The sequence below is a fragment of the Bradyrhizobium sp. DOA1 genome (assembly GCF_001593325.1).
Classification (GTDB): domain Bacteria; phylum Pseudomonadota; class Alphaproteobacteria; order Rhizobiales; family Xanthobacteraceae; genus Bradyrhizobium.
On the sequence record NZ_JXJM01000001.1, the window covers coordinates 4,227,367 to 4,273,336 of the forward strand.

Below are 45,970 nucleotides of genomic sequence, written 5' to 3' on the forward strand. Positions count from 1 at the left end.
GGCGACTTCGCTCATCGGCGCGAGCAGCGGGAGGTGACCGCTCGCGTCCGTGACGGTCTCGTAGGCGATCGCGGTGCACCCGGGGGCAAGCAGGCCCTTCGCCTGCTCCGGATCCGGCGCAAGATGGAGATAAGTGAACAGGATCTGGTTTTCGCCCAGTTGAGCCCATTCGCTTTTCTGCGGCTCCTTCACCTTCACGATCATCTCGGACTTGGCGAAGACGTCCCGGGCGCTTTCGGCGATCGCGGCCCCTGCCCGCCGATAGACCTCGTCGGAGGCGCCGATGCCGCTGCCGGCGCCGGTCTCGACCATCACTTGGTGCCCGGCCGCGACATATTCACGGACCGCGCCCGGAGTGAGCCCGACGCGATATTCTTGCACCTTGATCTCTTTGGGAACACCGACGCGCATCTTCAGCTCCTCCTCCAAAGCATTGATTCCGCTCATCATCGTAGCGGTGCCGGTAGTTTGGTTTCGTGCAAATATCCGCTAGGCTCGAAAGGTCCGCGCCGGTTTCCGGCGCGAAAATGCCCTTTAACGCTGGAAACAACACCTTGGCCCTCGACCGGAAAGATCTCGCCATTCTTGCGGAACTCACGACCAATGCGCGGGCGAGCCACACCGAACTCGCCCACAAGATCGGCCTGTCGAGCACGGCGATGGCGCGGCGGCAGAAGGCGTTGGAAGACGACGGCTATATTCAGGCCTATCATGCCGCGCTCGATCTGGCGCAGTTCGGCCTCACGACGACGGTGCTGGTCCGCATCGCGCTGGAGAGCCAGAGCGACGACGCGTTGAAGGCGTTCGAGGCGGAGGTGGTGAAATGCCCCTCCGTCGTGCGCTGTTTCCTGATGTCGGGGACCGACGACTACATCCTGATCGTGCTTGCCCGCGACATCCAGGATTTCGAGCGCATCCACCGCACCGAGTTGTCGCGGCTGCCACGCGTCGCCCGGGTGCAGTCCAGCTTCGCGCTGCGCGAGATCGTCAACCGCGCCGTGCCGACCGTGGTGTTCGGCGAGGCGAAACGCTGACCGCCGTGTCGCGGGCGCCATAATTCGGCAGGGAACCAAGCAGCCGGTTGTCCGTTGGACGCCTTTGGCGGGGCGGAGGCGACGTGCCTCCGCGTCAGCATGGCTGACGTCTCGGCTCGGTCGCCGGCGCAGGGAGCAGGACATGAGCGATGTCGCGCACGACATTCTCGAACGCATTCCGGTTCATCTCGTCATCAATGGCGTTGGCCATACGCTCGATCTCATACCCTGGACCACACTGCTGGACGCATTGCGCGATCATCTTGCGCTGACGGGCACCAAGAAAGGCTGCGATCACGGCCAATGCGGCGCCTGCACCGTGCTCGTCGACGGTCGGCGCGTCAATTCCTGCCTGACGCTCGCGGTCATGAAGGATGGCGCCGAGATCACGACCATCGAAGGCCTCGCCAAGGATGGCGCGCTTCACCCGCTGCAACAGGCCTTCATCGATCACGACGCCTTCCAGTGCGGCTATTGCACGCCGGGGCAGATCTGCTCTGCCGCGGGCCTCCTGGCCGAAGGCCGTGCCAAGGATGCAGACGAGATCCGGGAGCTCATGAGCGGAAATCTCTGCCGCTGCGGCGCCTACCCGAACATCGTGGCGGCAATCGAGCAGGCAATGAGCCGATCATGAACAACTTCCAATATTCCCGCGCGAGCGACGTTGCTGACGCCATTCGCCTGCTCGCCGCCGATCCCGGCGCGAAGCTGATTGCCGGCGGCACCAACCTGATCGACCTCATGAAGGAGAATGTCGAACGGCCCTCCCGGCTGATCGACATTTCTCGCTTGCCGCTTCGCGAGATCGAGGAGACCGCCGACGGCGGCCTGCGCATCGGCGCCCTGGTGCCGAATTCGGACCTCGCCTACCATCCGCTGATCGAACAGCGCTATCCCCTGCTCGCCAGCGCGATCCTGGCCGGCGCCTCCGCGCAACTGCGCAACATGGCATCGGTCGGCGGCAATCTGATGCAGCGAACACGCTGCGCCTATTTCTATGACACCACGACGCCGTGCAACAAGCGAAGTCCCGGCACAGGCTGCTCAGCGCTCGACGGCCTCAACCGTAACCACGCCATCCTCGGCACCAGCAAGTCCTGCATCGCGACCAATCCATCCGACATGAGCGTCGCGCTGGCCGCGCTCGGTGCGCTCGTGCACACCGCCGGACTCACTGGTGCGCGCACCGTTGCTCTGACGGATTTCCATCGGCTTCCGGACGACAAGCCTCATCTCGATACGATTCTCGGCAGGGGTGAGATCATCACCGCAATCGAGCTGCCGCCGCACAGCTTTGCCCGGAACTACAGTTATCTGAAGATCCGCGACCGGCTGTCCTACGCTTTCGCCCTGGTCTCGGTCGCGGCCGCGCTCGAACTGGAGGGCAACGCGATCAGCGAAGCGCGGCTTGCCCTCGGCGGCGTGGCTCACAAGCCCTGGCGAAGCCTCGAGGCCGAAGCGGCGTTGCGGGGCCAGGCGGCAACTCCGGATCATTTCGGGCGCGCTGCCGACCTGCTGCTGCAGGGAGCAACCGCTCGTTCGCACAATGGATTCAAGATCGAGCTGGCGCGCCGAGCCGTCGTGCGTACGCTGATGCAGGCCACGAGCGCAACGCCGCAATCACAAGCTCACAAGAAGATCGCATGAGGGTCCGATGAACGCCTATGTCGGAACACCAACGTCGCGCGTCGACGGCCGGGCCAAGGTCACCGGAGCCGCCAAATATGCCGGCGAATTCGCAACAGACGGCCTCCTTCATGGCTTCGTGGTCGAAGCCACCATTCCGCGCGGGCGCATCGCTCGACTGGATACCAGCGAGGCGCTGAAGGTGAAGCGCGTAGTCGACGTGCTCACCCATGCGCATCGCCCGCCTCTCGCCGACAAGGACGAAGCCTGGAAGGACGAGGTGGCGCCGGAGAAGGGCTCGCCTTTCCGCCCGCTGTACGACGACAGGATCAAGTTCAACGGCCAGCCCATCGCACTCGTCGTCGCCGAGGATTGGGAGACCGCCAAGTTCGCCGCAACCCGCGTTCACGTCGAATATGAGCAGGAGCCGTTTGCGACCGATCTCGAATCCGAACGCGGCAAGGCCGCCAAAGTGGATCAGCCGCACAAGCCGCGTGGTGACGCGACAACAGCGCTAGCGCGGGCGGCCGTTCGCCACGAGGCGGACTACGTCATTCCCAGCGAGCATCACAATCCGATGGAGCTCTATGCGACGACGGCGGTCTGGGACGGCGGCGGTAGGCTCACGGTCTACGACAAGACGCAGGGCGTTCAGAACGTGCAGAAGTTTCTTTGCAGCGTTTTCGGCAAGAAGCCGGACGACATCCGCGTGATCTCGCCCTATGTCGGCGGCGCCTTCGGCTCCGGCTTGCGGCCGCAGCACCAGGTAGTGCTGGCAACGCTTGCCGCTCTCGCACTGAAGCGATCTGTCCGCGTCGTGCTGACGCGACAGCAGATGTACGGCCTCGGCTTTCGTCCCATGACCATCGAGCGCGTCGCGCTCGGGGCCAAGCCGGATGGCACGCTAGATGCGGTCACTCATGAAGCGATTGCCGTGACCTCCCGCTACGAGGATTTCTCGCGCAACGACACCGGCTGGGCCGAGCAGCTCTACAAGAGCCCCAACAGCCACCATTCCCACAAGCTGGTCGGCCTCGACGTCGCGACCCCCTGCGACATGCGCGCGCCGGGAGCCGCAACGGGCGTCTGCGCGCTCGAATGCGCCATGGACGAACTGGCCGTCGCGCTCAAGCTCGACCCGATCGAGCTGCGTCTGAGGTGCTACTCGGATCGCGACCAGACCGGAGACCTGCCCTACACCAGCAAGCAGTTGCGCGAATGTTACGCCCGCGGCGCGGAAGCTTTCGGCTGGAGCCGCCGCAATCCCGCACTCCGCTCGATGCGCGACGGCAAGGAACTCGTCGGCTGGGGCATGGCAACGGGCGTTTGGGAGGCGCTGCAGATGCCGGTCGCCGTCCGCATCGTGCTGACGGCCAACGGCCATGCCGAAGTCTCCTGCGCCGCGTCCGATATCGGCACCGGCACTTATACCATCGTGGCGCAGGTCGCGGCCGATGCCCTCGGCCTGCCGATCGAGAACATCAGCGTCAAGCTCGCGGACTCGACCCTGCCGCAGGCACCCGTGGAAGGCGGCTCATGGATGGCCGCCTCGAGCGCGCACGCCGTGCTCGGCGCAGCCGAGGAGATTCGCCGCGAGCTCGCGCGATACGCCAAGGCGATGCCTGCCTCGCCGCTCGCCGGCGTCGATGCGCCAGACATCATTCTCCTCGAAGGCACGGTCGCCAAGGCCGCCGACAGGAGCCGCGCCGTTTCGATCGCCGATGCGATGCGTCATGGCCAGGTCGAACGGATCGAGAAGGAGAAGCTGAACGAGTTCGCCGAGGACAAGTCGCACGCGCGCAACACGCATTCTGCCGTCTTCGCCGAGGTCAAGGTGGATGAAGAGCTCGGCGTCATCCGCGTCACGCGAGTTGTGAGCGCGATCGCGGCCGGGCGCATCCTGAACACCAAGACCGGCCGCAGTCAGATCATGGGCGGCGTGGTCTGGGGAATCGGGATGGCGCTGCACGAGGAGACGTTGATGGACCACCGCTTCGGCCGCATCATGAACGCGAATATCGCCGAATACCACATCCCCGTGAACGCCGACGTCCACGACATCGACGTGATTTTCGTCGACGAACCCGACGACCACATCAACAGGTTGGGCGTCAAGGGTCTCGGCGAAATCGGCATCGTTGGCGTGCCCGCGGCGATTGCGAACGCGGTCTATCATGCCACCGGCAAGCGTATTCGGCGTTTCCCGATCACGCTGGACAAGCTGCTCGATTGAGGCCACCAGCCTTCGAACTTCTAGCAACGCTCGGCTCCTGTCATCCAACTGTCATCGAATGTGCAGAGAGCTGGTATCTCCGCCACATTCGGGATCCGACATGGACTACTTCAAGCGCTTCAACTTCCTGTTCGCCGCACCTGTGTTCGACGCCGACGATCTCGAAGGCGTCCGCTTCAACCAGATTATCGAGGAGATCCAGCGCTCCGGCTTCGAGGTGGTCCGGGCCCGCAAGCTGGAGGATGCCGAGATGGCGGTGCAGACTGATGCCGCGATCGGCTGCATGGTGGTGGATTGGGGCAAGAAGGGCCTGGAAGGCAAAACCTCGGCGCTGATCAATCTGATGCGGCGTCGTGGACTCGATTTCCCGATCATCCTGTTGATCCGCCGCAAAAGATTCGAGGATCTGCCGGTCGAAGTGCTTGATTTCATCGACGGCTACGTCTTCCTCTCCGAGGAGACCCCGACCTTCATCGCCAAGAACCTGATCAGCCGGCTGAAGCAATATGCCGAGACGCTGAAGACGCCGTTCTTCGGCGCGCTGGTCGATTATGCCGAGGAAGGCAACCAGCTCTGGACTTGTCCTGGTCACAATGGCGGCGTGTTCTACAACCGCAGCCCGATCGGCCGCGTCTTCGTCGAACACCTCGGCGAGTCCGTGTTCCGCGACGACCTCGACAATTCCGTGCTCGATCTCGGCGATCTCCTCACCCATGAAGGCCCGGCGCTGAGAGCGCAGAAGGAGGCCGCGCAAATCTTTGGTGCGGAAAAGACCTACTTCGTGCTCAACGGCACTTCGACCTCGAACAAGGTCGCGCTCGGCGCACTCGTCACCGACGGCGATCTCGTGCTGTTCGACCGCAACAACCACAAGGCCGCCCATCACGGCGCGCTGATGATCAATGGTGGTATCCCGATCTACGTGCCGACCATCCGCAACGCCTGGGGCCTCATCGGTCCGATGCGCTGGGACTTGCTCGACGAGAAGAGCTTGCGCGAGGCGATCCGCAATCACCCGCTTGTCACGGACAGGGACGCTTGGCGCAAGGAACGGCCATTCCGCGTCGCCGTCGTCGAGCAATGCACCTATGACGGCACGATCCACAGCGCCGAGATGATCCTCAAGCGCATCGGCCATCTCTGCGAGTACATCCTGTTCGACGAGGCCTGGGCCGGCTTCATGAAATTCCACCCGCTCTATGCCGGCCGCTTCGCCATGAGCCTGGCCAATCTTCCACCGGAGGCGCCCGGCATCATCGCGACCCAATCGACGCACAAGCAACTCGCGAGCTTCTCGCAGGCCTCCCAGATCCACATCAAGGATCGTCACATCCGCGGCCAGAAGCGGCGCGTCGAGCATCGCCGTTTCAACGAGAGCTTCATGCAGCACGCTTCCACGTCGCCGTTCTATCCACTCTTCGCGTCATTGGATGTCGGGGCGCAGATGATGAAGGGCCGCTCTGGCGAGGTGCTGTGGGACGACACAATCCGGCTCGGCATCGAGTTGCGCAAGAAGATGCGGGCGATGCGCCGGGAGTTCGAGGAGAAGGAGCAAAATCCGGAGCGGCGCTGGTTTTTCGAGCCATTCGTGCCGGATCGCGTCGCCATTCCCGACGTCGGCCGCCCCGGGGCCGCTCACAACGTCGCCTGGGAGACCCTCTCCACCGACGAGCTCGCCACCAATCCCGCGCTGTGGCAGCTCTCCCCCGACGGCACCTGGCATAGCTTCCCCGGCCTCACTGAGGGCTTTGCCATGACCGACCCGAACAAGCTGACCCTGCTCACGCCCGGCTTCGACCGCACCACCGGCGCCTATGCCGAGCATGGCATCCCCGCGCCGGTCGTCGCGCAATACTTACGCGAAAACCGCATCGTTCCCGAGAAGAACGATCTCAACTCCATGCTCTTCCTGCTCACGCCCGGCGTCGAGGCGAGCAAGGCCGGCACACTGATCTCGGGTCTTGTCGCGTTCAAGAAGCTGCACGACGACAATGCGCTGCTGGCCGACGTCATCCCCGAGTTCTACCTGCGGCGGCAGGCGCGCTACGCCGGCGCGCGGCTGCGCGACCTCTGCGGCGAGATGCACCGCTTCTTCCGTGCCGCAGACGTCAGCGCGCTTCAGGCCCGGCAGTTCATGCCCGAGCACATGCCTGAGATCGCGATGTCGCCGCGCGATGCCGCGCGCTATCTGTTCCGCAACGACGTCGACTATCTGCCGATCGAGGCGATCGCGGGCCGCATCGCCACCACGCCGTTCGTGGTCTATCCGCCCGGCATCGCCACCATCGTGCCCGGCGAGCGGCTGACGGAACGAGCCAAGCCCATGATCGATTACCTCAAGATGTTCGAGACCTGCTTCAACACGTTTCCGGGCTTCGATGTGGAAATCCAGGGCGTCTACAAGGAGATCGATGCGAACGGCCGCATCGGGCTCTATACTTACGTCGTTGCCGAGTAGGTGCCGATGAACGAAGCAGCCGCGCGCGCGAGTGACGAACGGGTTTTGGTGCGGCCCTCACGCGAGGGCGACGTCGAGGCGATGCTGGCGATCTACCGCCATCACGTCCGCAATGGTGTGCCGCGCGACGTCGAGGGAACCGGCGCACCCGAGCCGGACGATCTGCGCGACCGGCGCAAGAACCTGAAGCAGACCCGCCTGCCGCATCTGGTCGCGACCTTTCGCGGCGAGGTCGTGGGCTATGCCTATGCGGTGCAATTCCGCAAGCGGCCGGCCTATCGCTACACGGCGAAACACTCGATCTATGTTCATCACGAGCATCTCGGCCGCGGAGTCGGGCGGCTTTTGCTCCAGGACCTGATCGATGCCTGCGCGGCGGCCGGCTTTCGCCAGATGATCGGCTATATCGATGCCGACAACGCGCCCTCGCTGGCGCTGCACGAGAAGTTCGGCTTCGCGCGCGCCGGGCTGCTCTGCGGTGTCGCCTATCGCCACGGCCGTTGGTCCGATACCGTGATGGTGCAACGATCGCTCGGCGCGGGGACGACGGCGCCCCCGCCTGTCACGGCGCCCGGCCGATAACGCCTTACGATGGAAAGTCAGCTGGTCTGACCTGGATGCGGTCGGCATGCAGCGACCAGTGATGCAAGGCTTGATCCTTGCAAAACTTCGCCTTGGCCCGCTCTTTGGCTTCGTCCTCATCGCAGGCGTCGATTTCGAGCGTGCCCTGGCACACCTCGATGTGCCGGCCGTACTGGCCGAGCACGTCTTTCATGAACCTGACGACATAAGTAGACATGGGACCTCCCTGCTGCCCCGGCGGCACTCTAATCCCATTTAGGCCAGATGCGGGAGGGAGTTTTTGACGCGGATCAAGGTCGGCGCAGCTTTCCGGCGGTCATTCCGGACGCTTGGCGCGAGCTCCTACCCCGGCGTCACGCCGAACGCCTGCTTGAAGCGTTCTGCATAGTGCGGCCAGACTTCGGGATTGATGATGCGCGGCGGGCGCTTGCCGTCGAGCGTCTCCAGCACCTGCTCGGCGGCGATGCGACCCATGTTCTGACGCGCCTCGATCGTCACCCCGGCGGTATGGGGACTCGCCAGCACGTTGTCGAGCTGGAGCAGCGGATGCTCCGGCGGCGGCGGCTCCTTGGACCAGACGTCGAGGCCGGCACCCGCAATGCGCTTGTCGCGCAAGGCCTGAAGCAGCGCGTCCTCATCATGGATGAAGCCGCGCGCCGTGGTGACGAAATAGGCATGCGGCTGCATCAGCCCGAATTCGCGCACGCTGATCATGTTGCGGCTGCCCTTGTTGAGCGGACAGGAGATCGAGACGAAATCGGACCGGCGCAGCAATTCGTCGAGCTCGACCTTCTCCCCGCCCCGCTCGGCCATGACCTCGGCCGACAGATAGGGATCATAGGCCAGCACCTTCATGCCGAGCAGGCCCTTGCACAACGCGGCGATGCGCCGGCCGACATTGCCGAGCCCGATGATGCCGACGGTCTTGTGTTCGACCTCGTTGCCGACGAGCTCGTTGCGGTTGACGTCGCGCTCGCGGCGCAGGCGGCGGTCGGACTGGATGATGCGCTTTGACAGCGTCAGCATCATCGCCAGCGCATGCTCGGCCACCGAATGGGCGTTGCCGCCGGACTGGTTGACGACCACGACGCCGGCGTCCGTGCAGGCCTCGACGTCAACGGGGTCGAAGCCGGCGCCATTGCTGGAGACGAGCAGCAAATTCGGTGTGCGCTTCAGGAAGGCGGCATCGACATGGAAATGCGGCGCCAGTTCGTCGCGGGCCGCGCCGACCTGGTAGACATGGGCTGCGCTGAGGATGGGCGCATAGAAATCTTCGGGGCTTTCGTTCTCGATGCGATCGAGCCGGACATCGGGCCGCGCCTTGAGGATGTCGATGTAGATCGGATTGGCCAGATATTTGACGTAGAACACGCGCTTGCTATTGACCGACATCAGGACCCTTCCGGCTCGCTCGCGAGGGAGATCGGCAAGGTCGGCGGTGCGCGCGCCTCTGCTTCCTCCCGCTTTTATCGTTACCGCCTTTATGACATGGCGGCGCCGGCCACGGCAGGCCGTTCAGCGCAGATCACGGTGCCGGCCAGGACATGTTGACAATCCCACTGCCTGCGTCAAGTTCGGCGGACTGCCGCGGCGGCCAGATACCAAGAAGCATGCGCGGCTCAAGGGAGAACGCAATGGGGATTGCGGAGCAGAAGACCTCGCCCCAGGCTGCACAGGAGGCCGGCGAAAGCAGCTGGCACGGCATCGTCCTGCAAACCCTGAAGCGGAACGAGATCAGCCTCATCCCCTACGTCCCTGATCGCGTGCTGACGCTGCTGATCAAGAACCTGCACGCCGATCCCTTCTTCACCACCTTTGCCACCGCCCGCGAGGAGGAAGCGGTCGGCATCGTTTCGGGAGCCTGGATGGGCGGCCGGCGCGGCGCGGTGTTAATGCAGACGTCAGGCTTTGCGACGCTCGCCAACGTGCTGGCCTCGCTCGCGGTGCCCTACCAGATTCCGCTGATCATGTTCGTCTCCGAGCGCGGCACGCTCGGCGAGTTCAACTACGGCCAGTCGCTGGTCTGCCGCACCATGCGTCCGGTGCTGGATTCGCTGGCGCTGGAGCATCACACCATCACCCGGCTCGACGAGCTCGAATTCATCGCCGACCGCTCGATCAAGCAGGCCGTCACCACGCAGGCGCCAGTGGCCCTGATCCTCAACCCGCTGCTCACGGGCGGCAAGGTGTTCGACAAGTGAGTTTGGCCATGGAACATCGCAACACCAAGGTGATGAACCGCTTCGACGTCACCTCGCGCCTGATCGCGAAGCTCGGAGACGAGGAAGCCGTGATCGGCGGCATCGGCAACACCAATTTCGATCTCTGGGCCGCCGGCCACCGCCCGCAGAATTTCTACATGCTGGGCAGCATGGGGCTCGCTTTCCCGATCGCGCTCGGCGTGGCGCTGGCGCAGCCCGACCGCCACGTCTTCGCGCTCGAAGGCGACGGCTCGCTCCTGATGCAGCTTGGTGCGCTCTCGACGATCGCGGCCCTGAAGCCGAAGAACCTCACGATGATCGTGATGGACAACGGAATCTACCAAATTACCGGCGCGCAGCCGACGCCGGCAGCTGGTGTCGCCGACATCGTCGCTATCGCTCTCGGCTCGGGTCTCGCCAACAGTGCCTGGGCTGCGGACGAGGAGGATTTCGAGCGGCTGATCGAGGCTGCGATGGGTGCCTCCGAGCCCCACCTGATCGCCGTACGGATCGACGACAAGCCGGGCATCGGCACCACCCGCCGCGATCCCGTGCAGATCCGGGAACGCTTCATGCACGGCCTCGGCGTGCGCGAGCCACTTTAACATTTCATCATTAACTACACGGCGATTCGATCATGGGCCATTTCGGCCCGTTGCAAATCTGTGCTAAGCGAACCGGATGTCCATTTTGGTTCGTTCATTTGCCTGGCTCCTCGCGGCCGCCGTCACCTTCGCCACTCTCGGTCCTCCCGGCCTGCGGCCGCATTCCGATCTCGGCCAGGACGGCGAACATGCGCTTGCCTTCATCCTGGTGGGGTTGGCTTTCGGCCTTGCCTACCCGCGCCGTCGCCTGGCGACCATGGCCGTCGCGGTCATCCTGATCGGCGCGCTCGAGTTGATGCAATTTTGGGCACCCGGGCGCCATGCGCGGCTGCAGGATTTTCTTGTGGACGCCCTCACTGCCTGCTTCGGCTTTGCGCTCGCAGCCGCCGCCGATTGGGCCCTAACGCGGCTTCGCGCCAATCCGGCCCTGACGAGCGAAGGCCCCGCGGAGTAACGCCGCAGGGCCCATCTTCTCAGCATTCACGCCAGCAGATCAGTCGATGATCTTGACCACGCGGCGCGTGCGCGGCTCGACGATCACGCGGCGGTCGTTCACGACCGCATACCGATACTCGGTATAGTTCGGCACCGGGCGCAGCACCACGGTCGGAGGCAGGGGCTCGCCGACCACGACGCGCTCCTCCACGACAACCGACTCGCTGCGCGGGATTCCGCCGAGAATCGCGTTCGGAATCTCGAGACCAGCGCCAACGGCCGCACCGACGGTGCCGCCAACCATCGCGCCGACCGGGCCGCCGATGTCGCCACCTGCGCGCGCGCCGTCCCTGGCGCCCTGTTCGGTCGTCGACTGGGCAAAGGCTGCGCTCGACGCCAGCAGCGAGGCGGCAGCCAACGAAATCGCAAGACGGGTTTTCATGACCGTAAGTCTCCAGTGATTGTCATGCGCCTTCAACCGCGGGACCGGAGCATTGTTCCGGTTCCCCGCGGCCAAAGGCGCGCCAATCCCAGAGACTGTTACGCGGTAACAGATCAGACCGCGGCGATCTCGTGCCCTGCCATCAGTTCCAGCGCACGCAGCATTGCGGAATGATCCCAGGCCTTGCCGCCATGCGCGGTGCAGGACGAGAACAATTGCTGCGCGACCGCGGTGCTCGGCAGCGAAAGGCCGAGTGCGCGGGCACCTTCCAGCGCAAGGTTGAGATCCTTCTGGTGCAGCTCGATGCGAAAGCCCGGATCGAAATTGCGCTTCACCATGCGCTCGCCATGGACTTCGAGAATCCGCGACGAGGCGAAGCCGCCCATGAGCGCCTTGCGCACCAGCGCAGGGTTCGCGCCGGCCTTCGACGCAAACAACAGCGCTTCGCTCACGGCCTCGATCGTCAGGGCGACGATGATCTGGTTGGCGACCTTCGTCGTCTGACCGTCGCCATTGGCGCCGACATGCGTGACGTTCTTGCCCATCTTGTCGAAGACCGGCTTCATGGTGCCGAAGGCACGCTCGGGCCCGCCGACCATGATGGTGAGGCTCGCGGCTTTCGCGCCGACCTCTCCGCCCGACACCGGCGCATCGAGATAGTCGGCGCCCAGCGCCTCGATCTTCTTCGCGAACTCCTTGGTCGCCAGCGGCGAAATCGAGCTCATGTCGACGACGATCTTGCCTTTTGAGATACCGCTCGCGACACCGTCCTTGCCGAACAGCACCGCTTCCACATGTGGCGTATCCGGCACCATGATGATGACGGCATCCGCTTCCTCCGCAACTTCCTTGGCCGATTTACAGGCGATGCCGCCGGCCGCAATCAGTTCGGGCGCAACCGGCGCGACGTCATGCAGGAGAACGCGATAACCCGCAGCCAGGAGGTGGCCGGCCATCGGCCGTCCCATGGTGCCAAGTCCGATGAAGCCGATATCGATCATGTCTTGTTTCCTCACGTCTCGAACGTCTGCGCCGCGTGCCACGAAAGCCCTTCCAGGGTCGTGGTGCGCGGCTTGTATTCGCAGCCGACCCAGCCGCGATAGCCGATCGCGTCGAGATGGCGGAACAGGAAGGGATAGTTGATCTCGCCGGTGCCGGGCTCATGACGGCCGGGATTATCGGCGAGCTGGATATGCGCGATCTGCGGCAGATATTCCTGCATGGTGCGGGCGAGATCGCCTTCCATGATCTGCATGTGATAGATGTCGTACTGGACGAACAAATTGCTCGACCGCACCTCGGAGATGAGCCGCACCGCCTGCTCGGTGCCATTGAGGTAGAAGCCCGGAATGTCCAGCGTGTTGATCGGCTCGACCAGCAGCTTGATGTTCTCCCGCGCCAGCGTCGAGGCCGCGAAGCGTAGGTTGCCGACCAGCGTCTCCTGAAGCTCGCGCGGGTCGGCACCGGCAGGCGCGATCCCGACGAGGCAATTGAGCTGCTCGCAATCCAGCGCCTTGGCGTAGTCGATGGCGCGGAACACTCCGTCGCGGAATTCGCTGGTGCGATCGGGCAGGATGGCGATGCCGCGCTCGCCAGCCGCCCAATTGCCGGCCGGCAGATTGTGCAGCACCTGCGTCAGTCCGTGAGACTCTAACTGCTCGCGCAGCTGCGCCTTGTCGAAATCATAGGGAAAGAGATATTCGACGCCGGCAAATCCCGCCGCCTTCGCAGCGGCGAAGCGGTCGAGGAACGGCATCTCGTTGAAGAGCATGGTGAGATTGGCAGCAAATTTCGGCATGATGCGGTTCCCTTACTCTGCCGGCTGCAACACATTGAGCCGCTCGCTTGCGACCTCGTCGAGCGGCAGATCGAGCACCTCCTCGAACTCGACGATGTTGTCGATCTCGGTGCCCATCGCGATATTGGTGACGCGCTCGAGGATGAACTCGACCACCACGGGGACGCGATGCTTGGCCATCAATTCGCGCGCGGTCGCGAACGCCGCTTGCGTGTCCTTGGGGTCGGTGACGCGTATCGCCTTGCAACCGAGGCCTTCGGCGACCGTCACATGGTCGACGCCGTAGACGCCGATCTCGGGCGCGTTGATGTTCTCGAAGGAGAGCTGGACGTGATAGTCCATGTCGAAGCCGCGCTGGGCCTGGCGGATCAGACCGAGATAGGAATTGTTCACGACGACGTGGATGTAGGGCAGATTGAACTGCGCGCCGACCGCGAGCTCCTCGATCAGGAACTGGAAGTCGTAGTCCCCCGACAGCGCGACGATCTCGCGATCCGGGCATGCCGCGCGCACGCCGAGCGCCGCCGGGAGCGTCCAGCCGAGCGGCCCCGCCTGCCCGGCATTGATCCAGTTGCGCGGCTTGTAGACGCCGAGGAACTGCGCGCCGGCGATCTGCGACAGGCCGATTACGGTGACATAGGTGGTGTCGCGGCCGAACGCCTTGTTCATCTCCTCGTAGACGCGCTGCGGTTTGATCGGGACGTTGTCGAAATGGCTCTTGCGCAGCATCGTCTTCTTGCGGTCGCGGCAGGACGCGGGCCACGCCTGGCGCTCGCGGAGCCTGCCTGACCGGCGCCACTCCCTGGCGACGGCGACGAACAGCTCGAGCGCCGCCTTCGCGTCCGAGACGATGCCGAGATCCGGATTGAACACGCGCCCGATCTGCGTCGGCTCGATATCGACATGCACGAATTTGCGGCCCTTGGTGTAGGTCTCGACCGAGCCGGTGTGGCGGTTGGCCCAGCGGTTGCCGATGCCGAGCACGAAGTCGGATTCCAGCAGCGTTGCATTTCCGTAGCGATGGCTGGTCTGGAGCCCGACCATGCCGGCCATCAGCACATGGTCGTCGGGGATCGCGCCCCACCCCATCAGCGTCGGCACCACGGGCACGTTGGCGATCTCGGCAAATTCCACCAGCAGATCAGATGCGTCGGCATTGATGATGCCGCCGCCAGCCACGATCAGCGGCCGCTCGGCAGCATTGAGCATCTCCAATGCCTTCTCGACCTGCTTGCGCGTCGCGGCCGGCTTGTAGACCGGCAGCGGCTCATAGGTCTCATCGTCGAACTCGATCTCGGCGAGTTGCACGTCGAGCGGCATGTCGATCAGCACCGGTCCCGGCCGGCCCGAGCGCATCACGTGAAACGCCTGGCTGAACACGCGCGGCACCAGCGCCGGCTCGCGCACCGTCACTGCCCATTTCGTCACGGGCTTTGCGATCGACTCGATGTCGACGGCCTGGAAGTCCTCCTTGTAGAGGCGCGCCCGCGGCGCCTGTCCGGTGATGCAGAGGATTGGAATGGAATCGGCGATCGCCGAATAGAGCCCGGTGATCATGTCGGTGCCGGCCGGCCCCGACGTGCCGATGCAAACGCCGATATTGCCCGCCTTGGCCCGCGTGTAGCCCTCGGCCATGTGCGAGGCGCCCTCGACATGCCGTGCCAGGATGTGGCGGATCGAGCCGCGTTTCTTCAGCGCCGAGTAAAGCGGATTGATCGCAGCGCCGGGAACCCCGAAGGCGGTCGAGATGCCTTCCTTCTCCAGAATTCGCACGGCTGCATCGACGGCTCGCATCTTCGCCATATCGGACCTCGCTCTAAGTTGCGTCAGCGAGCGAGATCATCCGGTCTGTGTGATGCGATCTCAACGAGATCGATTTTATTTTCCACGATGCGGCAGCCGCGGAAAAATCATGGCGGTCTCAATCGGTTAGACCGAGATACACATGAAAGCAGATCACTCGAACAGCGGCGCCAGCTCCATCTGCGGCACCAGCACGAGGCCCTTGTCCGTGATGCGAATTTCCGGAATGACCGATAGGGGAATCAAATTGAAGCCCATATAGGGGATGGTGCAGCCGGCCTCGGCCCATTCCTTCTTGAGCGCCCTAACCTCTTCGGCCACCTCGGTCACGCGCTTGTCGGAGAGCAGCCCCGCGATCGGCAAGGGAACCAGCGCCCTCACCTTGCCCTCGGCGACAACGCAGACGCCGCCCTGCTGCTCCCTGATCGCTGCGATCGCGACCTGCATGTCAGCTTCGTTGGTGCCGGCGACGATGATGTTGTGGCTGTCATGCCCGACGCTGGAGCCAACCGCGCCGCGCTTCAGGCCGAAATCCTTCAGCAGGCCGTGGGCAACATTGCCGGCCGACTTGCCGTGGCGCTCGACCACCGTAACGAAGCAGAGGCCGTAGCGCGCAAACAGCGACGGCCAGTCCTTGGCCGGTTCGATCGCGACTTTTTCATGGATCAGCGTGATGCCAGGCAGCGCGGTCTTGATCGCGTTGACGGTGCAGGCTTTCGCAGGCAGCTCCGGCGTGAGCTTCAGCTTCCCCGGCAGCTTGACCGTGGCGTAGGCCGCCTTCGGATATTGATAGCGCTGCGACAGCGCCTGATCGAGGCGCGGCGTGATCTTGCCGTGCTCGACCACGAGCTCCCCGCCATACCAGGTGCATTGCGGCTTGAGCTGATCGTCCATCAGCACGAGATCGGCGCGCCGGCCACCGCCGAGACCGCCGATATCCCCTTCCATGCCGAAGCGCGTCGCGCCGTGCAGTGAGCCCATCGACCAGGCCTGCTCGGGCGACATTCCCGCCTTCACGGCTTCGCGCACCACCCAGTCGAGACCGAACTGCAAGAGATCGTCGGCGTCGCGGTCGTCGGTGCACACCGCCGTGCGCTTGTGCGAGGCGCCGAGCTCGGTGATGGTGCGGATCGCCTGCGGCAGCGAATGCCAGGGCGTCGTTGGCGGGCCGCCGCGCAAAAACACCCAAACGCCGGCGTCGAGCAGATCATCGGCAATGTCACGGTCGATCGCCTCATGGGTGTCGGTGACGCCGCTGGCCGCGTAAGCCGCGACGAATTCACGGCCGTAGACATGGCCGGACACCGGCCGCCCCCGCTTCAAGGCGGCGGCGAGGATGGCGTGGCTGCGCTCGTCGCCCATCGTCACAGGCACAAAGTCCATCTTCTCGCCGAGCGCCACCGCTTCGGGCCAGCGGTCGAACAGGCCCGCAATCTTGTCCGGCGTGAGGTCGCCGCCAGCGGTCTCCAGTTCCGCCGATGTCGCGGGCACCGTGCTCGGCACCGTCAGGAAGATCGAGAGCGGCGCCTGCCGCGCGTCCTCCAGCATCGCCTCGACGCCGGCGACATCCATGACGTTGCCGATCTCGTGGCTGTCGCAGAAGATTGTGGTGGTGCCGTTGAGCAGCGCGGCCTCGGCATAGGCGCAGGCCGTCACCATCGAGGATTCGATGTGAATGTGCGGATCGACAAGGCCGGGCGCGATGATGCCGCCCGCCGCTTCATAGAACGGCACGCCGCTCCAGACCTTCTTCGCCGTGCCCGCAGGCTTCACCGCGGCAATGCGGCCGCCGATGATCCAGACCTCACGGTCGGCGTGGATGCGCTCCGAATAGGTCGAGAGCACCCGCCCGCCTGTTATCACGAGATCCGGCGCAACACGGGCCGAGGCGACGTCAGCCAGACGCCGCGTCATGCTGTGCAGCGGCGCGACAGAGAAACGGGTGAGTTTGGTCATCGAGGCTCTCGCGAAGATTGGACAGCCCAACGATGGTTGCCCCCGACGGCGGCAGGGGCAACTCAAATAATGTGGCACCAGTGCTTACGCATTGGGCAAGCACCACACGGTGAGGTTCCGCTAATCCTCGTTCGCCTTGAATCGGCCGAGCCCCTTCAGCACGAATGGGGCCAATAGCGCGATCAGCGCGATGGCAAGCAGCGTCGCGGAGATCGGGCTCTGCACCAACGTCATGGGATCGCCGAGGCTGATTGCGAGCGCGCGTCGCAGCTGGCTTTCGGCGATCGGGCCGAGGATCAGGCCGACCACGACCGGCGCGATCGGGAAGTCGAACCGGCGCATCAGGAAGCCGAGCACGCCGAAGCCGGCCAGCATCGACAACTCCACCACTGACGGCTTTGCTGCGATCGTGCCCATGGTCGCGAACACGAGGATGCCGGCATAGAGCCAGGGCTGCGGGATCGCGAGCAACCGCACCCACAGGCCGACCAGCGGCAGGTTGAGCACCAGCAGCATCATGTTGGCAATGAACAGGCTGGCGATCAGACCCCACACCAGGTCTGGGCGCTCGGCGAACAGCAGCGGCCCCGGGTTGAGGCCATATTGCTGGAAGCCCGCCAGCATCATCGCGGCCGTCGCCGAGGTCGGCAAGCCCAGCGTCAGCAGCGGCACCAGCGTGCCGGCGGCAGAGGCGTTGTTAGCGGCCTCAGGGCCGGCCACGCCTTCGATCGCGCCCTTGCCGAATTCTTCGGGATGCTTCGTGAGACGCTTCTCGGTGGAATAGGACAGGAAGGTCGGGATCTCCGCGCCGCCTGCCGGCAGCGCGCCGATGGGGAAGCCGAACATGGTGCCGCGCAGCCACGGCTTCCACGAGCGCTTCCAATCCTCCTTGGTCATCCACAGCGAGCCGCGCACCGGCTCGAGCTTCTCCTCGGTGTGGTGGCGGCGAGAGGCGACGTAGAGCGCCTCGCCAACTGCGAACAGGCCGACCGCAAGCGTCGTCACCTCGACGCCGTCGAGCAATTCAGGCACGCCGAACGCGAGCCGCGCCTGACCGGTCAGCTTGTCGATGCCGACGAGGCCGAGCGTCAGGCCGATGAACAGGCTGGTCAGGCCGCGGACCGGTGAATCGCCGAAGGTCGCCGACACCGTGACGAAGGCGACGCACATCAGCGCGAAATAATCCTCGGGGCCAAAGCGCACGGCGAAATCGACCAGCCATGGCGCCAGGAACGCCAGCCCGATGGTGGCGATGGTGCCAGCAACGAAGGAGCCGATCGCGGAGGTCGCGAGCGCCGGCCCGCCGCGGCCGGCCTTGGCCATCTTGTTGCCTTCGAGCGCGGTCGCCATCGAGGCGCTCTCGCCGGGCGTATTGATAAGGATCGCAGTGGTCGATCCGCCGTACATGCCGCCGTAATAGATGCCCGCAAACATGATCAGCGATCCGCCGGGATCGAGCTTGTAGGTGACAGGCAGCAGCAGCGCGACCGTCAGTGCCGGGCCGATGCCGGGCAGCACGCCCACGGCCGTGCCGAGGAACACGCCGATCAAGGCATAGAGCAGGTTCATGGGCTGGACGGCCACAGCCATGCCATGCGCCAGCGCGGCAAAAGTGTCCATCACAACAGTCGCTCCAGGGGGCCGGCAGGAAGGCTCAGCGTCAGCAGGCGGTCGAATGCGAGATAGATCAGGGTGGACATTACGAGAGCGATGATGCTGTCGACCACGACGGCACGGCGCCCGAACGCCGCCGAGGTCGTCACGAACAGCGCCGATGTCGCCAGGATGAAGCCGCCGCCGAAGCCGATGATGGCGATCAGCAGCGCAAGGCCAATGAGGATCAGAACCACGGGCACGGGATCGGAGCTCTCGCGCGCCGGCAGATTGCCGCGCAGCGCATCGATCAAATTGCCGATCGCGAGCAGCGCAAGGCCGCTGGCGACGACGACCGGCATCGCCTCCGGCCCCATCCCGTACATCGCGGTGGATTGCAGGCCGCGCGCATCCCAGACCAGCACAGCGGCGAGCACCGCAAGCAATGCGGCGATGACAAGGCCGGCGCGGTCGACGCGCCGCGGCGGCTGGGCGGGATCGCCTGAGGTCATGATTTGACCAGGCCAACCGATTTCAGCACGTCGGTGACGCGTGTCGTTTCCTTCTTCAGGAAGTCGGCGAAGGCATCGCCGCCGAGATAGGCGTCCTCCCAGCCCTTCTGCTTGAGAACCTCCCTCCAGGCGTCGGACTTCACCATCTTCTCGACCGCATCGCTCAGCGTCTTCTTCTGCTCGGGCGTGATGCCGGGAGGCGCGACCACCGAGCGCCAGTTGGCGATCACGAGGTCGATGCCCTGCTCCTTGAAGGTCGGGATGTCGCTGCCTGCGATACGCTTCTCGGAGGTCACGCCGATCGCGCGGAGCTTGCCGGACTTGATCTGCCCTTCGTATTCGCTCAGCCCCGAAATGCCCGCGGTGACCTTGCCGCCGAGGATCGCCGCTAGCGACTCGCCGCCGCCGGAGAACGGGATGTAGTTGATCTTCTTTGCATCGGCGCCGACGGCGCCGGCGAACAACGCCGCCATCACATGGTCGACGCCGCCGGCCGAGCCGCCGGCGAAGGTGACTTTGGCGATGTCGGCCTTCACTGCGGCGGCGAGATCCTGGGCCGTCTTGATCGACGAGTTCGCGGGCACCACGATCACCTGAATTTCCTCGGTGAGGCGCGCGATCGGCGTCACCTGCTCCAGCGTCACCGGCGACTTGTTCATGGCGAGCGCGCCCACCATGACGAAGCCGTTGACCATCATCTGGTTGCCGTCGCCCTTGGCGCCATTGACGAACTGGGCGATGCCGACGCTGCCGCCGGCACCGGGAACGTTGGTGACCTGCACGCTGCGCGCAACGCCCGAAGCCACCAGCGCCTGCTGCATCGAGCGGGCGGTCTGGTCCCAGCCTCCGCCGGGCGCGGCCGGCGCCATCAGCTTGAGCTCGAGCTGCTGGGCGAGGACCGGATTGGCTGCCGCCAGGGTCAGCGCGACGGCTGCGCCGACAAGGCGCGCGGGAAATCGGAACATGGGGGCGTCTCCAGGCTCATGCGGACGTTTGCCGCATTGTGTCGTTTGGTCGCATATCAGCCAAAACGGCCGATGCTGTCCAGTGGACACCCCCCGGGGGCTTGGTCAGCGGGGCGTCGGGATGACCCCGCCGAGCGCCGCCGTCAGTTCGGCGGCGACATCCCGCACGATCTGCCCGATTTCCGGCAATCTCTGGTCGGTCAGCCGGCTGGTCATGCCGGAGACCGAAATCGCCGCGAGCGGCTCCGCGCAGTCGTTGTAGACGACCGCCGCAACGCAGCGCAGGCCCATACAGGCCTCTTCATCGTCAAGGGCGTAGCCCTGCTTGCGGATCTTTTCGAGCTCCCTGAACAGGTCGCTCGGCCGAACGATCGACTTCTCGGTCAGGCGCGGCATGCCGTGATGGCGGATGACGGCGCCGACGTCCTCGTCGGAATAGGTTGCAAGCACCGCCTTGCCGACGCCCGAGGTCACCATGGGGACTCGGCCACCGACCTGGGTCAGCGAGCGCATGATCTCGCGGCTTTCCATGCGGGTCAGCACGATGATGAACTCGTCGTCGACCACGGCGAGATTGGCGGTCTCGCGGGTGAGATCGCGCAGCTTGCGCAAGTAAGGAATCGCCTGGGTGGAGAAGTTGCGCCGCCGCGCAAAGCTCGCGCCGACCGTGAAGCTGCGCACGCCCACATGCCATTTGGATGCGGCGCGGTCGAACTGCACGAAGCGGCGGCTTTCCAGCGTCGCCAGCAGGCGGTGCACCGTCGATGCGGACAGGCCGGTGCGGACGGCGAGATCGCTGAGCCGATAACCCTCGTCGTCCTCGGCCAGCGTCTCGATGATCGACAGCGCGCGGTCGACGGACTGCACGCCGCCGTCGCGGCCTTCATGATCGGCCTCAGCGGGCGATCTGGGCTCGAGCGATTTGCGCCGGATCACGTTCTTGCTCATCGCGCCCCCTCACCCGGAATGTGCGACGCAAATTCCGGCCTCTCCCCGCGAGCGGGGAGAGGCGAACGCAAGCTCAGAGCAGCCCCGCCCCGCGCGCCCATTTGTACTTGGCGCCGAGCACCTCGACCGGAAGCTCGGTCGAATAGGCGTAGGCCGGGATGCCGTTCTGGTAGAGATATTCGGCGGCTTCCTCGACCTCGACGTCGCCGGCGAGCGAGGCGACCATGGGCTTCACGAAACCCTTGGCCTCCATCTCCTTCTTCACCTCGACCATGTTGCGGGCGAACACCATCGGCGGAGTGATGATGGTGTGCCAGTAACCGAGGATCAGCGCGTGAATGCGCTCGTCCGAGAGGCCGAGCTTCACGGTGTTGACGTAGGTGATCGGCGGCTCGCCGCCGGTGATATCCACAGGATTTCCGGCAGCACCGAACGGCGGGATGAACTTGCGGAACGCCGCATCGAGATCCGGCGGCATCGCCATCAGCGACAGGCCGTTGTCGACGCAGGAGTCCGACAGCAGCACGCCCGAGCCGCCGGCACCGGTGATGATCAGCACGTTCTCGCCCTTCGGCGTCGGCAGCACCGGCACGCCGCGGGCGAATTCGAGCAGCTGACGCAAGGACCGCGCACGGATCACGCCGGACTGCTTGAACACGTCCTCATAGATGCGGTCGTTGCCGGCGAGCGCGCCGGTGTGCGACGACGCCGCCTTCGCGCCTGCCGAGGTACGGCCGGCCTTGAGCACGACGACCGGCTTCTTCTTGGAGACGCGCTTTGCGGCTTCAGCGAAGGCGCGGCCGTCCTTGAGGTCTTCGCAGTGCTGCGCGATCAGGTTGGTGTTCGGGTCCTGCTCGAAGAAGGCGAGCAGATCGTCCTCATCGATGTCGGACTTGTTGCCGAGGCCGACGATCGCGGAGACGCCCATCTTGGCGGAGCGCGAGAAGCCGATGATGGCCATGCCGATGCCGCCCGACTGCGACGACAGCGCCGCGTGGCCCTTGACGTCGTAGGCGGTGCAGAAGGTCGCGCAGAGATTGGCCGGAGTATAATAGAAGCCGTAGATGTTCGGCCCCATCAGGCGGATGTCGTACTTCTTGCCGACCTCGACGATCTCGGCCTGAAGCTCCGGCGCGCCGGCTTCCGCGAAGCCCGACGGGATCAGCACCGCGCCGGGGATCTTCTTCTCGCCGCATTCGGTGAGCGCTGCGGCCACGAATTTCGCGGGGATCGCGAACACCGCGACGTCGATCACGCCCGGCACGTCCTTGACGCTCTTGTAGGCCTTGTAGCCGAGGATCTCGGCGGCCTTCGGATGGATCGGATAGATGTCGCCCTTGTAGCCGCCGTTGATGAGGTTCTTCATCACGGAGTTGCCGATCTTGCCGTCCTCGGCCGAGGCGCCGACCACCGCAACGGCCTTCGGCTGCATGATGCGGTTCATCGCCGCGACGATCTCTTCAGTCGGCCGCGGCTTGGGCTTCGGCACATAGGCGAAGTCGACGACGATGCGGACGTCGGCGGCGGTCGCATCCTTCGGCGTCGCGAATACAGGGTTGAGGTCGAGCTCAACGATCTCAGGGAAATCGGTGACGAGCTGCGAGACCTTGACGATGACGTCGGCGAGGGCGTTGCGGTTCACCGGTTCGCCGCCGCGCACGCCCTTCAGGATCTCATGGGCCTGGATGCCGTCGAGCATCGAGAGCGCGTCTTCCTTGGTCGCGGGCGCGAGGCGGAAGGTGATGTCCTTGAGCACCTCGACCAGCACGCCGCCGAGGCCGAAGGCGACCAGCTTGCCAAACGAGCCGTCGGTGATCGAGCCGACGATGACTTCGGTACCGCCGGCCAGCATCTGCTGAACCTGGACACCCTCGATCTTGGCATCGGACTTGTATTTCTTGGCGTTGCCGATAATGGTCTCGTAGGCCTTCTCGGCCTCCTCCGACGTCTTGAGGCCGACGATGACGCCGCCTGCTTCGGTCTTGTGGAGAATGTCCGGCGAGACGATCTTCATCACGACCGGGAAGCCCATCGACGAGGCCATCTTGCCGGCCTCGCCGGCCGACTTCGCCACGCCTTCCTTCGGCACCGGAATGCCGTAGGCGTCGCAGACCAGCTTGCCTTCCGGGGCCGTCAGGCTGGTGCGGTTGTCCGCCTTGACCTGGTCAAGCACCTTGCGGACGGCATCTTTGGAATTGGACATGTGGCTTCTCCCTTGACCTCAGTTCGTTCTTTTCAAAGCGCGCGCGTGTAGCGGCTGCCCGTGATGCTTGCCATTCGCCGCGCTCTGCTCCATGCCGCGGAACGGAGGGCAAGCCCAACACTACTCCGCCGGCTTGGATCAAAAATGGCTGGCGATGGCATTTGGTATGCCAGAAGCCAACTTGTCAAGTCAGAGCGCAGCTTAGAACGCCGCAAAAAATAGCCGCCTTGACATTCTGGCATGTGGTATGCCAAAAACTTTCCCGTTAGTATTCCTGTACAAGACGACTCCCCACTGGAGGAGATTCGTCGTGTCACTACGGAAACCAACCAAGGCGTTGCCGAACATGGCCGAGGCAGACATCGCAATCGTTCGTATTGCCCCGGAGAGCAGCTTCAAGAACAAGGCGTATGATGCCTTGAAGGAAGCCATCCTCAGGATGGACATCTATTCGACGCCCGAGCCGGTGATGCTCGACGAGCGCGCGCTGTCCGAACGTCTCGGCGTCAGCCGCACGCCGATCCGCGAAGCGATCGCGATGCTCGAGCAGGACGGTTTCGTGAAGACCGTTCCCCGCCGCGGCATCATGGTGGTGCGCAGGACCAAGAGCGAGATCGTCGACATGATCCGCGCCTGGGCGGCGCTGGAGAGCATGGCCGCGCGGCTCATCACCACCACCGCACGCAAGAAGGACATCACTGCGCTGCGCGACTACTTCAAGGATTTCGGCAAGGACCGCCTGCCCGAGGATCACGTCGAGGAATATTCGCGCGCCAACATCGCCTTCCACCAGGCGCTGATCTCGCTGTCGGAATCCCCCGTGCTGGTCGATCTCACCAACGACCTCCTCTTGCACGTGCGCGGCTATCGCCAGCTGACCATCGGACGCAAGGACCGCACCGCCACCTCGCTGCCCGAGCATCTCGCCATGATCGAAGCACTGGAGGCGCGCGACACCGAGCTCGCCGAGAAGCGCGCCCGCGACCACACGCTCGGCCTTGCCGCTTACGTCGAAGCGCATGGTCAAGAACTGTTCACGTAACTGTTTACTTAGCAACTTCACCAGAAGGGCGAACAACTCGCCCCGCATCTTGAGACCAGGGAGACAAGGCCCATGCTGAATACCGCGACCAAGTCCGAAGCACCGGGCACCGAGCAGGAGCTGACGGATGGCTTCCATCTCGTCATCGACGCGCTCAAACTGAACGGCATCAACACCATCTACAATGTGCCGGGCATCCCGATCACGGATTTGGGCCGCATGGCGCAGGCCGCGGGTATTCGCGTGATCTCCTTCCGTCACGAGCAGAACGCCGGCTACGCCGCAGGCATCGCCGGCTATCTCACCAAGAAGCCCGGCGTCTGCCTCACCGTCTCGGCGCCCGGCTTCCTCAACGGTCTCACCGCCCTCGCCCACGCCACCACCAATTGCTATCCGATGATCCTGGTCTCGGGCTCCTCCGAGCGCGAGATCGTCGACCTCCAGCAGGGCGACTATGAAGAGATGGACCAGCTCGCGATTGCCAAGCCGCTGTGCAAGGCGGCTTATCGCGTGCTGCACGCCCAGGACATCGGCATCGGTTTCGCCCGCGCCATCCGCGCCGCGGTGTCGGGTCGTCCCGGCGGCGTCTATCTCGACCTGCCGGCCAAGCTGTTCGGCCAAGTGATGAACGCCGAGGCCGGCCAGAAGTCGCTGGTCAAGGTGATCGACGCCGCGCCCGCCCAGATCCCCTCGCCCGCTTCGATCAAGCGCGCGCTCGACGTGCTCAAGAGCGCCAAGCGTCCGCTCATCATCCTCGGCAAAGGCGCGGCCTACGCGCAGGCCGACGAGGAGATCAAGAGCTTCGTCGAGAAGAGCGGCGTGCCGTTCCTCCCGATGAGCATGGCCAAGGGCCTGCTGCCCGACACCCATCCGCAATGCGCCGGCGCGGCCCGCTCGACCGTACTGAAGGACTCCGACGTCGTCATGCTGATCGGCGCGCGGCTGAACTGGCTGCTTTCGCACGGCAAGGGCAAGAGCTGGGGCGAAGCGCCCAAGAAATTCATCCAGGTCGACATCGAGCCGAAGGAGATGGACTCCAACGTCGAGATCGTCGCGCCCGTCGTCGGCGACATCGGCTCGGTCGTCTCCGCCTTCAACCAGGCGATGGCAACGGGCTGGACCGCCCCGCCCGCCGAATGGACCAAGGCGATCTCGTCCAAGCGCGAAGAGAACGTCGCCAAGATGGCGCCGAAGCTGATGAACAACAAGTCGCCGATGGACTATCACGGCGCGCTCGGCGTGCTGAAGAACGTCATCAAGGAGTATCCCGAGGCGATCCTCGTCAACGAAGGCGCCAACACCCTCGATCTCGCCCGCGGCGTCATCGACATGTACAAGCCGCGCAAGCGTCTCGACGTCGGCACCTGGGGCGTGATGGGCATCGGCATGGGCCAGGCGATCGCCGCCGCGCTCGAGACCGGTCATCCCGTGCTCGCCGTGGAAGGCGACTCGGCCTTCGGCTTCTCCGGCATGGAGGTCGAGACCATCTGCCGCTACAATTTGCCGATCTGCGTGGTCATCTTCAACAATGACGGCATCTATCGCGGCACCGACGTCAACGGCGCCAACGCCGATCCGGCGACGACCGTGTTCGTCAAGGGCGCGCGCTACGACAAGATGATGGAAGCCTTCGGCGGCGTCGGCGTGAATGCGACCTCGCCGGACGAGCTGAAGCGCGCCGTCAACGAAGCCATGAAGTCGGGCAAGCCGACGCTGATCAACGCGGTGATCGATCCGGCCGCGGGCTCGGAGAGCGGCCGCATCGGCAACCTCAATCCGCAGAGCGTTCTGCAGAAGAAGAAGTAAGGCATGATCCGGAAAAGTGTGCAGCGGTTTTCCGGACAGATCATGCCCAAACAATAGAGCTGAAGCGCCAAGTGCGCTTCAGCCACCCCTCAACCCTTATTCCCTGCCGGGTGCAGGGGCAGACAGAGTACGGAGCAACATGATGACCAAAGCGCTCACGGGCGTTCGCATTCTCGACTTCACCCACGTCCAGTCCGGACCGACCTGCACGCAGCTCTTGGCCTGGTTCGGCGCCGACGTGATCAAGGTGGAACGTCCGGGCGTGGGTGACATCACCCGCGGCCAGCTGCAGGACATCCCGAACGTGGACAGCCTGTATTTCACCATGCTCAACCACAACAAGCGCTCGATCACACTCGACACCAAGAATCCCAAGGGCAAGGAAGTCCTCACTGAGTTGATCAAGAAGTGCGACGTGCTGGTGGAGAATTTCGGCCCCGGCGTGCTCGACCGCATGGGCTTCCCCTGGGAGAAGATCCAGGCGATCAACCCGAAGATGATCGTTGCCTCGATCAAGGGCTTCGGCCCTGGGCCCTACGAAGACTGCAAGGTCTATGAGAACGTCGCGCAGTGCACCGGCGGCGCCGCCTCCACCACCGGCTTCCGCGACGGCGTGCCGCTCGTCACCGGCGCGCAGATCGGCGATTCCGGCACCGGCCTGCACCTCGCGCTCGGCATCGTCACCGCGCTCTATCAGCGCACGCATTCGGGCAAGGGCCAGCGCGTCACCGCCGCGATGCAGGACGGCGTGCTCAACCTCGCCCGCGTCAAGCTGCGCGACCAGCAGCGCCTCGCCCACGGCCCGCTCAAGGAATACAGCCAGTTCGGCGAAGGCATTCCGTTCGGCGATGCCGTGCCGCGTGCCGGCAACGATTCCGGCGGCGGCCAGCCCGGCCGCATTCTGAAGTGCAAGGGCTGGGAGACCGATCCCAACGCCTACATCTACTTCATCACCCAGGCTCCGGTCTGGGAGAAGATCTGCGACGTGATCGGCGAGCCCACCTGGAAGACCGATCCGAACTACGCCAAGCCGGCGGCCCGCCTGCCGCGCCTCAACGAGATCTTCGCCCGCATCGAGCAGTGGACGATGACCAAGACCAAGTTCGAGGCGATGGAGATCCTCAACAAGGACGACATCCCCTGCGGCCCGATCCTGTCGATGAAGGAGATCGCCGAGGACCAGTCGCTGCGCGCCACCGGCACCGTGGTAGAGGTCGATCACCCCACCCGCGGCAAGTACATCTCGGTCGGCAACCCGATCAAGCTGTCGGACTCTCCGAGCGACGTCGAGCGCTCCCCGCTGCTCGGCGAGCACACCGACGAGATCCTGCGCACGGTGCTCGGCTTCTCCGATCACCAGGTCGCCGAGATCCACAAGTCCGGCGCGCTCGATCCGCCGCAGAAGCAGGCGGCGGAGTAAGCGGGTCCGCATCGAACGAGACGAAAGGGCCGCCCGGAGGGGCGGCCCTTTTGCTTGAGCGGGCGGTGCGTCTCGACAGGCTCTAATCCAAACTGAAAAAAACAACCCCATGCACAGTAGCCAAGTCCTTGATCGCAAACGCAATTTCTGATGAGCCGAAAAATAGTCCGAGGCGTCGGGCAAAACAGGGGTATTATGGCATGGTTCGAAGCACCCACGTCCTGCCGTCCGAAGCGATGTTGAAGCGCGATCGCTCGTCTAGCGCGCCTGCTGGAAACAATCCGAGGAAGAGAGGTCCACCATGTCACTGCTGGGCAAGGCCGCCGTTGCTATGTGGTGGAGCGTTCGCGCCGAGCAGCGTAGCGAGTTCGGCGACTGGCATTCGCATGAGCATTTTCCGGAGCGGATGAGCATTCCCGGCTTCCGGCGGGGATCGCGCTGGAGCAGCACGACGGACGCTGAAGGCTTCTTCGTGCTTTATGAACTGGATCAATACGAAGTCCTGACGTCGAAAGGATATCACGACCGGCTCAACGCGCCGACGCCGTGGTCGACGAAGATGATGCCGCATCATCTCGGCATGGTACGCAGCCAATGCCGGATCGCCGCGAGCTTTGGCGGCGGCGTCGCGGGCGCGCTCGCCACCATCAGGCTGTCGCCGCACACTGAACGCGCCGCTGAGCTGCAGGCGTACCTTCTCGATACGCTCGGCGCCCTCGCCTCGAAGCCGGGGCTGACGGGCGCCCACCTGCTCCTGACCGATACGCCCAGGACGAATTCACCCACCACGGAGCAGCAGATCCGGGGAAAGGACGGCGCCGCCGACTGGATCATTCTGCTGACGGGTTACGATAGCGATGTGGTCGAGGCCGTGATCGCTGGACCGCTCTCGCCGTCATCGCTTCACGGAGCTGGTTCGCAGGACGATCCGACGTTCGGTCGTTACAGGTTGGCGTTTACGATGACACCGCAGGACGTGGCGGCATAGGCCGAGCCAGCCACCGCATGCCGTTAATTAACTTTTGTTATCCCGCGGGTTCGGTCCGGTCGCATAGTGTGTGTCGATCAGCAAGCGGGACGGCACTTCCTATGAGCGATGAGAAATCTTTTGATGCCGTCGTATCGGCTCTGCGAAAGAGCAGATCGGCCGCGGGCATTTCGTCCCCGGCCGCCGGTAGCTTCGATCACCTGACTGACGAGAGTGTCGTTCGCCTCTACGAAAGCATTCGACGTCAGGTCGAAGCCGACAAGGCGTTGGGTCACAAATACCGCCTCGTCGGAGCTGCAGCGAAGGAGCGTGCTGGTCTGCTCGGCGAAGAACTTCTTAGCCGCGGTTTGAAGTTTGCGCCCATCGTTTGGTCCTAGACCGAACGATGGGCGCCTCCTGAACTCACCTGACACTTGATCCTGAACTCACTTGATTCAGAGCTCACTTGAGCCTCAGCTCACCTGGGCAGCGAGCTCTTCTTGGAAGATTGTCCGCCAGGGGCGCTGCTGCCTGAGCCGTCCGTGGTGCCGGCGGACGACGTGCCAGTTGTCATGCCGTCTTTGGCCTTGCCCCTATTCTTCGTGGTGTCGCTCGTTCCACCCACCCCGGCTTGCGCGCCTTGCTGACCCTGGCTGGGCTGCGCCATTCCGGTGGATCCCATCATCGACGCGATCACCGCGCCCAGCATGAGCTTCTTGAACATCTGACCCGTCTCCTGTCCTGATCGCGAACAACAAGCCACCACGCTGCCCGTTCCTCTCGCTTGGCGGATAAGTTTCGAGCAGAAGTCAAGTGTTCCGCTGATGCGGCAGGCCCTGGCCTGCGAAGCTCGCTCACAGCTTGCTGCTGATAGCCTCCGCCATCATGATCGTCGTCACGTTCGTCGGTGCCGAGACGATATCGGGCATGATGGAGGCGTCGACGACATGAAGAGCATCGACGCCGCGGACGGCACCACTCTCATCGACAACGGCACCCGGATCGTTGGGGCCGCCCATCGGCACCGACGAGGTCGGGTGCGAGTAACCGTCCACCGACGCAACGATCTCCGTCTCAAGTGCCTTGTCGTCCACGATGTGCCTGCCCGGCGTCATCTCGCTTGAGACCACATCGCTGAACGGAGCCGTCTGTCCGATGAGGCGGGACAGCTTCACCGCCTCCATCATCCGCCTGAGGTCGCTCGGATCCTGAAAGAAGTTGAAGCGGATCAGCGGCATCACGCGCGGATCACGGCTCGCAAGGCGGACGGTGCCCCTCGATTTCGGCAGCGTTACGGAACAGGCCAGAACGATGGCGCCGCCGGTCGGGCTTTGTGCGGCATCGAAAATGTGCGTGCCGGAGATATGCAGGTCCAGCTCATCGGCCGCCGCCTCGCTCGAACGGGTCCAGATGATGGCGCCGGCAACCGGCGCCATCGACTTGGCCTCTGGCTTGAGCGCGTAAACATTGTAGTAGAACGGGTGCTCCTTGAGCCTTTCGCCCACCGGTGCGTCGACGACAATGGGAATGCCGAACTCCCTCAGATGCGACGACGGACCGACGCCCGAACGCATCAGGATCGCCGGGCTGCCATAGGATCCCGCCGACAGGACCACCTGCCCGGCCGCGATCATCCGGCCATCGATCAGCAACACGCCGGAGGCGCACCGTCCATCGAAGAGCACACGGTCGACCTCACACCCGCCCAGGATGGTCAGGTTCGGCCGGCATCGTACCTCCTCAGTGAGATAAGCCATGCCGGTGTTGATGCGCCGGCCGTCGACGACGTTGAGGGTATAGGGGGCAACGCCGTGCTGCTCAGCGCCGTTGAAATCTGCCACGCGGGGCAGTCCACAAACTTCAGCGGCGTGAACGAAAGCGCGCATCGACGGGGTGTTTTCCTCCATCGTGCGCTGACGGATCGGGAACGGCCCGGTGCGGCCGCGCCAAGCATCGTCGCCATCAGGCGTGTTCTCCATGGCCTTGAAGACGGGCAGCACCTCCGCGAAAGACCAACCCTCGATGCCATGGCTTGCCCATCGCGCAAAATCGGACGGCCGCGCTCGCATCGCAACCGCCGCGTTGATGCCGGAGCTTCCGCCCAGCACCTTGCCTCGCAGTGCCGGCACATCGTGACCTAGACCAAGATGGTCCTGGGTCCGATATCCCCAGTCGTGATCCTTATCGCCCCCGACGCGGTTCGCGTTTGCGATGACGTCAGGATAGTTCGCCGGGGCATAGGCCTTGCCGGCTTCCAGCAGCAGCACACGCCGGGCGCGATCGGTGCTCAGGCGGTTCGCGAGCACGGCGCCGGCCGATCCGCCACCCACGATGATGGTGTCAAACGATTGGATTGCGTTGGTCATGACCTCAGTCCCTGAAGCTGTGCCGTCTCAGCGGCGTTCGAAGGCGTTGCGCAGGAAGGCGGCGGCGCGATCGAGCGCGCTCCTGCTGGTTTCGAGATGCGCGACGTCCAGCTGGAAGACATGATGCATGCCCTCGAAGATCTGCAGTTCGACCGGCACTCCGGCCTGTGCCGCGCGGCAGGCAAAGCGGCGGGAATCGTCAAGCAGGCGCTCGTCGGTACCGACCTGGACGAGCAGAGGCGGCAGGCCCTCCATCTCGCCAAACAGCGGCGATGCCAGCGGATCGGTGGCGCTGAACTTGCCGGTATATTTGCCGGCACAATCCTCGAGATAATCACGACCGATCAGGGGATCGACCACATCGGCGTCCGTCATCGACGCGCCCGACAGCGAAAGATCGGTCCACGGCGAGAACACCACGCCGGCGATCGGCGTCGGGCCATGCGGCTCGCTCGTCAGTCCCTGCAAGGTCACCAGCGTCAGACCGCCGCCGGCGGAATCGCCGACGATTGCGATCTCTTGAAAACCCTGCGCGACGAGCCATTGCCAGGCCAGGCGCGCCGCATCCGGGCCTGCCGGCAATTTCGCTTCCGGCGCCAGCGGGTAATCGATGACCAGTGCGGGGATCTGCGTGCGGCTGACGATCTGGCTGACAAAGCCGCGATACGCCCTCGCCGATCCCAGCACGTAGCCGCCGCCATGGAGGAAGAGAAGCGCCTGTCCCGGCTTGGCTTGTCGCGGGCAAACGAATTGGGCGTTCACCACCGCCTCGTTGACGTCGTCGATCAACAAATCGCCGGCCATCGGAGATCCGGAGATAAAGGCATCATAGACGGCGCGCGGATCGCCGCTCGCAATGCTCCAGAACGAGGCAAAGCGGTTGCGTAGCGCACGTTCACGCTCGGCTTCCTCCGCCGTGATGCGGATAAATTCGCCTTCGGTTACAAGATCGGTTTGCACTGATGACATCTTGGGTCTCCTTCCCATAAACATGGCTTCACCAATCACGCGATGGGCGCGTCGCGCGTGGCCTGGTTTTGATGTGCGAGAGATCGCTAAGCGGGAATGCGGCCGAATTCACCTTCAGCGTAGGACGCGAGCGTCTGGCGAACGTCGGCTTCCGTCGACGTCACAAGCGGGCCATGCTTGACGAACGCTTCGCGGATCGGCTTCGCCGCCATCAATACGAAGTGCGCCGGGAGCGTGGCTTCCATGACAATATCGGTTTCCGGGCCAGCCTCTACCGTGGTTGCATGCGTTGCATTGAGCGTTCGATGATCATCTTCATGATGAACAACCAGGCTGCCCGACACCGCGTAGATCCAGGCCTGGCGTCCCTCCGGCAGCCGATGCGCGAAGCGACCGCCCGCGTCGAGAACGCCATCCAGCATCGTCATCTCTTCGGGCGTGTCCTCGGCACCCACCGCCGTGCCGGTGCGCCCGAGCAGCACGCGCACGCGATGCCCGCGGCCCGTGAGTACCGGCACCTCCTCGGCGCAAACATGCAGCGCGCGCGCCGGCTCGTGTTTCAAATGGCGCGGCAGATTGACAAAGATCTGCAGCGCGTGGATCATCGCGCCCTGCGCCGGTCGCTCTTCGTGGACGGCCCCGCTCGCCGCCACCAGCCAGTAGAGATCGCCCGCCCTAAGCGCGACGTTGTGGCCGAGCGTATCGCGATTGATGAACTCGCCGGCGGAGTCCTCGAAGATCACTGTTACTGCGGAAATGCCCGCATGCAGATGTGGAGCGAAGGTTGGCGCGCTCATCACGAAATCGTCCACCATCAACAGCGGATCCATCTTTCCGCCAAACATCTCCTCGGAAAAGTGATGCGCAGTGTATCCGTCACCAATGCTGTGCGGGCGCGCGACGGCGATCTGGCCGAGGCGCTTCGTCTCGGTGCGTATGTTGTCGACGTTGATGATGTCGGGCATGGGTCGGGTCCAGATTGCATCCTCTGGGCACAACCTTGGGCGACGACAGCGCAGCCGAAAAGACGGCAAATTCAGAACACAGCGTCCGAAGAATTGGACGATCTACATCAAGACTGACTTCGGAAACTCGGCCGCGAGATGATCGAGGAAAGCGCGGACCGATGGCAAGAGGCCTTGCCGGTAGGGGATGAGCGCGGTGATCGTGGAATCGCCCGCAATCCAGCCCGGCAGCACGCGGCGCAGCGCGCCGGATTTGACGGCGGGACGGCAGATGTAGCCCGGCAAGGCCACGATCCCGAGCCCCCTGATCGCGGCTTGCTGAAGGCCGACCATGTCATCGCTCAATAGTCGCGGCTTCAGGGGTACCACGACAACGTTCCTGGCCTGGCGCGCATGGCGCAGCCGCCAGACCGGATCGAAGCCCATCCGCGTCATGAATAGCGATGGATGACTGGCAAGGTCCTGCGGCTTTTCCGGTTCGCCGTGTCTTTTCAGGTAGTCCGCACCAGCGAACAAAAACCAGGGCGCCGGCGCCAAGGTCCGTTGCACCAGATTGGAATCCGGCAAGGGATCGGTGTGAGCGCGGATGGCGACGTCAAAATTTTCGCTGACGATATCGACGGTCCGATCGACGGCGTGCACGACGACGTTGACTTTCGGATACTGGACGAGGAAGTCCGCAACGATGTCCGACATCGCGAACTGCATGGTCGCAACCCCGCCTGTGCAGCGAATCGTGCCGCTCGGCTCGGCAAGCCGCCCCCGGATCGCAGCTTCCGCGGTCTCGGCTTCGCGCAGCATGCCGACCGCGTGCCGGTAAAACTCCTCGCCCGCATCTGTCATGCCGAACTTGCGCGAGGTGCGGTTGAGCAGCCGAACGCCGAGACTGGCTTCGAGCTGCTGCATGCGGTGGCTGAGGGTCGATTTCGGCGTGCGCAACGTCCGGCTCGCCGCGGTGAAGCCGCCGCGATCGACCACGCGTACGAAAAGGTAGAAATCGTTCAGATCCAGCATCTCAATTCCACTGTCCAACCAATTGGACGCTTGGTTCAGATTTTGACGACTTTTGGGTCAATGGTCCAGTCGCTAGTTGTCGCCCCGTCACGGCGAATGGTCGTGGCCCGCATCCGGAGCCTGCCGGATCGGTGAAAGGACCAGGAGCCCGAGATGACCAAATACGAACCCCTTACCCGCGACAATGCAGCCCTCATTCTCGTCGATCATCAGATCGGCCTCATGACCGGCGTGCGCGACTACTCGACCGGCGAGCTCAAGCACAATGTGGTGGCGCTGGCGAAAGCGGCGAAAGCGCTCAAGCTTCCAATCGTCGTGACCACGACCGCGCGCGACAGCATGTGGGGTCCGACGTTTCCAGAGCTCGTCGAAGCTCTGCCCGGTGTCGAGATCATCGATCGGTCGACGGTGAATGCTTACGACGATACGCGCGTCGCAAGGGCGATCGAAGCCACCGGCCGCAAGAAGCTGATATTTGCCGGCATCTCGCTCGAAGTCTGCGCGGCCTTCCCGGCGATGACCGCCGTGGCGCGCGGCCTCGATGCCTATGTCGCGGTCGATGCCTCCGGCACTTTCAGCGAGACCAAACACGAGGCGGCCCTGGTCCGCATGCAGCAGGCTGGCGTCGTTGTTTCCGACTACGCAACGCTGATGGTCGAGATTCTAAAGGACAATTCGGCCCCGGAGGCAGCGGCCGTTTACGCGGCACTCGACATGCCCTGGGCCACTCTCGTCGGTCAGATCGCCGCATCCATGCGGAAGTGATAGTGGCGATGTCGGCTCGCCAATTGGTCGAGCCGACATCGCGCTCGCCGCGGGAGTGTTTCCGAGAGGCGAAAAGAAATTTGCGACCTGGTGTCGGATCGGCGGCTCCCCGGTCGTCCTCGTGACATTAATGGGCCATAGAGGCCAGCTTGGGCCCATCAAACACTGAGGATAACAACCATGCCCAGCACTGTCCGCCTGCACCGCGTTCTCGCCACCAGCCCGGAGAAGGTCTATCGCGCCTTTCTGGAGGCCGATGCGATGGCGAAATGGCTGCCGCCGAACGGTTTCACCTGCACCGTGCATCATTTCGAGCCCAAGGTCGGGGGCACGTTCAAGATGTCGTTCCGGAATTTCACCACGGGCCACAGCCACTCGTTCGGCGGGGAATATCTCGAGCTCGTGCCGAATGAACGCCTGCGCTACACCGACAAGTTCGACGATCCGAATTTGCCGGGTCTGATCGAGGTGACGGTGATCCTGAAGAAGGTCTCGGTCGGTACCGAGATCGACATCACGCAGGCCGGCATTCCCGACGTCATCCCGCCGGAGGCTTGCTATCTCGGCTGGCAGGAATCCCTGCGCAATCTGGCGAAGCTCGTCGAGCCGGAGATCAATCAGTAGCCGTCCAAGCGGAGCCCGCGCCTCGTCCTTCGAGACGACCGCTGCGCGGTCTCCTCAGGATGAGGCTAAGCAGCGTTTTCGCCCGTGGAGATTGCTGCCGAACACTCCGTCCTCATCCTGAGGGCCCGCCGAAGGCGGGCGTCTCGAAGGATGGGCCGCAGAGTACAGCTTTCAGCGCAGCAGCCCCGTCTCGTCGTTCCCTATCCGCCCGCCTTCGGCGCGACCCCGCCATCCGCCGTCCAGCGGTGCGGATCAGGACTGTGACCGATCAGCGCGAGACCATAGGCGATCGACTCGAACTGGTCGCCCGACATCAGCCGCTCATTGCCAAAGCGCTCGGCGAACAGCTTTCGGACGGCGGGCACGAATGACGTGCCGCCGGTCAAGAACACCTTCTCCACCTCGCGCGCGGTGATGCCGGCTTGGCCAAGCACCTTGTCGACGGTGGCGCCCAGCCGGGCGATGTCGTCGGCGATCCAGGAGTCGAAATTCTTCCGCGTGATGGCCGCACCGATGTCGACGCCGCCGCCTTTGAAGCGGAAATCCACCTCGTCCTGCGCCGACAACGCGACCTTGGCGTCGGACACTGCGCGGTAGAGCGAAAAGCCGAGATCGAGATCGACGATGGTGATGAAATCCTCGAGCAGCTGCGGCTTCAGCGCGGTACGCGCCAGCTCACGGAGCTCCCGCAGATCGCCGTTGCTCTTCATCATCGCGAGCTGATGCCAGCGCGCGAGGTTGGTGTAATGGCCGCTGGGGACCGGCAGCACCTTGTCGAAGGAGCGGAAGCTTGAGCCCTTGCCGAGGCGCGGCGAGACGATGTGATCGACGATGCGGTAGTCGAACGTGTCGCCGGCAATGCCGATGCCGGCGTGGCCGAGCGGCTCGGCGCGCAAGACGCCGCCGGCGCGCGAGAAGCGCATCACCGAGAAATCGCTGGTGCCGCCGCCGAAATCGGCCACCAGCACGGTGGCATCGCGCTCCAGCCTGCGGGCAAAGGAGAACGCTGCGCCGACGGGCTCGTAGACATAGCGGGCGTGGCCGGCACCCAGACGCTCGAACGCGGCGCGGTAACGCTGCATCGCCAGCGCCTCGTCGGGATTGCCGCCGGCGAAGCGCACGGGACGCCCGACAGTGATGTTGGAGGTCTCGAAGCCGAACCTGTCGCCGCCATGACGCGCCAGCGTCCGCAGGAACGCGGTCAGGATGTCCTCGAACTTGTAGCGCTGCCGGAACACTTGCGTGGTGTTGAAGCTGCTGCTGGCCGCAAAGGTCTTGAACGACTGGAGGAAGCGATAGACGTGCCGGCCTTCGAGAAACTGCTCGATCGCCCATGGGCCGCCCTCGGCCTGGGCGCCGGCGCCGGGCCGGTCCTCCCAGAAGCACAGCGCCGAGACGTAGACGCTGTGGCGCTGTCCGCCATGGTCGAAGCGGATGGCCTCGACGCGGCGGTCGTCCGCCGCGAGCGCGACGACCGTGTTGCTGGTCCCAAAATCGATGCCGATCGAGACGGCGGGCGAGGCGCTCGACATGAACCACTCTGACGGTTGATTGGATAGGGGGCGGACCACTAGCCGCTTTGCAAGGGCCTGCCAAGTCCCGCCTGTTGCAGTGCGGCAGACCTTGCCGATACCGCTCGCGTGGCCGGGACGATTCGCCCGCGTTTCGCGCCATCAGCGGCGAAAGGACCGCTTTCTCGCAGGCGCCGGCAACTTTATGTCCGAGACGGGCCCGTTAACGGGGCATTATGCTGCAATGCGAGAGGCCGCATGCTGCTATGCAAACTCGCGGATGGACAGTGGCATCTGGTATACATAGATTGCCTTTCGAAATGAGGCAGCAAGACTGACTGTTCTCAAGAAAGGGATTTCCGATGTCCAAGACCGCTTCCGTCGCTCTCGCGCCCTCTTCCTCCCTGTTCGCCCGCCTGATGGCCGCGATCGACGGCCTGCTGATGGCCAGCGCCGAAATCTCCAATCGTAACGGGGATTTGCCGCGCTTCGGCCTGTAAGACGGTCTTCGCTGCCCTCACCCGGATGGGCGATGGCAGAAGCTAAAAACACGTTGTTTGACCAAATGGCCCCGCCTGTCGGGGCCATTTCTGTTTGGCAGCGCTCTCCCCTCGCGGCGCGCGCAACTGCGACGATTAGTCCGCCAAGGCCAACCGACGATTCCGATTGTTTGTCTACTGGCATTTCGCATACCATCCATTCAAACAAGAACGATTGCGCGATTCAAAAGTGTAAGGACGGGGAAACGTAACGCAGGACGGGAAGGGCCGAGAGGCAACGTTGCCACGCCCCATTGGCGAAGCCCTTAGCCGAAAGAAGCGGATGCCGCGCGTTATCCCTGCTCATAGAGTTTTGATCGGGACGGCCACGGGGACTAGACCTAAAGGGTAACTCCGGGGCATGTGACTCGAGATGGGCTAGCGCAAGCCGACAAAGAGCGGCTGCGTTGAGGGTTCGACAGGGAGAGAGACAGATGAAGCCATTCGTTCTGAATGTCGCTTTGGCGGCAATCGCGATGTCGTGCGCCAGCAGCACTGCAAGCCGTGCGGCCTGGGAGCCGGTCCGTCCGGTCGAATTCATCGTGCCTGCGGGCACCGGCGGCGGCGCCGATCAGATGGCCCGCACCATCCAGGGCATCGTCACCAAACACAATCTGATGAAGCAGCCGCTGGTCGTCATCAACAAGGCCGGCGGCGCGGGCGGCGAAGGCTTCCTCGACCTGAAGACCTCGTCGGGCAATCCGCACAAGATCATCATCACGCTGTCCAACCTGTTCACGACGCCGCTGGCGACGGGCATTCCGTTCAACTGGAAGGATCTGACGCCGGTTGCGATGCTGGCGCTCGACGAGTTCGTGCTCTGGGTGAACGCCGAGAAGCCGTACGCCACCGTCAAGGACTACGTCGACGCCGCGAAGAAGGCGCCGACCGGCACGTTCAAGATGGGGGGCACCGGCTCCAAGCAGGAAGACCAGATCATCACGGTCGGCCTCGAGAAGGCGATCGAGGCGAAATTCACCTACATCCCCTACAAGGGCGGCGGCGAAGTCGCCGTTCAGCTCGTCGGCAATCACGTCGATTCCACCGTCAACAATCCGATCGAGGCGGTGGCGCAATGGCGCGGCGGCAAGCTCCGTCCACTCTGCGTGTTCGACGCCCAGCCGATGGCCTATGACGAGCCGATCGCAGACGGCAAGGCCTGGAAGGATATTCCGACCTGCAAGTCGCAGGGCCTCGCGATGGAATATCTCATGTTGCGTGGCATCTTCATGTCGCCCAAGGCCACCAAGGATCAGATCGAATATTATGTCGAGCTGTTCAAGAAGGTCCGCGCCACGCCGGAGTGGCAGGACTTCATGAAGAGCGGCGCCTTCAACACGACCTTCCTGACTGGCGCCGACTACGCCAAGTGGATCGAGACCGAGGAGAAGCGCCACCAAGACTTGATGAAGGAAGCCGGCTTCCTCGCCTCGGGGAATTGATCGGCGACATCGACGGCGGCTGAGGACGCTCGCCGTCCTCCCGTCTGGCACGACCCGCGAACGACTTGCGATTTCGCCTGGAGGTCCCATGACTCAACGATCCGAAACTGGTCCGGCCCACAAGACGCTGGAAATCGGCATGGCGCTGCTGATCGGCGTGTTCGGCCTGATCGTGATCTTCGGCAGCCTCAAGGCCGGCATCAACTGGGGTGCGGAGGGCCCGCGTGCGGGCTTCTTCCCCTTCTATATCGGCGCCGCCATCGTCGCCTCGAGCGCCATCAACCTGTGGAACGCGCAACGCGACGACGACGGCCGCCTGTTCGCGGAATGGGGTCAGCTTCGTCAGGTCATGAGCGTCGTCGTGCCCACCGCGATCTATGTCGGCTCGATGCCGTTCATCGGGCTCTACGTCGCCTCCATGGTGTTCATCGCCTGGTTCATGCGCTGGCTTGGCGGCTATCGCTGGCTGACAACCCTCGCAATCGCGGTCGGCATGCCGGTTGTGACCTATCTGGTGTTCGAGCGCTGGTTCCTGGTCCCGCTGCCCAAGGGCCCGATCGAGGAATGGCTCGGTCTGTAAGAGAGCTTCGTCTGTAAACACTGACCCGTCATTTCCGTTACTGTTGCAGGACGTATCGATATGGAAGAGTTGGCCAATCTGTTTCACGGCTTCGCGGTCGCCCTGCAGCCCTACAACATCATGCTGATGGTCATCGGCATCACGCTCGGGGTCATCATCGGCGTGCTGCCGGGGTTAGGCGGCGCCAATGGCGTCGCGATCCTCCTCCCCCTCACCTTCAGCATGCCGCCGACGTCGGCAATCATCATGCTGTCCTGCATCTATTGGGGTGCATTGTTCGGCGGCGCCATCACCTCGATCCTGTTCAACATACCGGGCGAGCCATGGTCGGTCGCGACCACCTTCGACGGCTATCCGATGGCACAACAGGGCAAGCCCGGCGAAGCCCTGACCGCGGCCTTCACCTCCTCCTTCGTGGGCGCATTGTTCGCCGTCATCATGATCACGCTGGTCGCGCCCCTCGTCGCAGGCTTCGCGTTGCGATTTGGGCCGGCGGAGAAGTTCGCGGTGTACTTCCTCGCCTTCTGCTCCTTCGTTGGCCTCAGCAAGGAGCCGCCGTTCAAGACCATCGCGGCGATGATGATTGGCTTTGCACTCGCCGCGGTCGGCCTGGATTCGATCACCGGACAGTTGCGGCTGACCTTCGGGGTCACCGAGCTGCTCAACGGATTCGACTTCCTGATCGCCGTGATCGGCCTGTTCGGCATCGGCGAGATCCTGCTGACCATGGAGGAAGGGCTGGCGTTCCGCGGCGGCAAGGCCAGCATCAACCTTCGGGTGGTGCTGCAGACCTGGCGGGAGCTGCCCGCCTATTGGATGACCTCGCTGCGCTCCTGCCTGATCGGCTGCTGGATGGGCGTGACGCCCGCCGGCGCAACACCGGCATCCTTCATGAGCTACGGCATCGCCAAGCGACTCGCGCGGCGCGGCAACAATTTCGGCAAGGGCGAGGTCGAGGGCGTCATCGCGCCGGAGACGGCCGCGCATGCCGCAGGCACCGCGGCGCTGCTGCCGATGCTCTCGCTCGGCGTGCCCGGCTCCCCGACTGCCGCCGTTCTGCTCGGCGGCTTGCTGATCTGGGGCCTGCAGCCCGGTCCCATGCTGTTCGTCGAGCAGAAGGAATTCGTCTGGGGCCTGATCGCCTCGATGTATCTCGGCAATCTCGCCGGCCTCATCGTCGTGCTCACCTGCGTGCCGATCTTCGCCGCGATCCTCCGCGTGCCCTTCGGCATCATCGCGCCGCTGATCCTGGTGCTGTGCGCGATCGGCGCCTATTCGGTGCACAACAGCACCTTCGACGTGATGCTGATGCTGGTGTTCGGCGTGCTCGGCTATCTCCTGAAGAAGTGCAACTACCCGCTCGCGCCGCTGGTGCTCGCCATCGTGCTCGGCGACAAGGCGGAGGAAGCCTTCCGCCAATCGCTGCTGGGATCGCAGGGCTCGCTCGGCGTGTTCTTCTCCAACGGCCTCGTCAGCACGATCATGGCGCTCGGTCTGGTCGCGCTGTTCTGGTCCGTGATCCAGGAAGGCTACAGCCGGCTTCGGACGTCGGCCGCGTGAGGCGGCGCAATCCGCGCCGCCGCTCACGCCAAATTGCCGCAGGCCGGACTTCTGGAATATAGAATTCCAGGAATCGCGTGCTCACCGAGCCGTTGCACACCCGGTCAGCAGGAACAGTGCCGGCGCTAAAAATCCCCAGCTTTGCCGCTTCATTCGGATCCGCGCGGCCTTGCCGCCTCGGATAAAAACATCCGTAAAATCAACAGTTTGATTGGAAAAAGCTCCCCTCGCCGCCGGCACGCCGGCAGCGATTGGGGCTTTACAATTTCCCGCTGATGGCGCATGGGAAAGGCCCGCGCCATTTCGCCGCACCCTCCAGTCCTTCGCTTGAATCTTGGCATAATGCATACCAGGATGCACGCCAGCGCATGCTTAAAAATGATCGGCGCGTTTGGGAGGGTTTTGAATGACGGACATGGTGCAGTCGGCTGCGGTCCCCGGTACCGCACGTGTGAGCGATGCTTATCGGTGGGCGCAGCTGGCCATCGGCGTAGGCGCGATGGTGATGATCGCCAACTACCAATATGGCTGGACGTTCTTCGTCCCTGATATCCAGAAGACGTTCGGCTGGGATCGCGCCTCGATCCAATGGGCCTTCACGCTGTTCGTGCTGTTCGAGACCTGGCTCGTGCCGGTCGAGGGATGGTTTGTCGACAAATACGGCCCGCGCATCGTCGTGCTGGTCGGCGGCGTGCTCTGCGCCATCGGCTGGGCGATCAACGCCCAAGCCACCACGCTCAACGGCTACTATCTCGGCATGATCATCGCGGGCATCGGCGCCGGTGGCGTCTACGGCACCTGCGTCGGCAACGCGCTGAAGTGGTTTCCGGACAAGCGCGGTCTCGCCGCGGGCATCACGGCGGCGGGCTTCGGTGCAGGCTCCGCGCTGACCGTCGCGCCGATCCAGGCCATGATCAAGGACAGCGGCTTCCAGACCACCTTTCTCTATTTCGGTCTCGGACAGGGCATCATCATCTGCATCCTCGCCTTCTTCCTGCTGTCGCCGAAGGCCGGCCAGGTGCCGAACGTGGTGGCGAACGCCCATCTGCTGCAGACCCGCCGCAACTATCAGCCGACCGAGGTGCTGCGTCAGCCGATCTTCTGGCTGATGTACTTCATGTTCGTGATCGTCGGCGCCGGCGGGTTGATGGTGACCGCCAATCTGAAGCCGATCGCGGCCGACTGGAAGGTCGACAACGTGCCGGTCACGCTGATGGCGGTGACGATGACGGCGGTGACCTTCGCGGCCACGATCGACCGCGTGCTCAACGGTCTGACGCGTCCGTTCTTCGGTTGGATCTCTGACATGATCGGCCGCGAGAACACGATGTTCATCGCCTTCGGCATGGAAGGGTTCGGCATCTGGATGCTCTACCTCTGGGGCCACGATCCGATCTGGTTCGTGCTGCTCTCGGGCTTCGTGTTCTTCGCCTGGGGTGAGATCTACTCGCTGTTCCCCTCGACCTGTACCGACACGTTCGGCGCCAAGTTCGCGACCACCAATGCCGGCCTGCTCTACACCGCGAAGGGCACCGCCGCGCTGCTGGTGCCGATCGCCAACTACATGCAGCAATCGTCGGGCACCTGGGACGCCGTGTTCATCATCGCAGCCGGCGCCAACATCCTGGCCTCGGTTCTGGCGATCGCGGTGCTGAAACCCTGGCGCAAGGTCGTGGTCGCCAACTCGACGGTCTGACCGGCTTCGCCACAGTTCGATGAACAAGACGCCCGGCCTTACGGCCGGGCGTTTTCGTTTGCGCCGAAGGATCGCCGCTGCCGCCCCCGGGTGGAACACGCCGAATTTTCGTGAATGCGGGAGCAACTTAGAGCTTGCAAACTGGAATATCGTATACCAATCTCTGCCCTGCGCCTGCGACGATAAGCCACAATAGTTGCGACATCAGGTCGTCTTGCGATCCTGCGTCACAGAAAAACAGGCGTTGGGAGGTTTTGATGATTTCCAGCCCGGATGGCGCCGTCACCGCCGCGCCGCTTCGCACAGGCTTCCGCTGGCTCCAGCTCGCAATGGGCATCGTCTGCATGGCGATGATCGCCAATCTGCAATACGGCTGGACGCTGTTCGTCGATCCGATCGACGCGGCCCATCATTGGGGACGCGCCGCGATCCAGCTCGCTTTCACCATCTTCGTCGTCACCGAGACCTGGCTGGTGCCGGTCGAGGCGTGGTTCGTCGACAAATACGGCCCGCGCATCGTCATCATGTTCGGCGGCGCGATGATCGCGCTCTCGTGGATTCTCAACTCGTATGCCGACAGCCTCACCCTGCTCTACGCCGCCGCGATCATCGGCGGCATGGGCGCGGGCGCGGTGTACGGCACCTGCGTCGGCAACGCGCTGAAATGGTTTCCCGACCGCCGCGGCCTCGCCGCGGGCGCAACCGCTGCGGGCTTCGGCGCCGGCGCTGCGCTCACCGTGGTGCCGATCGCGAGCATGATCGTGTCGAGCGGCTACCAGCACGCGTTCCTCACCTTCGGCATCGGCCAGGGCCTGATCGTGTTCGTGCTCGCCTTCTTCATCCAGCCGCCGCGGGTCTCGATCCCGCCGAAGAAGAAGCAGCTCAACCTGCCGCAGACCAAGATCGATTTCACCCCGCCGCAAGTGCTGCGGACCCCTGTTTTTTGGGTGATGTACCTCGTTTTCGTCATGGTCGCCTCGGGCGGGCTGATGACGGCGGCGCAGATCGCTCCGATCGCGCACGACTTCAAGATCGCGGATACGCCGGTCACCCTCGCCGGCTTCCAGATGGCAGCCCTGACCTTCGCGATCTCGCTCGACCGCATCTTCGACGGCTTTGGCCGTCCCTTCTTCGGCTTTGTCTCCGACACGATCGGCCGCGAGCCCACCATGTTCATCGCCTTCGGCACGGCGGCGGTGATGCTCCTGACATTGTCGGCTTACGGCCACATCCCTGTCGTGTTCGTGCTCGCGACCGCGGTCTATTTCGGCGTGTTCGGCGAGATCTATTCGCTGTTCCCCGCCACCTGCGGCGACACCTTCGGTTCGAAGTTCGCGACCACCAACAACGGCATGCTCTACACCGCCAAGGGCACGGCATCCCTGCTCGTTCCGCTCGCCAGCGTGATCTCGACCGCTTATGGCTGGAAGGCGGTGTTCGTGGTGGCGGTGGCGCTGAACGCGACGGCAGCGCTGATGGCGCTGTTCGTGATCAAGCCGCTGCGCCGCGCCTTCATCCTCGGCAAGGAAGCCGAGGGCACCAGCACCGCGACCGGCAGCGCCAAGACCGAAACGGCATAACCCATCACACGCCTTGCAGGCCGACAAGGGGCGCAGCGATGCGCCCCTTCTTTTTGGCGCATGGCAAACGTCAGCATCGCTGTCGCAAGATTTTTCGGATCCGCCAAACCCAGCGCTTGACGATTGGCATTATGTATACCACACTTGCCCTGTCATTCACCCAGGGAGGTTCCAATGCTGGTCGGAGACATTCTGCGCAAGAAGACGCCGCGCGTTGTTACGGTGCGAATGAACGAAACGGTGGGTATCGCCGCCAAGCTGATGCGCGCCAACAATATCAGCGCGTTGGTGGTCAAGGACGTGGTCCGCTCGGAGGGCAATACCGCGGTCGGCATGTTCACCGAGCGCGACGTGGTGCGCGCGGTCGCCGAGCACGGCGCCAATGCGGTCAATGTGAGGGTCTCGCAGCTGGTCTCGGTGCAGCAGCTCGTCTCCTGCACCTCCTCGGACACGATCGAGCATGTGCGCCATCTGATGAACCGGCATCACATCCGCCATCTGCCTGTGATCGACGATTACAGCCTGATCTCCGTCATCAGCATGCGCGACATCGCCGCTGCCGTGGACGAAGCGATCAACGGCTCGCCGCAAGCGGCCGCCTAAAGCTACACACACTTCCCCTGCGACTACCGGCCCCGGCTCGGATCCTTTCCGAGGCGGACCGGATCTTTCGTCCCAAAATCCGGTCTCTGCTCGCGAGGATTTCATGAAGATCTGCATCTACGGCGCCGGCGCGATCGGCGGATATCTCGGGGTTCAGCTCGCCCGTGCGGGCGCCGATGTCAGCCTGGTCGCACGCGGCGCGCACCTTGCCGCGATGCGCGAGCGCGGCCTGACGCTGCTCGCGGGCGAGGAGAAGCACACCGTGCATCCGCGCTGCACCGACGATCCCACCGAGCTCGGCGTGCAGGACTACGTCATCGTCACGCTGAAGGCGCATTCGATCACCGGCGTGATCGAGAAGATACAGCCGCTGCTCGGGCCTAACACCCGCATCGTCACCGCCGTCAACGGCATCCCCTATTGGTATTTCTACAAGCATGGCGGCCCATACGAGAATTCGACGCTGGAGAGCATCGATCCCGGCGGCCGGCAGTGGCGCGAGATCGGGGCCGGGCGCGCCATCGGCTGCATCGTCTATCCCGCCACCGAGATCGAGGCGCCCGGCGTGATCCGCCACGTCTACGGCAACAATTTCCCGCTCGGCGAGCCCTCCGGCGAGATCACACCGGACGTGCAGCGGCTCGCCGAGCTCTTCGTCGCAGCCGGGCTGAAAGCCCCGGTGCTCGACCGAATCCGCGACGAGATCTGGCTCAAGCTGTGGGGCAATGTCTGCTTCAACCCGATCAGCGCCCTCACCCACGCAACGCTCGACGTGATCTGCACCGATCCCGCAACGCGGGCGCTGTCGCGCGCCATCATGGTGGAGACGCAGGCCATCGCCGAGACGTTCGGCGTCAAATTCCGCGTCGACGTCGAGCGCCGCATCGAAGGCGCCCGCAAGGTCGGCGCGCACAAGACCTCGATGCTCCAGGATCTCGAGCGCGGCCGCCCGATGGAGATCGACCCGCTCGTCACCGTGGTGCAGGAGATGGGCCGGCTGACCGGCATCGCCACGCCCGCGCTCGACTCGGTGCTGGCGATGGTGACCCAGCGCGCCCGCATCGCCGGCCTCTATGACGGCGTGTCGGCGCCGGCAGATCCGCGCGCATTGGCGGTGGCATGATGGC

At 64.1% G+C, this 45,970-nt stretch carries 42 protein-coding genes and 1 pseudogene; 24 read left to right on the top strand and 19 right to left on the bottom strand.

The window, feature by feature from the left end; translation table 11 throughout:
• A pseudogene (locus tag SE91_RS19940) lies at positions 1–411 on the bottom strand (alanine dehydrogenase); the annotation flags it as partial.
• A 143-nt stretch (positions 412–554) separates the two neighbouring features.
• Between SE91_RS19940 and SE91_RS19945 the strand changes: the two are divergent.
• From SE91_RS19945 to SE91_RS19970, 6 genes are all read left to right on the top strand, one after another.
• Positions 555–1,034 (top strand): Lrp/AsnC family transcriptional regulator, encoded by a 480-nt coding sequence (locus SE91_RS19945; protein ID WP_060735602.1) that lies wholly within the window; start codon positions 555–557, stop codon positions 1,032–1,034.
• A 142-nt stretch (positions 1,035–1,176) separates the two neighbouring features.
• Positions 1,177–1,668, top strand: coding sequence for a (2Fe-2S)-binding protein (locus SE91_RS19950; RefSeq protein WP_061848800.1), 492 nt, complete (start codon positions 1,177–1,179; stop codon positions 1,666–1,668).
• Positions 1,665–2,681 (top strand): FAD binding domain-containing protein, encoded by a 1,017-nt coding sequence (locus tag SE91_RS19955; protein WP_061848801.1) that lies wholly within the window; start codon positions 1,665–1,667, stop codon positions 2,679–2,681. Before SE91_RS19950 ends, SE91_RS19955 begins: the two co-directional genes overlap by 4 nt.
• Before the next feature lie 7 nt (positions 2,682–2,688).
• A complete protein-coding gene (locus tag SE91_RS19960) occupies positions 2,689–4,893 on the top strand; it encodes a xanthine dehydrogenase family protein molybdopterin-binding subunit (protein ID WP_061848802.1) in 2,205 nt (734 codons plus the stop codon).
• Between the two features lie 100 nt (positions 4,894–4,993).
• A complete protein-coding gene (locus SE91_RS19965; RefSeq protein ID WP_061848803.1) occupies positions 4,994–7,351 on the top strand; it encodes an Orn/Lys/Arg family decarboxylase in 2,358 nt (785 codons plus the stop codon).
• Positions 7,352–7,357: 6 nt separating this feature from the next.
• Complete coding sequence (locus SE91_RS19970; protein WP_061848804.1) at positions 7,358–7,933, top strand: GNAT family N-acetyltransferase; 576 nt, start codon at positions 7,358–7,360, stop codon at positions 7,931–7,933.
• 4 nt (positions 7,934–7,937) lie between these two features.
• Here the strand turns inward: SE91_RS19970 and SE91_RS19975 are convergent, their stop codons facing one another.
• Complete coding sequence (locus SE91_RS19975) at positions 7,938–8,150, bottom strand: hypothetical protein (RefSeq protein WP_060735599.1); 213 nt, start codon at positions 8,148–8,150, stop codon at positions 7,938–7,940.
• A 125-nt stretch (positions 8,151–8,275) separates the two neighbouring features.
• Positions 8,276–9,325 carry a hydroxyacid dehydrogenase gene (locus SE91_RS19980; protein ID WP_061848805.1) on the bottom strand — a complete coding sequence of 350 codons (1,050 nt, stop codon included), beginning with the start codon at positions 9,323–9,325 and terminating at the stop codon, positions 8,276–8,278.
• 242 nt (positions 9,326–9,567) lie between these two features.
• Between SE91_RS19980 and SE91_RS19985 the strand changes: the two genes are divergently transcribed.
• The 3 genes from SE91_RS19985 (at position 9,568) to SE91_RS19995 (ending at position 11,193) form a co-directional block, all read left to right on the top strand.
• Entirely contained in the window at positions 9,568–10,134 is a 567-nt protein-coding gene (locus SE91_RS19985; RefSeq protein WP_061848806.1) for a thiamine pyrophosphate-binding protein, read from the top strand.
• An 8-nt stretch (positions 10,135–10,142) separates the two neighbouring features.
• Positions 10,143–10,739, top strand: a complete 597-nt coding sequence (locus SE91_RS19990) for a thiamine pyrophosphate-dependent enzyme (protein ID WP_061848807.1) — start codon at positions 10,143–10,145, stop codon at positions 10,737–10,739.
• A 76-nt stretch (positions 10,740–10,815) separates the two neighbouring features.
• Positions 10,816–11,193, top strand: a complete 378-nt coding sequence (locus SE91_RS19995) for a VanZ family protein (RefSeq protein ID WP_061848808.1) — start codon at positions 10,816–10,818, stop codon at positions 11,191–11,193.
• A 39-nt stretch (positions 11,194–11,232) separates the two neighbouring features.
• Here the strand turns inward: SE91_RS19995 and SE91_RS20000 are convergent, their stop codons facing one another.
• The 10 genes from SE91_RS20000 to SE91_RS20045 all read right to left on the bottom strand — a co-directional run bounded on the left by SE91_RS20000 (position 11,233) and on the right by SE91_RS20045 (position 23,394).
• On the bottom strand, positions 11,233–11,616 hold the full coding sequence (locus SE91_RS20000; RefSeq protein ID WP_008554001.1) for a DUF1236 domain-containing protein: 384 nt from the start codon (positions 11,614–11,616) through the stop codon (positions 11,233–11,235).
• A 113-nt stretch (positions 11,617–11,729) separates the two neighbouring features.
• Entirely contained in the window at positions 11,730–12,617 is an 888-nt protein-coding gene (locus SE91_RS20005; RefSeq protein ID WP_061848809.1) for a 2-hydroxy-3-oxopropionate reductase, read from the bottom strand.
• 11 nt (positions 12,618–12,628) lie between these two features.
• Positions 12,629–13,414, bottom strand: a complete 786-nt coding sequence (hyi, locus tag SE91_RS20010; RefSeq protein WP_008553997.1) for a hydroxypyruvate isomerase — start codon at positions 13,412–13,414, stop codon at positions 12,629–12,631.
• 12 nt (positions 13,415–13,426) lie between these two features.
• Entirely contained in the window at positions 13,427–15,217 is a 1,791-nt protein-coding gene (gcl, locus tag SE91_RS20015; protein ID WP_061848810.1) for a glyoxylate carboligase, read from the bottom strand.
• Positions 15,218–15,370: 153 nt separating this feature from the next.
• A complete protein-coding gene (locus SE91_RS20020) occupies positions 15,371–17,173 on the bottom strand; it encodes an adenine deaminase (protein ID WP_061848811.1) in 1,803 nt (600 codons plus the stop codon).
• Positions 17,174–17,293: 120 nt separating this feature from the next.
• Positions 17,294–18,793, bottom strand: coding sequence for a tripartite tricarboxylate transporter permease (locus tag SE91_RS20025; protein ID WP_008553968.1), 1,500 nt, complete (start codon positions 18,791–18,793; stop codon positions 17,294–17,296).
• Entirely contained in the window at positions 18,793–19,278 is a 486-nt protein-coding gene (locus SE91_RS20030; RefSeq protein WP_061848812.1) for a tripartite tricarboxylate transporter TctB family protein, read from the bottom strand. The genes SE91_RS20025 and SE91_RS20030 overlap by 1 nt, the downstream gene beginning before the upstream one ends.
• Positions 19,275–20,243, bottom strand: a complete 969-nt coding sequence (locus SE91_RS20035) for a Bug family tripartite tricarboxylate transporter substrate binding protein (protein ID WP_061848813.1) — start codon at positions 20,241–20,243, stop codon at positions 19,275–19,277. Before SE91_RS20035 ends, SE91_RS20030 begins: the two co-directional genes overlap by 4 nt.
• A gap of 105 nt (positions 20,244–20,348) precedes the next feature.
• A complete protein-coding gene (locus tag SE91_RS20040) occupies positions 20,349–21,191 on the bottom strand; it encodes an IclR family transcriptional regulator (protein WP_061848814.1) in 843 nt (280 codons plus the stop codon).
• Between the two features lie 73 nt (positions 21,192–21,264).
• Entirely contained in the window at positions 21,265–23,394 is a 2,130-nt protein-coding gene (locus SE91_RS20045; protein ID WP_061848815.1) for an acetate--CoA ligase family protein, read from the bottom strand.
• 346 nt (positions 23,395–23,740) lie between these two features.
• Between SE91_RS20045 and SE91_RS20050 the strand changes: the two genes are divergently transcribed.
• The 5 genes from SE91_RS20050 (at position 23,741) to SE91_RS20070 (ending at position 29,027) form a co-directional block, all read left to right on the top strand.
• Positions 23,741–24,436 carry a GntR family transcriptional regulator gene (locus SE91_RS20050; protein WP_008553944.1) on the top strand — a complete coding sequence of 232 codons (696 nt, stop codon included), beginning with the start codon at positions 23,741–23,743 and terminating at the stop codon, positions 24,434–24,436.
• A gap of 72 nt (positions 24,437–24,508) precedes the next feature.
• Positions 24,509–26,242, top strand: a complete 1,734-nt coding sequence (oxc, locus tag SE91_RS20055) for an oxalyl-CoA decarboxylase (RefSeq protein WP_060735593.1) — start codon at positions 24,509–24,511, stop codon at positions 26,240–26,242.
• A 142-nt stretch (positions 26,243–26,384) separates the two neighbouring features.
• Entirely contained in the window at positions 26,385–27,662 is a 1,278-nt protein-coding gene (gene frc / locus SE91_RS20060) for a formyl-CoA transferase (protein WP_061851219.1), read from the top strand.
• A 301-nt stretch (positions 27,663–27,963) separates the two neighbouring features.
• A complete protein-coding gene (locus SE91_RS20065; protein WP_061848816.1) occupies positions 27,964–28,650 on the top strand; it encodes a hypothetical protein in 687 nt (228 codons plus the stop codon).
• 101 nt (positions 28,651–28,751) lie between these two features.
• On the top strand, positions 28,752–29,027 hold the full coding sequence (locus tag SE91_RS20070; RefSeq protein WP_008553926.1) for a hypothetical protein: 276 nt from the start codon (positions 28,752–28,754) through the stop codon (positions 29,025–29,027).
• An 80-nt stretch (positions 29,028–29,107) separates the two neighbouring features.
• Here SE91_RS20070 and SE91_RS20075 read toward each other — a convergent pair whose 3' ends face one another.
• The 5 genes from SE91_RS20075 to SE91_RS20095 all read right to left on the bottom strand — a co-directional run bounded on the left by SE91_RS20075 (position 29,108) and on the right by SE91_RS20095 (position 33,943).
• Positions 29,108–29,353 (bottom strand): hypothetical protein, encoded by a 246-nt coding sequence (locus tag SE91_RS20075; RefSeq protein WP_061848817.1) that lies wholly within the window; start codon positions 29,351–29,353, stop codon positions 29,108–29,110.
• A 130-nt stretch (positions 29,354–29,483) separates the two neighbouring features.
• On the bottom strand, positions 29,484–30,995 hold the full coding sequence (locus tag SE91_RS20080) for a GMC family oxidoreductase (protein ID WP_061848818.1): 1,512 nt from the start codon (positions 30,993–30,995) through the stop codon (positions 29,484–29,486).
• Positions 30,996–31,022: 27 nt separating this feature from the next.
• On the bottom strand, positions 31,023–31,964 hold the full coding sequence (locus SE91_RS20085) for an alpha/beta hydrolase (protein ID WP_061848819.1): 942 nt from the start codon (positions 31,962–31,964) through the stop codon (positions 31,023–31,025).
• A gap of 86 nt (positions 31,965–32,050) precedes the next feature.
• Positions 32,051–32,929, bottom strand: a complete 879-nt coding sequence (locus tag SE91_RS20090) for a pirin family protein (RefSeq protein ID WP_061848820.1) — start codon at positions 32,927–32,929, stop codon at positions 32,051–32,053.
• A gap of 102 nt (positions 32,930–33,031) precedes the next feature.
• Positions 33,032–33,943: a LysR substrate-binding domain-containing protein gene (locus SE91_RS20095; protein ID WP_061848821.1), complete on the bottom strand. Its 912-nt coding sequence runs from the start codon at positions 33,941–33,943 to the stop codon at positions 33,032–33,034.
• A 153-nt stretch (positions 33,944–34,096) separates the two neighbouring features.
• Between SE91_RS20095 and SE91_RS20100 the strand changes: the two genes are divergently transcribed.
• Both SE91_RS20100 and SE91_RS20105 read left to right on the top strand, forming a co-directional pair.
• Positions 34,097–34,708 (top strand): isochorismatase family protein, encoded by a 612-nt coding sequence (locus SE91_RS20100; RefSeq protein WP_061848822.1) that lies wholly within the window; start codon positions 34,097–34,099, stop codon positions 34,706–34,708.
• A gap of 180 nt (positions 34,709–34,888) precedes the next feature.
• Entirely contained in the window at positions 34,889–35,332 is a 444-nt protein-coding gene (locus tag SE91_RS20105) for an SRPBCC family protein (RefSeq protein WP_061848823.1), read from the top strand.
• Positions 35,333–35,532: 200 nt separating this feature from the next.
• On the opposite strand, the gene SE91_RS20110 is transcribed toward SE91_RS20105, so the two are convergent.
• Positions 35,533–36,864, bottom strand: a complete 1,332-nt coding sequence (locus SE91_RS20110; RefSeq protein WP_061848824.1) for an Hsp70 family protein — start codon at positions 36,862–36,864, stop codon at positions 35,533–35,535.
• 341 nt (positions 36,865–37,205) lie between these two features.
• On the opposite strand from SE91_RS20110, the gene SE91_RS37170 reads away from it, so the two are divergent.
• From SE91_RS37170 to SE91_RS20145, 8 genes are all read left to right on the top strand, one after another.
• Complete coding sequence (locus SE91_RS37170; RefSeq protein WP_008553911.1) at positions 37,206–37,343, top strand: hypothetical protein; 138 nt, start codon at positions 37,206–37,208, stop codon at positions 37,341–37,343.
• Between the two features lie 473 nt (positions 37,344–37,816).
• Positions 37,817–38,824 (top strand): Bug family tripartite tricarboxylate transporter substrate binding protein, encoded by a 1,008-nt coding sequence (locus SE91_RS20115; RefSeq protein WP_061848825.1) that lies wholly within the window; start codon positions 37,817–37,819, stop codon positions 38,822–38,824.
• Positions 38,825–38,912: 88 nt separating this feature from the next.
• On the top strand, positions 38,913–39,404 hold the full coding sequence (locus SE91_RS20120; protein WP_061848826.1) for a tripartite tricarboxylate transporter TctB family protein: 492 nt from the start codon (positions 38,913–38,915) through the stop codon (positions 39,402–39,404).
• Between the two features lie 60 nt (positions 39,405–39,464).
• The gene (locus SE91_RS20125; protein WP_060735590.1) at positions 39,465–40,964 is read left to right on the top strand and encodes a tripartite tricarboxylate transporter permease; all 1,500 of its coding nucleotides are present in this window, start codon (positions 39,465–39,467) and stop codon (positions 40,962–40,964) included.
• A gap of 406 nt (positions 40,965–41,370) precedes the next feature.
• A complete protein-coding gene (oxlT, locus tag SE91_RS20130) occupies positions 41,371–42,660 on the top strand; it encodes an oxalate/formate MFS antiporter (protein ID WP_061848827.1) in 1,290 nt (429 codons plus the stop codon).
• A 257-nt stretch (positions 42,661–42,917) separates the two neighbouring features.
• Positions 42,918–44,240 (top strand): oxalate/formate MFS antiporter, encoded by a 1,323-nt coding sequence (gene oxlT / locus SE91_RS20135; RefSeq protein ID WP_061848828.1) that lies wholly within the window; start codon positions 42,918–42,920, stop codon positions 44,238–44,240.
• 174 nt (positions 44,241–44,414) lie between these two features.
• A complete protein-coding gene (locus tag SE91_RS20140; RefSeq protein ID WP_008553885.1) occupies positions 44,415–44,843 on the top strand; it encodes a CBS domain-containing protein in 429 nt (142 codons plus the stop codon).
• A gap of 103 nt (positions 44,844–44,946) precedes the next feature.
• A complete protein-coding gene (locus SE91_RS20145; protein WP_061848829.1) occupies positions 44,947–45,966 on the top strand; it encodes a 2-dehydropantoate 2-reductase in 1,020 nt (339 codons plus the stop codon).
• The last annotated feature ends 4 nt before the right edge of the window (positions 45,967–45,970 follow it).

Bases quoted from the DNA above. Each gene is read 5' to 3' on its own strand.
- SE91_RS20145 (WP_061848829.1), top strand. From the start codon at position 44,947: ATGAAGATCTGCATCTACGGCGCCGGCGCGATCGGCGGATATCTCGGG.
- frc (WP_061851219.1), top strand. From the start codon at position 26,385: ATGACCAAAGCGCTCACGGGCGTTCGCATTCTCGACTTCACCCACGTC.
- SE91_RS19990 (WP_061848807.1), top strand. From the start codon at position 10,143: ATGGAACATCGCAACACCAAGGTGATGAACCGCTTCGACGTCACCTCG.
- SE91_RS19960 (WP_061848802.1), top strand. From the start codon at position 2,689: ATGAACGCCTATGTCGGAACACCAACGTCGCGCGTCGACGGCCGGGCC.
- SE91_RS20050 (WP_008553944.1), top strand. From the start codon at position 23,741: ATGGCCGAGGCAGACATCGCAATCGTTCGTATTGCCCCGGAGAGCAGC.
- SE91_RS20090 (WP_061848820.1), bottom strand. From the start codon at position 32,929: ATGCCCGACATCATCAACGTCGACAACATACGCACCGAGACGAAGCGC.
- SE91_RS19985 (WP_061848806.1), top strand. From the start codon at position 9,568: ATGGGGATTGCGGAGCAGAAGACCTCGCCCCAGGCTGCACAGGAGGCC.
- SE91_RS20115 (WP_061848825.1), top strand. From the start codon at position 37,817: ATGAAGCCATTCGTTCTGAATGTCGCTTTGGCGGCAATCGCGATGTCG.
- SE91_RS20080 (WP_061848818.1), bottom strand. From the start codon at position 30,995: ATGACCAACGCAATCCAATCGTTTGACACCATCATCGTGGGTGGCGGA.
- hyi (WP_008553997.1), bottom strand. From the start codon at position 13,414: ATGCCGAAATTTGCTGCCAATCTCACCATGCTCTTCAACGAGATGCCG.
- SE91_RS20085 (WP_061848819.1), bottom strand. From the start codon at position 31,964: ATGTCATCAGTGCAAACCGATCTTGTAACCGAAGGCGAATTTATCCGC.
- SE91_RS20105 (WP_061848823.1), top strand. From the start codon at position 34,889: ATGCCCAGCACTGTCCGCCTGCACCGCGTTCTCGCCACCAGCCCGGAG.
- SE91_RS20140 (WP_008553885.1), top strand. From the start codon at position 44,415: ATGCTGGTCGGAGACATTCTGCGCAAGAAGACGCCGCGCGTTGTTACG.
- SE91_RS20120 (WP_061848826.1), top strand. From the start codon at position 38,913: ATGACTCAACGATCCGAAACTGGTCCGGCCCACAAGACGCTGGAAATC.
- SE91_RS20030 (WP_061848812.1), bottom strand. From the start codon at position 19,278: ATGACCTCAGGCGATCCCGCCCAGCCGCCGCGGCGCGTCGACCGCGCC.
- SE91_RS20025 (WP_008553968.1), bottom strand. From the start codon at position 18,793: ATGGACACTTTTGCCGCGCTGGCGCATGGCATGGCTGTGGCCGTCCAG.
- SE91_RS20005 (WP_061848809.1), bottom strand. From the start codon at position 12,617: ATGATCGATATCGGCTTCATCGGACTTGGCACCATGGGACGGCCGATG.
- SE91_RS20045 (WP_061848815.1), bottom strand. From the start codon at position 23,394: ATGTCCAATTCCAAAGATGCCGTCCGCAAGGTGCTTGACCAGGTCAAG.
- SE91_RS20035 (WP_061848813.1), bottom strand. From the start codon at position 20,243: ATGTTCCGATTTCCCGCGCGCCTTGTCGGCGCAGCCGTCGCGCTGACC.
- SE91_RS20095 (WP_061848821.1), bottom strand. From the start codon at position 33,943: ATGCTGGATCTGAACGATTTCTACCTTTTCGTACGCGTGGTCGATCGC.
- SE91_RS20125 (WP_060735590.1), top strand. From the start codon at position 39,465: ATGGAAGAGTTGGCCAATCTGTTTCACGGCTTCGCGGTCGCCCTGCAG.
- SE91_RS20000 (WP_008554001.1), bottom strand. From the start codon at position 11,616: ATGAAAACCCGTCTTGCGATTTCGTTGGCTGCCGCCTCGCTGCTGGCG.
- SE91_RS20070 (WP_008553926.1), top strand. From the start codon at position 28,752: ATGAGCGATGAGAAATCTTTTGATGCCGTCGTATCGGCTCTGCGAAAG.
- oxc (WP_060735593.1), top strand. From the start codon at position 24,509: ATGCTGAATACCGCGACCAAGTCCGAAGCACCGGGCACCGAGCAGGAG.
- SE91_RS20110 (WP_061848824.1), bottom strand. From the start codon at position 36,864: ATGTCGAGCGCCTCGCCCGCCGTCTCGATCGGCATCGATTTTGGGACC.
- SE91_RS19970 (WP_061848804.1), top strand. From the start codon at position 7,358: ATGAACGAAGCAGCCGCGCGCGCGAGTGACGAACGGGTTTTGGTGCGG.
- SE91_RS19975 (WP_060735599.1), bottom strand. From the start codon at position 8,150: ATGTCTACTTATGTCGTCAGGTTCATGAAAGACGTGCTCGGCCAGTAC.
- SE91_RS19995 (WP_061848808.1), top strand. From the start codon at position 10,816: ATGTCCATTTTGGTTCGTTCATTTGCCTGGCTCCTCGCGGCCGCCGTC.
- SE91_RS19965 (WP_061848803.1), top strand. From the start codon at position 4,994: ATGGACTACTTCAAGCGCTTCAACTTCCTGTTCGCCGCACCTGTGTTC.
- SE91_RS20040 (WP_061848814.1), bottom strand. From the start codon at position 21,191: ATGAGCAAGAACGTGATCCGGCGCAAATCGCTCGAGCCCAGATCGCCC.
- SE91_RS20065 (WP_061848816.1), top strand. From the start codon at position 27,964: ATGTCACTGCTGGGCAAGGCCGCCGTTGCTATGTGGTGGAGCGTTCGC.
- SE91_RS20075 (WP_061848817.1), bottom strand. From the start codon at position 29,353: ATGTTCAAGAAGCTCATGCTGGGCGCGGTGATCGCGTCGATGATGGGA.
- SE91_RS20020 (WP_061848811.1), bottom strand. From the start codon at position 17,173: ATGACCAAACTCACCCGTTTCTCTGTCGCGCCGCTGCACAGCATGACG.
- SE91_RS20100 (WP_061848822.1), top strand. From the start codon at position 34,097: ATGACCAAATACGAACCCCTTACCCGCGACAATGCAGCCCTCATTCTC.
- SE91_RS19980 (WP_061848805.1), bottom strand. From the start codon at position 9,325: ATGTCGGTCAATAGCAAGCGCGTGTTCTACGTCAAATATCTGGCCAAT.
- SE91_RS19950 (WP_061848800.1), top strand. From the start codon at position 1,177: ATGAGCGATGTCGCGCACGACATTCTCGAACGCATTCCGGTTCATCTC.
- SE91_RS19955 (WP_061848801.1), top strand. From the start codon at position 1,665: ATGAACAACTTCCAATATTCCCGCGCGAGCGACGTTGCTGACGCCATT.
- SE91_RS37170 (WP_008553911.1), top strand. From the start codon at position 37,206: ATGTCCAAGACCGCTTCCGTCGCTCTCGCGCCCTCTTCCTCCCTGTTC.
- oxlT (WP_061848828.1), top strand. From the start codon at position 42,918: ATGATTTCCAGCCCGGATGGCGCCGTCACCGCCGCGCCGCTTCGCACA.
- oxlT (WP_061848827.1), top strand. From the start codon at position 41,371: ATGACGGACATGGTGCAGTCGGCTGCGGTCCCCGGTACCGCACGTGTG.
- gcl (WP_061848810.1), bottom strand. From the start codon at position 15,217: ATGGCGAAGATGCGAGCCGTCGATGCAGCCGTGCGAATTCTGGAGAAG.